This is a genomic window from Type-A symbiont of Plautia stali (genome assembly GCF_059731155.1).
Genome location: NZ_AP035891.1, coordinates 1 through 57344, shown reverse-complemented (window position 1 = coordinate 57344; position 57344 = coordinate 1). Strand labels below are relative to the sequence as shown.

Genomic DNA, 57344 nt, shown 5'->3' with positions numbered 1-57344 from the left:
GTTTCAGCCGTTTTCGCAGACCACAGCCGGTCGTCAGCAAACCGGCTGCGGACTGGGGCTGGTGATCAGCGCGCAGCTGCTACAACAGATGCAGGGCAGCATGCGCCTGCACAGCGAGCCGGGTGAAGGCACCCTGGTTCACGTCACGCTGCCGCTGCCGAGTCGCGCACCGCCGCCGGTAACCCTATGCGCGACTGATGCGCCGCCCGCCGTGCCGGCACTGCATATCCTGGTGGTTGACGATCATCCGGCGAATTGTTTGCTGCTGACCCGTCAGCTGGAAGCGCTGCAGCATCGTGTCACCGCGATCGGCCAGCCTGACCTCGCACCTGAGATCATCGCAACACAGCAGATTGATGCGGTAATCACCGATTGCCATATGCCGCTGATGGATGGTTTTACGCTGACCAGCGTGTTACGTCGCCGTGGTTATCGTCACAAAATCATCGGACTTACCGGCAGGGCACTGGCGGAGACGCGCGAACGCGGCCTGGCGGCTGGTATGGATGCGTGCCTGTTTAAGCCGCTGCATCCCGATCAGCTTAACGCTGTCCTGGCGCAGCCTGCTGCCCTGCCGGCATTGCTGTCGTTGTCGCAGCTGCGCGCCATGGTGCACCACGATGACGATATGGTGGCAAAACTGCTGCTCAGGGTATGCGAAGAGAATCAACGCGATTTGCAACAGGCCCAGCAGGAACTGGCGCAGCAGCAGTGGCCCGCGCTGGCACGCACGCTGCACCGGCTGGCCGGGGCAGCTCAAATTATCTATGCAGCAGATATCAATCAGCTTTGCCAGCAGCTGGAGCAGGCCTGCGTCGATGCGCGCGATGGCGACCTGCTCAGCGTGGGTCTGGCTGGCCTGACCACGCGTATCGAGCAGCTACAGCTGGCCATTGATTGCTGGCTGCCGTTCAATCGTGTTGTAAATCAATAAACATCCCGCTTACGGCTTCACCAGGCTGCTTTGCCAGGCCTGGAACAGGGTGAGCCAGTTTTGCACCGGCAGGTGTTGCTTCTGGCCGGTGCCAAAGCCATGACCGCCCTGCTGGAACAGATGCAGCTCCACGTTGACCTTGTTCTGCCGCAGTGCGCTGAACATGCCCAGCGCGTTTTGCGGTGAGGCGGTGCCATCGTTCAGCGCCTGCACCAAAAATGTCGGCGGCGTGTGTGCGCTGACGCGATCTTCCTGCGAAAGCTGCGCCATTTGCTGGGCACTGAGATCTTTACCGTACAGCGCCGCGCGCGTGCCCGGGTGGGTCACGCCCTGTTTCAGCGACAGCACCGGATAGATAAGCGCGCTGAAATCCGGGCGCGCCGACACCTTATCCTGCGCATCGACCGTCTTATAGTTAGCTTCATCGGGAGTGTTGCTCAGGTTGGCGGCGAGAAAGGCGCCGGCGGAAAAGCCCATCACGCCAATGCGGTCAGGCGCCACCTGGTACTGCTGCGCATTGGCCCGAATCAGCCGCAGCGCTCGCTGGGTATCGGCAAAAGCCTGCTGGCGATACTGCGCTGAACCGTCGTGTGGCAGACGATAAATTAACACAAATGAAGCGTAGCCCTGCTGGCTAAGCACGTTGGCCACGTCCAGCCCTTCAAGATTTTTCATAATATAAGAAAAACCCCCACCGGGAATGATTAGCACCGCCGCATGATTATTTTTTCCCGTTGCCGGAACATAAATCATTTGTGGCGCATCGACGTGGGTAACAGCACGGTTATTAATGGTCGGGTTTTTACTAAAATTAATAAATTTATTATTTTCTGACACTTCATCTGGCCAGATCGGAATTTCCTTATTGGCAAACGCGGCCGGAAGATACAGTAAAAAAACAGGCTAAATATCCGCAACCCTCTCATCGCACTGGTTAAAAACCCTTAATAAAAACAATAACAAAATTCAAACTGAGCGGATAAAATCGCTCAGTGACGCTCCGGCTACCCGCGAGATAATGAAAAAAACATACCCATCGAAAAATGTCTGTGGAAACGATAGCAAATAAATATGGCAAAATCGATTCAATATAATATTGGACCAAGAAAAATTAGACTTTTCTCATGTTTACGTTAACAAGGCCGTATGTTATAAGTGAATTTTAAACTATAAGAATCTGTGACCATGGGAATTTACTGGATCATAAGTCTTAGCCTGACTTTCGTCGCTATTGTCGAAATCATGTTAAGTAAAAATAAAAACACAGCGCAAATCAGGACGTGGCTTTATTTTGTTGCCGTTGTAGTACTTTTTACTTTTGGCGGTATTCGTGGCCTGGGAACCGGCCTTGATGACTTCCAGTATCGCGACTTCTATGCCCAGTTTATCGATAAAATTATTATCGAAGGTTTCTGGCGTGCGGTCGTGGAATTCCGTTATGAACCAGCCATTTACGCCATTGCCGGTGCGACACGCATCTTCACTGCTAATCCGGACATTTTCATCTTTGTCTTGCGGTAATCGCTGTCGGTGTCAACGCGCACTACTTCCGTAAGCTGACACCGCTGCCGCTGGTGGCCCTCGCCGTCTACTCTGCGCACCTGTTTATCAACAAAGACATGAACCAGATTCGCTTCGGTTTATGTTCGGCGTTTTTAATGGGCTTCGTCTGGCACATGTCGCGGCTCAGCAAGCCTGGCATGATCACCACCTTCATCCTGTCGTTTATCAGCCACGCCACTGCGATTGTCGCGCTGCTGATTCCGCTGGCGATGATTGTACGTAAAAACAAATACATCCCGATTGCCATCGTGGTCGCCAGCCTGCCGCTGGCGTTTCTCGGCAGTTCAGCGCGGATCGCCGCGCTCTCCAGCTACCTCGGTGCGCTGGGCGACAGGGCCATGGGCTATGCCGATGCCGATTCACGCCAGGAACAGGGCATTCTGACACTGTCGAACCTGAAGAATATCAGCTTCGTCTTTATCTTCAGCTACATGTTGCTGAGCGATAAAATTAAAAATTTCGATCCGGAAAAGTTTAATACCTATTACATTCTGGTCATCACTTTTGCCATCGGCAGTGGCCTGAGGATGGCGCTACAGGATTACGCTTCCGGTGGTCGTCTGGCGAACTATTTGCTGCAGGTTGAGCCGGTGCTTATTTCGCTGTGTATCTGGGAAACCCGGAAGCTGAAGAAGGTGCTTGCCGTGGCTGTCACCATTCTGATGGTACTGTACTATCTCTACTACAACACCGTATCGAGCAAGCAGTCGATTGTCGGCTATGAGGTTTCACGCACCTTCCAGCTGTTCCGTTAGGCCCAAAAATAACGCTAGCCAACTGGTTAGTGTTTTTTCATTAATAAACCCTTTCTCATCGTCATCCAGGGAAAATCTGAATATGTTACTGGTCCTGAACATTGCTTGCTTTTTATGAGGATTAAAATCCTAATAGATTACATCTGCTCACGCAGAACACCTGTGATAAGAATATTCCGAAGCAACCATGCAAAGTCTTTCATGGCTTTTCCTGGCACGTCGTCACTCAATGAAAGAATGCTGACATGAACGAAAAAAACAATTTTGACATCGTACGACTATCCCTCGCCTTTATCGTAATGCTGGTGCATTCCGCTGAGGTGACGAGAAACGCCGATATCCGTGTCCTAGCGCATTTTCTCAATAGAGATTTTGCCGTCAAAGGATTTTTCGCAATAAGTGGTTTTCTTATTGCAAAAAGTTACTTAAGAAGTAAATCGCTGACGTCCTATTTTATTAAGCGCGCGCAACGTATATTGCCGGCTTATATTTTCACCATCATCATGTGTTTTGTGATTGGCATGTGCCTTACCACCCTGCCGCTGATGGATTTCCTGAAAAATAAAGAAACTCTTAAATATCTGGTCGCCAACTTCTCGTTTCTTAACTTTATTCAGCCGTCGCTGCCGGGCGTGTTTACCAACAACCCAAATCAGCCGCTGGATGGTTCACTGTGGACCACAAAGCCGAGCTGACGCTCTACGTGCTGCTGCCCTTTATCGTGCCGTTGCTGAAGCGAAGCCCGCTGAAGGTGTGGAGCGTAATTTTTATTATCTCCTGCGCCTGGTACTTCTACTTCACCGCGCTGTACAGCGGCCCGAAAGCCGATACGCTGGCCAAGCAGTTTATTGCGCTGTCGTCTTACTTCTTCTTTGGCAGCCTGCTGGCGGTGCATCAGCCGACCTTTGACCGCCTGAAAGAGATCACCATTGTGTCGCTGGTGGTATTCCTGCTGTTCAAGAGCACGGATTATGCGTTTATCGTTGAGCCGGTGGCGTTTTCAGCGGTGGTGATTCTGTTCTGCACCAGCCTGTGTAAAGAGATTAAAATCAGCCAGTACGGCGATCTCTCTTACGGTATGTATCTCTATCACTGGCCGATTATTCAGGTGCTGCAGCATTTTGGTGTGTTCGATGCCAACGCGTTTGCTGGCCTGGGGCTGACAATTGTAATGACGCTGGCGCTGGCTTACACCTCGTGGAATTTGCTGGAGAGCCGTTTCCTGAAGCGCACCCATCACGCTCAGCCGTCGATTGTGCCGCCCACCGCTGCACGCGATTAAGCGTTAATCATGCAGGCGCACGTCGCGCCTGCACCAAAGCGCCACCGGTCAAATGGTGGCGCCCATCGACAGCTGATAATGCAAATCCACCTGTTCAATAGTGGGCTGCTGGTTAATCTTCTTCAGCACAATTTCCGTTGCCACTTTGCCCATCTCGAAACGCGGTGTAATCACACTGGCCAGCCGCGGCGTTGTCGCCTGACCAATCTCCAGTCCGTGGAATCCGGCAATCGCCAGCGCCTGCGGCACTGCAATCCCTGCCGCCTGACACTCCTGCAGCACGCCGACAGCCAGATCATCGTTGGTACAGAGAATGGCATCCATCTCTGGCGCGCCAGCGTCATCATGCCGGTGCCAATCGACACCGAAGAGACTTTGTTCGGTACGATGCGTCCAGCCGGCAATCCGGCCGCCGCCACGGCATCGCAATAGCCGGCGTAGCGCTGCTGGTCACGGCGATCGGACATCGAGCCAAAATAAATCACCCGCTGTTTACCGCTGGCCAGCAGCATCGCGGTCATGTCGTAGCCGGCACGGTAATTATCAAAGCCGACGTTAATGCGCCCGCGCGTCTCGCTCAGTCCCATCACTTCGGCGACCGGAATGGTGGCCGCGTTGAGATACTTTTCCGCGCGCACGGTGTGCACCCGACTCGGTCAGAATCAATCCCTGCACGTTAAAAGCCAGTACCGTGGCAATCTGCTCCTCTTCGCGCTGCGGATTGTAATCGTAGTTGACCACCAGCGTCTGATAGCCGTGGGCGCTGGTGACCGATTCGATACCGGCCAGCAGATCGGCAAAGATTTGATTATTGAATGAGGGGATCAGAACGCCGATGCGCGGCGGCGGGTGCCGCGACGCCGCGGTGTTTTCCTGTTCGGCGACGTAGCCGATTTCGGCCATGACGCTGGCGATTTTCGCCGCCGTTTCCGCCTTGACCTTTTCCGGCGTGCGCAGATAGCGGCTCACCGTCATCTTGGTGACCCCTGCGAGAGTCGCAATATCGTCCAGAGTGATGCGCTGCGTTTTCATTGCGCGGTCCGCAAAGAGAGCCTGTCAATCAACGTATTATGCCCGCTGGCGAGTCAAAAAAGAAACGCGGCTCCGCCGGTCATACCGGTCTTTCATAGTGCTCAATCACCGCCAGCGCTAGGCCGTTGGCCGGATCGATGCGCTGCGGCAGAAAGTGCAGCGCGGTATGGGCAAAGGTAAACGCCAGCGTGCCGGCCTGTGCCGCCTGCTGTACTGCCTGCACAAACGCCGGTTGCGCATTCCACGGGCCGTCAATGATGATGCTGGCCGGATTGACCAGCTGCATCACCTGGCTCAGCGCATGACCAAGATAGCGGCCGGTCTGCGCCATCAGCTCATACACGATCTCCGGCTCGCTGTCGCCAGACTGCCAGCGTAAGCCGGGCTTACGCCGGGCCAGCTGCTGCTGGATCGCCGGCAGGCTCACCAGCGTCTCCAGACAACCCTGTCGCCCGCAGCTGCAGCGCGCGCCGTTGGGCTGCACGCTCAGATGGCCAATCTCACCGGCGGTCCAGCTGCTGCCGCTGAACACCTCGCCGCGCTCCACCAGCGCGCCGCCTACGCCGTCGGCGATGCGCAGATAGAAGTGGCTTTGCGCTTTATTGAGCTCCAGCTGCTGCACCGCCAGCAGCGCGGCCGCTTTGACGTTATTCATGATGCGCAGCGGCAGCTCAACGCCGCGCCGCAGCGGCGTCAGCACATCGACATCCTGCCAGCCGAGCGGCGCAGAAAAATGCACCCGTCCGCGCTGAGAATCAATGATGCCGGGAAAACCGATGGCCACGCCCAGCAGCGCCGGATGCGCCGCGCGCAGCGTCTGACACACTTCCGTCAGCTCGTGCAGCAGCCCGTCGGCATCTGCCGTTTCGGTGCGCTAGGTTTGCTCGGCCACCACGCGCGAAAAGTAGTCGCACACGCGCCAGTGAATCGCCTGGCGCTCCACCATGATGCCCGCGCTTTTCAGCTGGCCAGCGCGCAGTTCGATCTCAATTTTGGGCCGGCCGGCCGCAGCCACGCTGACCGGGCCAAGCTCGTGAATCAGCCCCTGCGCCAGCAGGTCATCAATAATCAGGGAAACGGTGTTTTTGCTCAGGTCGAGCGCCAGCGCCAGATCCTGGCGGGAAGTGATACGGGTGGTGCGCAACTGCGTCATCACCCGCTTGATGTTGTTCAGTCGAAGTACCGCTGGTCCTTTCCCGGCTGCTTTCATCGCACCCTCAGCTGACAAAGAGTAATAGGTGTAAGTTTAGCAGCACGCACCGGCGGTTAATCGCCGGTAAAACCGGGTTATTACCGCTTCTGCCGCGTATCAGTACTCGTCGCCGCGCACGCGGCTGCGGTAACTTTCCCAGTCAAAACGCACCCACAGGCTATTACCGAGGCGCATGCGATCCATCACCCGTTCGCCAAGCAGCGTGTTCATGCCGGCCGGATCGAGGTTGGAGAGCATGCCGGTCGGCCGCTTTGACGACGAACGGCGATCGACAATCTGGTTGATTATCACTTTCTCGTAGCGCGATTCGCTCTGCATGCCGATCTCATCGATCACCAGCAGATCGATATGGCTGAGATCCTGCAGCAGCCGCTCTTCGGTCAGGTCGCTGCCGCCGCTGAAGGTGCCTTTCATGCTCGACATCAGATCGGCCACCGTGACAATCAGCACGCTTTTACCGCGCAGGATCAGATCGTTACCAATCGCCGCCGCCAGATGGTTTTTGCCGGTGCCGGGACGGCCGGAAAAGACAAAGCTGGCGATGCTGTTCTCAAACCCGGTGGCGTATTCACGCGCCAGACTGAGCGCCTTGCGCTGGCCGTCATTTTCGACGCGGTAGTTGTCGAACGAGCAGTTCATGTGCAACTCACGGATACCGGAGCGGCCCATGATGCGCTGCATCTTCATGGCGCGGTTTTCGCGCACAATCGCTTCTGAGCGCAGCCGGCCCTGCTCCTGATTCCACGCCAGCAGCTCGGCGCCGTTTTTAAACTTTGGCTGCACATCCGCGGGCATGATTTTTTTCAGGCGACTAAAAAGATCGTTCGGCATTTTCATTACTCACCTCGGAATCCATCGGGAATATCATAATCAGTATTGGTGATCTGGGTGATATCGCGCTTTGGCTGACCGCCGTTGGCGGCGCGGTTCATCTGCACGCTGCGCGCCAGTTTCTGCTGCCACTGTACATGGTGAAACAGCCGGCCTTCTGCCTGCCAGTAGGCGACGAAAGCCGCCAGCTCTGCGGCGGTCACCGGCTCGCTCAGCGCCACGCCCCAGATCGCCGCCTGGCGCTGGAAGTCGCTGTCCGGCTGCCAGCCCGGATACATGGCGAACTTGCCCACCGGCACGGCGATCGGCGCGGCGTCGCTGTGAAACAGGCTGTCGTCCAGCGTGACATCATTCGGCTGCTGCGTCGCTGCTTCCAGCGACAGCAGGTGCGCGAGGCGCTGCGGCGTGATCGCGTAGAACGCCGGAACATTGTTGTGCAGCACCGCCAGCGTGCCGTTATCAGCCTGCTGCAGCGTGGTGAGGGGATCGTGGCAAAAGCCGTCCAGCCCCACCAGCGTTGAAGATAAGATTTTGACTGACATGAAGAAACCTGACGTTGACTCACCCGGCGACCCGGTGCTAAGCGGTCAGTGTACCTGTTTTAGCACCGGGGATCGCCATAAAACCGCGCGGATTTAGCGCGAGGCGAAGTGAGGTTCAGCCGCCTCAATGCTGACGACGCGACGGCTGGCACGTGCCGTTGCCAGCGCCGGGCGGGTTTGCCACAGATAGCGCAGCTATGCCACCAGACACAGGCTGTAGCCAAACAGCTCGCTGCCCTCTTCCGCCATGTTCTTCACCACGCGGTTATAGCCATCCAGCATCAGTTGCTGCCACAGCTCATGCATGCCAAACAGCCGCGAGAACACCAGCACTGCCAGCAGCCCGGCGGCCATCATTTGCCAGCTGCGATGCTGCAGCAGTGCCGCCAGGCCCGGCAGGATTTGCCGCGGCTGACGCAGCGCCATCGCCAGCGAGGCCGCGGTAGTTGCCAGCGCAAACCACAGCCATGCGCCGTGCTGCACCACGTCGAACAGAAAATCCATTTCACGAATCAGCATGCAGCTGAAGAAGCCACCGACCAGAATCAGCGCGCTGCGCTGCTGCAGTCGCTGCTAGGCGGCGAGGAAGAACAGTGCGGCAATGGCCGCCAGCATCAGCTCCTGTGTCGCTTCGGTGAAAGAGGTTTCGTGCAGTGCATCGTTCATCCAGTTGACGTCGATGTAGACCATCGCCATACAGAAGACCAGCACCAATCCACTGATGATAAAGGCCGCCAGTTCGCGGCTAATAAGAATAATGTTTTCGCGCATTGTGATACCAAAGTAGAAAATAATTAGCGCGCTTATTATATTTACGCTGGCTGGCACCACTTCTCATTTCATGCCGCTTCAGAAGCTGGCGCTGACGCCGAGGTTGTAAATGAACTGCTCGCCGCTGCTGACCGCGCCGGTCTGGGCGCGGTGCTGGGCGCTGGCGTAGGCGTGCTCTCTTCGTCGAAGAAAGATCGCGGTAAAGGTGCGCTGATTGGCGCAGCGTCCGGTGCGGCACTGGGCGGCGGCGTCGGCTATTACATGGATGTGCAGGAAGCCAAACTGCGCGACAAGATGCGCGGCACCGGCGTCAGCGTAACGCGTCAGGGCGATAACATCGTGCTGAACATGCCGAATAACGTGACTTTTGACTCGAGCAGCGCCAACCTGAAACCGGCCGGCGCGAATACGCTGACCGGCGTGGCGATGGTACTGAAAGAGTATCCGAAAGCCGCCGTCAACGTGGTCGGCTTTACCGACAGCACCGGCACGCGCGCGCTGAACATGCGCCTGTCGCAGCAGCGAGCAGAAAGCGTTGCCAGCGCGCTGATCGTGCAGGGCGTGGCGCAGAACCGTCTGCGCACCCAGGGCATGGGCCCGGATAACCCGGTCGCCAGCAACAGCACCGAAGCCGGTAAAGCACAAAACCGTCGCGTCGAAATTCCCCTGAGTCCGCTGGGCTAAGGCACAGGCCGGTCTGTCGCTGCAGGCCGGCTTTCGACGCGTTTTTACGCGCTTATTGACGCGCAAAGCAGCAGATAACGCGTAAACGTCGCAGGACGATAGAGCCAGCGATGACTTTATGCTAGCGTGATCAAAATTTGATCAGTGGAATGCCATCATGTCACTCAAAGCTATCGCCTCCGCCCTTGGCCTCTCTGTGACCACCGTGAGCCGCGCGCTGAATGGGTTTGATGATGTCGCCGCTGCTACCCGCAAACGCATCGAAGAGGAAGCCGACCGGCGCGGTTATCGCCCGAATGCCGCCGCCCGCCGCCTGAAGACCGGCCGTGCCAATGCGGTCGGGCTGGTCTTTCCGGTCAGCAATGCCTCACTCAACGACAGCTACTACAGTGAAATGCTGCTGACGCTCGATCAGCGCCTCGCCCTGCACGAAATCGATCTGCTGTTGCTCCCCAACAAACCGCAGGATCAGCAGCGCAATTTGCTGCGCATGCTGCGCAGCGGCGTGCTGGACGCGCTGATTGTCACCCATACCACGCCGCAGGATGTACGATTGCAGCGCCTGCAGCAGAAGGGTTTTCGCTTTCTTACGCTGGGGCGCAGCCAGCTGCCGCAGCCTTACGCCTGGTTTGATTATGATAACCATGCCGGAGCGCTACTGGCGGCGCAGCACTGCCAGCAGCAGGCCGGGCGTCTGAGCGGCGCGCAGGCGATTCCCCTGTACGTGTACGATGGTTTGCCGCACGACTCAATTATCACGCAACCGGTCAACGCGATTCTGCAATCATCACAGCAGCGGATTGGCGAACGCGTCGCCGAAATGGTGCTGCAGCTGCTGGAGGGCGCGCCGCCAGCGCAGTTACAGACGCTGTGGCAGCCGATGCTGCGCCTCACTTCTGACGCACAGTGATTGCGCGGGTGCCGCGCTGTGATAGTCTTCGCCTGATGCAATTAATCAGGTGTATGTGATGAAAACCAGGCCGCCACGAGCCACAATCAGTGACGTTGCCCGCACGGCAAAAACCGGTAAAACCAGCGTTTCCCGCTATCTGAATGGCGAAGTTCATCTGCTTTCGCCGGATCTGAAAGCCCGTATCGAACAGGCGATTGCCGACCTCAACTACCGCCCCAGCCAGATGGCGCGCGGACTCAAACGCGGCCGCACCCGGCTGATAGGCCTGATCATTGCCGATATCACCAATCCCTACTCGGTGGATGTGCTGAGCGGCATTGAAGTCGCCTGCCGCGCGTGCCATTGGCGGTAAGAAGTCGACGTTTGCCACACCCGAGCAGGCGCAAGCGCTGACGCAGTACGTGATGGGCGCGGTGCCGCCGTTTAGTTTTGATGACCGACTGGCGCTGCGCGTGGATGCGCGGCTGCGTGATGTCGGGACGCTGTGGTTTAACGCCAGCGCGCTGGACCGCTCGGTAGCGCTGGATGTGGATGATTATTTTCGACTGATCGGCGACGACTGCGGTGCAGAGATCGCCACACCGGTGACGGCAACCGCCTGATTGCCGCGCTGAGGAATGCGTATGTCCGTGAAAGATATGTTGTTAGCCCTGTGCGTCGTGTGGCGTGGGGCGTAAATTTTGTGGTGATTAAGCTGGGTTTACAGGGCATACCGCCCTTTTTGCTGGCGGGATTGCGTTTTACGCTGGTGGCGTTTCCGGCGATCTTTTTCGTGCGTCGTCCGGCAATTCCGCTGCGCTGGCTGGTGGTGTATGGCATGACCATCAGCTTTGGTCAGTTCGCGTTTCTGTTCCTCGCCATCAAGCTCGGCATGCCAGCCGGGCTGGCTTCGCTGATGCTGCAGGCGCAGGCGTTTTTCACCCTGCTGCTCGGCGCGCTGCTGCTGGCCGAGAAGCTGCGCTGGAACCACATCGCCGGCATTCTGGTCGCCACGCTCGGCATGTTTATGCTGGCAACCGCCGGTATGGAGGGCCAGGCAACCGCAGGCATCACGCTGACCACCATGATGCTGACGCTGGCGGCGGCGCTGTCGTGGGGGCTGGGCAATATCACTAACAAGATTATCCTACGCAACCGCAAGGTACCGGTGATGTCGCTGGTGGTGTGGAGCGCGCTGGTACCGATTGCGCCCTTCTTTGCCTGTTCGTGGTGGTTCGAGGGCGAATCCGCCATTGTGACCAGCCTGCTGGATATTTCGCTGCAGACGGTGCTGGCACTGCTCTATCTGGCGTTTTTCGCCATCATCATTGGCTATGCCATCTGGGGCAATCTGCTCAGCCGCAACGAAACCTGGCGCGTGGCGCCGCTGTCGCTGCTGGTGCCGGTGGTCGGTATTCTCAGCGCCGCGCTGATCCTCGGTGAAACTCTGTCGGCACAGGAGATTCTCGGCGCGTCCGTGATCATTCTCGGGCTGCTGGTGAATGTATTCGGCGGTATGGTGAGCCAGCGCCTGCTGGTACGTACCTGATAATGCAGCCATAAAAAAACGCCGCGTTGCAGCGGCGTTTTTCTTTACTTCGTTAGCCTTATTTCAGGATTTCAATCCGGCGTGGTTTCGCCTCTTCCGGGACGATGCGTTCCAGATCGATACTCAGCAGGCCCAGTTCGAGACGCGCATCGCGCACCACGATGTGATCGGCCAGCTGGAATTTGCGTTCGAAGTTACGTTCTGCGATGCCCTGGTAAAGGTATTTACGTTCCTGCTGCTCTTCAGGGTGGGCGCCGCGCACCACCAGCATGTTGTCATGGGCGGTGATATCCAGTTCGCTCTGCGCAAAGCCAGCGACGGCGATGGTAATGCGATAGTGGTTTTCGTCTACCAGCTCGACGTTGTACGGAGGGTAGCCGCCGTTAGCCTGGTTTTGGTTGGACTCAAGCAGGTTAAACAGACGGTCGAAACCAATAGCAGAACGATAAAGCGGAGAGAGATCAAAGTTACGCATAATAAGACTCCTAATAATCAGCAAGTTTTGGCAACCTTCTACCATGGACAGGTTGTCCGGCCCGTCAGTGTCCCTGTCGGCGACCGCGTCGTGACCGTAGCTTAAAGATGGGTGCGCTCAGGTCGCTCTCAAGGGGCAATGCGCTTTTTTTTGCAGCAATTCTGACGATATGGCATACACTCAGGGGACGCTTCGCCTGACGGGAAGGACATAACCACAGAGTTATGCGGATGTCTGGTGACACACTCCAGCTAGGGCCATGCCATGACTGTAGGGATGATGATGAAAATGATGAAACGCTTTCCGCTCACCGGTCTGCTGCGCCTGTGCCGCATCAGGCTGCTCCAGCGTGATGTCGCATACCGGTGACAGCTAGGGTTACTACCCCGGCACGCGCGCCAGCGCAGAGATGCTGACCGATGACAATACCAGCTGGGCGATTAAACCGCTGGCGCTGATCGATCTGCCCTTCTCGGCGGTGATGGATACGCTGCTGCTGCCGTGGGATTACTTCCGCGCCGACGATGATAAAACCAAAGATTCGCACGCGCGAACGCGTGCTGCAGAGCGAGAAGATGGCTGGCACCCAAGCCACCACGGCGGCTATGCCGGCGGAATCGCACTGACGCAGAACAGCTGTCGCCAGCCGTCAACCTCGCGCATGTAGGCGATCTGCTTCCCGTCCGGCGACCACACTACCGCGTCGCCGCTCGGCGGTTACGCGCTGCGCGCGGTAAGGCGCGTACACTGTCCGCTGACTATCTCACAACGCATCACGCTGTTATCACAGATAAAGGCGATGGCCCAGCGCTGCCAGCTGCCGTCCGCTTTCTGGTAGCCGCGCTCGCCAATCCAGCACTCTTCATAAGCGCGTTCAATCTGATTGCTGCCACATAGTAGTGGCTGCCGTCATATTCGCGCGGATGCTGCTTCGGCGGGCATACCGGATGCAGCGGCACCGCCACGCCGACGTTGCTCAGGTCTTCACGCACATCGCGCTCATGCATCACATGATCGTTATAGGTAAAGCTCAGCCGCGAACCATCCGGACTGAACACATGCACGTGCGAGCCACCACGCAGCGCACCCGGCGTATAGGGCGCGGTGATATCGCAGGCATCGAGGTTCTCCGCGATGCCCCTGCTGAACAATCACGCCGCGCCGGTGATGAAAGTCATAGTGCCAGTGCCATCGGGATGCTCCGGCCCATGAATACAGACATAGCGCGGCGGCAGATCCGGACTCACGGTCACCACACCGACGTGCGCGCCATTGCGCGCCTGATACAGCACCTCGACCGCGCCGCTATGCACGTTGACGCGCTCAATGGTCAGGCTGGTAAACGAGGCGCCGGACGGCCGCACATCAAATGCCAGCCACAGGCTGTCGGCGGTCCAGACGTTGATATTGGTCAGCTGATGATGGCGCTGAGTAAAGGTTAGTTGTTTTTCTGACATGGGGCAACCTCAGATGTAACCGTTGCCGGACAAATTACGTGATGCCGTTCAGTTAAGCAAAAGCAGAGCAGATAATGCGGGTGCGCATTCCTGCGCACCCGGAAGCTTAGCCCACGCGCTGCACATCCCCCACCAGCAGGATGTACGAGAGCGCGCCAATCAGCGCAACGGCGGAGATGTACACCAGCGCTGGCGCAAAGCCGTAATCCTGCGCCAGATACCCCACCACCAGCGGCACCGTGATGCCACCGAGGCCGCCGATAAAGTTAAACATGCCGCCGGTCAGGCCGATCAGGCGTACCGGCGCCAGCGACGAGACCAGCGACCAAGTGATGGACGCGAACCTGTTGCCGAAAAAGGCCAGCGCCATCAGCACCATAATCCACAGCGGATCGTTGGTGTAGTTTGCGCCCATAATGCAGGTGGAGATCAGCAGGCCGCAGATGATCGGCGTCTTGCGGGCAAAACCGAGCGAACGGCCGCTACGCACCAGACGATCGGCCACCATACCGGAGAGGATCACGCCAACAAAGGCGGCGAGAAACAGCACGGTAGTCATAAAGCCGGCCGTCAACGCGGCAATATGTTTCTCCTGCGTCAGGTAGTTGGGGAACCAGGTGAGGAAAAACCACAGCGTTGAGGTCACTGCAAACTGGCCGAGATACACGCCGCACAGCTTGCGATGAAACACCAGTTTCCAGTCGGCCGCCGTGAGTTTAACGCGTGCTTTTTTCTCGCCGGGCGCATCGCCGTCAACCATCGCGCCACCGGCACGAATGTAATCGAGCTCGGCCTGATTGATGCCTTTGCTCTGGCTCGGCGCCTAGTAAACCTTCATCCACACCAGCGACCAGATAATGCCAATACCGCCAGTGATGATAAACACCCAGTGCCAGCTCAGCAGTTCCTGAATCCAGATCAGCAGCGGCGTGAGAAACGCCAGGCCGTCAAACTGACCGGAGGTGTAAAAGCCGACGGCCGAAGAGCGCTCCTGTTCCGGGAACCAGCTGGTAACCAAGCGATTATTGGTCGGGAAGGCGGGCGCTTCAAAAATACCGGTAATGGCTCGCAGACCTATCAGCGATAATAAGCCGCTGGCGAATCCCTGCAATAACGTCGCCACCGACCAGCCGAGAATAGCAATAAAATAGGTCAGGCGTGAACCTACGCGATCGAGAAACCAGCCGCCGGGAATCTGGCACAGCGTATATAACCAGGCAAAAGCAGAAAAGACATACCCCATTTCCGCTTTGCTGATGCCGAATTCCTGCTGAATATGCGCCGAGGCTACGGCTAAATTAGCGCGATCAACATAACAAATGACTACCGTAATAAAAATCATCAGCAGCGTAATATAACGGCGACGCGTAGGTTTCGCCTGAACAGCAGAGAGATCCATGGTGTTTCTCCGTCAGATGTCAGCTGACGGACGTGCCGAAACACGCCGCAGCCAACGCAGGGTAAGGTTATCGAAGATAAAAGCCGCATCAGCGGTAAACTGGCAGCGCGGTTAAAACAGGTTGAGCGCTGCCCTGTGCCTTATATATTCCGCACATGGTTTAAATAGTTAGATGTTTAATCGCCTGATAATCGGTGCTGTTATAAAGCGGTAAACGCAGCGACCGGGCGCAATACCACGGCTATTACCACTCGGCTACCGATCCATCCGGAAAGCGCCATAATGGGTTGCGCCAGTCTGGCGCATTTTTACTGCGCGCAATGACCAGCTCTTCATTAATTTCTACACCGAGGCCGGGTTTATTTAACGGATAGAAATGGCCGTCATCCATTTTAAAATCATCTTTATTGATCACATAATCGAGCAGTTCAGCGCCCTGATTATAGTGAATGCCCATGCTCTGCTCCTGGAATACCGCGTTACGCGACACGAAGTCCACGTGCAGACAGGCAGCCAGCGCAATTGGCCCCAGCGGACAGTGCGGCGCCAGCGCCACGTCGTAGGACTCGGCCATCGCCGCAATTTTATAGCATTCGGTGATGCCACCGGCGTGTGACAGATCCTGCTGCAGAATCGCCAGCCCACCGGCTTCCAGCACGCGCTTGAACTCGAAGCGGGAGAACATGCGTTCGCCTGCGGCAATCGGCAGATGCGTCTGCGCCGCCAGGCGCGGATAGTATTCTGCCTGCTCGGCCAGCACCGGTTCTTCAATAAACAGCGGACGATACGACTCCAGCTCTTTGATCAGCACTTTGGCCATCGGCGCGCTGACGCGACCGTGGAAATCGAGGCCAAACTCAATATCACTGCCAAAGGCTTCGCGGATCTGCGCTACGGTGTTAACAGCGGCATCGACCTGACGTGAATTGTCGATGATGCCCATCTCTTCACAGCCGTTGAGTTTGAAGGTGTCAAAGCCGATACCACGTAATTTCTTAATGCCATCAATCACTTCAGCCGGACGATCGCCGCCCACCCAGCTGTACGCTTTGATGCTGTCACGCACCAGACCGCCCAGCAGCTGATACACCGGCACGCCCAGCGCTTTGCCTTTAATATCCCACAGCGCCTGATCGATACCGGCAATGGCGCTCATTAAAATCGGGCCGCCGCGATAAAAACCGCCGGGATACATCACCTGCCACAGATCATTAATCCGCGCCGGATCCTGCCCAATCAGATACTCCGACAGCTCATGCACCGCCGCTTCGACGCTGCGCGCGCGCCCTTCAATCACCGGCTCGCCCCAGCAGATGATGCCTTCGTCGGTTTCGATTTTCAGGAACATCCAGCGCGGCGGCAGGCGATAAGTGGTCAGTTTCGTAATTTTCATCATATAGCGTCCTTATAGGCAGCAATAAATGCGCGGGCCTTCTCCACGTTGCGCGACAGCGGCTGACCGGCGCGATAGAGATCGCTGCCTAGGCCAGCCCCGACGCAACCGGCGGCGATAAATTCATGCAGGTTCTCCGGCGTGACGCCACCCACGGCAAAGACCGGCACCTCAGGCGGCAGCACCGCTTTTAGCGCTTTGATGTAGCCCGGACCAAACGCCGACGACGGAAAAATTTTCAGCGCCTGCGCCCCAGCCTGTAGCGCAGTGAAGGCTTCGCTGGCGGTGGCACAGCCTGCGGCAACCAGCATGCCGTGCGCCACGGCCTAGCGAATCACCGCAGCATCGGTATTGGGCGGTCACCACCAGCTTGCTGTTGAGCGCCGCCAGCTGATCGACCTGCGTCGCCTGCAGCACGGTGCCGGCACCGATCAGCGCTTTATCGCCGAAGGTTTGCACCATCGCGCCGATACTTTTCGCCCACTCTGGCGAGTTGAGTGGAATTTCAATCGCATCGAAACCGGCGTCAATCAGCGCCGCGACGTGCGCTTCAGCTTCATCCGGCGTGATGCCGCGCAGAATGGCGATCAGCGGAAGTTTAGTGGGCCAAGACATGCGCAATACTCCTTATTCCGTGCTGGAAAGCGCGATCGCCCTCCAGCGTGACTGAATCTGTTCCGATAAAGGCCAGCGCCTGCTTGATAACGCTGCGCCAGCGCGCTGCCGGCGATAATGACAATCGGCTGGCGGCTATGCGTTAACTGCTGCGTCATCTGCGCCACTTCATGGCCGATTAACAGGCCAGAGAGAAAATCACTGATATGGCGACGATCGCGCGCGCCGAGCACGTGGGCGGCACGCCCGCTTCCGAACGGCGCTCATCGACTCACTCACCGGCGCGGTAATACCAAGCGCGCAGGTTGGTGGAGCCCCAGTCAATAGCGATATAACGGGTCACAAAATCTCCTTGAGTCGGGCGGTTGAGCTGGCAATCATCGCCTTCGCCGCCTGTTCCGCCGCATCGCCATCCTGGTGGCGAATGGCATCGAACAGTGCTTTATGTTCGGCTAACCTGCGCGGCATGTTGCCGGAATCCGCCATATAGGTTTGCGCAAACACCGCTTTTTGCAGCTGGCTGATCGCCACATTGAGCTGCTGCAGCACCGGGTTATGCACCGAGGCCATCACCGCTTCGTGATAGCGGATATCCGCGTCGTTAAAGGCATCACGGTTGAGGTGGTTGGCCACCATATCGTTGTAGGCCAGCTCAATCGCCGCCAGATCGGTCGACGTTGCCCGCTCGGCCGACCAGCGCGCAATCTGCGGCTCCACCAGCACGCGCACCTCGTTCATGGCCGCAATCAGAAGCGGATCGTAATCGTGCGCCAGCGCCCATTGCAGTACATCGCTGTCGAGATAGTTCCACTGGTTACGTGAGGTCACAAACGCGCCGCGATAGCGCTTCATCTCCATCAGGCGTTTAGCCATCAGGGAGCGATACACTTCGCGGATAATGTTGCGCGAGGTTGAAAATCGCTCGCACAGCTCCGCTTCCGCCGGCAGCGCGGCGCCCGGCACATATTTTCCGGCCACAATCTCTTCACCCAGCGTCTGGATGATGCGCTCTGTTTTACTCAGTGGTTCCTGCGTCATAGTGTTCGATTCCATGAAAGGCGTGAGAAATCAGATTACTGCTTTCGTAGTGCAAAGCCTAATCCCTGACGCATCCTGTAGCGGCGATTATAGTACCATGTGTATTAATTGTACTACAATATGGATCACAAAACAGACAGCGCATCTGCGCACTGGCAGTAAAAAATTCAGCAGAGAAGTGACGGACAGCAGAACGCCGCCCGCATCAGAGGAGGGTTACAGCACTAGCTCTTCAATGGCGTGCGCGACACCATCTTCCATATTGGTCCTGGTCACGAACTGCGCAATCTGCTTAACGGAATCAATCGCATTGCCCATCGCTACGCCGGTGCCGGCGTATTCAATCATCGCCAGATCGTTTTCCTGATCGCCAATTGCCATCACTTCTGACGGCTGCAGGCCGAGTTTCTCCGCCAGCATTTTTACACCGTAGCCTTTGTTGACCAGCGGATTAAGGATTTCGAGATAGTTAAGGTGCACTTTTCAGAATGGTATAACTGTCGCGGGCGCGCGCCGGTAAGGCGGCGATGGCTTTATCCAGTAGCTCCGGTTTGTCGATCATCATCAGTTTCGAGAAGCGCGTCGCCGGGTCCATCTCCTCTACGGCGCGATAGCGCACCGGAATGCCGGTCAGGCTGGCTTCGTGGATGGTGTATTCACTGATGTCTTTATTTGGCGTGTAGAGGAAGGATTTGTCGAACGCCTGAAAATGTACCCCAAGGTCGCGCGCCAGCTGTTCCAGGTAGAGATAGTCATCAAAGCCAAGCGTCTTCTCAGCCACCACCTCTCCGCTGTCCGCGCTGTGCGCCAGTGCGCCGTTGTTGCTGATGCAATACTGCCCCGGCTGACGCAGATCCAGCTCCATCAGGTAGCGCTCCACACCAACAAACGGGCGTCCGGTGGCCAGCACGATCGACACACCTTTATCCCGCGCCCGGCCAATCGCCGCTTTGACACCCGCCGTGATTTCGTGCTGCGGATTCAGCAGCGTGCCGTCCATATCGATCGCAATCAGTTTTATCGCCATAACGTCCTCGGTTAATTCAGGGTCTGGCTTTAATGCCAGCGCGATTCAGCTAACATTGACCAGTAAATCGGCAGCGGAAGATGCGTTGCGAATAAAGAGGTTGGTACTCAGGAGCGAATTAATAACGGCGATTAAAACAAAAAACCCTTCCCGTTTGGGAAGGGTTTTGCGATATCAGATATCGATGTTGGCGGCTTTCAGCGCGTTCTCTTCGATGAAGGCGCGGCGCGGTTCAACCGCATCGCCCATCAGCGTGGTGAACAGCTGGTCGGCGGCGATGGCGTCTTTGATGGTGACGCGAAGCATACGGCGGCTGTCTGGATCCATAGTGGTTTCCCACAGCTGATCCGGGTTCATCTCGCCCAAACCTTTATAGCGCTGCACTGACAGACCGCGGCGCGACTCTTTCACCAGCCAGTCAATTGCCTGCTCGAAGCTGGCAACCGGCTGACGGCGCTCGCCACGCTCGATGTAGGCATCCTCTTCAATCAGACCACGCAGATGCGCGCCGAGTGCACAGATTTTGCGGTATTCCGCGCCGTCAATGAACTCACTGTCCAGCGGATAATCGGTATCAACGCCGTGAGTACGCACGCGCAGCACCGGCTCAAAGCGCTGCTGCTCGCGGTTTTCCCGCACCTGTGCCACATAGCTGCTGCCATGTGCTTCGCGCTCGTTCAGGTAAGCCACCAGGCTCTCCAGCCATGCGGTCACTGCAGTCTGATCGCTGAGATCGCTCAGGGTTGGATGATAAACCAGCGCGCGCAGCAGCGCAGACGGGAAGCGGCGCTCCATACGCTTGATCATCTTCTGGGTGCTGTTGTATTCCGCCACCAGGCTTTCCAGCGGCTCGCCGCCCAACGCCGGTGCGCTGGCGTTAGTGTGCAGCGTTGCGCCGTCCAGCGCGATGGCAATCTGATACTGGTCCATCGCGTCGTCATCTTTAATGTACTGCTCCTGCTTGCCCTTCTTCACCTTGTACAGCGGTGGCTGCGCAATGTAGACGTAGCCACGCTCAATGATTTCCGGCATCTGACGATAGAAGAAGGTCAGCAGCAGCGTACGGATGTGCGAACCATCGACGTCCGCATCGGTCATGATGATGATGCTGTGATAGCGCAGCTTGTCCGGATTGTACTCATCGCGGCCGATACCGCAGCCCAGCGCGGTGATCAGCGTGGCGACTTCCTGTGAAGAGAGCATTTTGTCGAAACGCGCTTTCTCCACGTTAAGGATTTTACCTTTCAGCGGCAGAATCGCCTGGTTCTTACGGTTACGTCCCTGCTTGGCGGAACCGCCTGCAGAGTCACCCTCCACTAGGTAGATTTCAGACAGCGCCGGATCGCGCTCCTGACAGTCCGCCAGCTTGCCCGGCAGGCCCGCCAGGTCCAACGCGCCTTTACGGCGGGTCATTTCACGTGCACGACGTGCGGCTTCACGCGCACGCGCGGCATCGATAATTTTGCCGACCACGATTTTGGCGTCAGACGGATTTTCCAGCAGGTATTCGCTCAGCAGTTCGTTCATCTGTTGTTCCACCGCCGATTTCACCTCGGAAGAGACCAGCTTGTCTTTGGTCTGAGAGGAGAATTTCGGATCCGGCACCTTCACCGAAACCACTGCCACCAGCCCTTCACGCGCGTCGTCACCGGTAGCGCTGACTTTGGCTTTTTTGCTGTAACCTTCTTTATCCATGTAGGCATTGAGCGTACGCGTCATCGCCGCGCGGAAACCGGCAAGGTGCGTTCCGCCGTCGCGCTGCGGAATATTGTTGGTGAAGCAGTAAATATTTTTCTGGAAACCGTCGTTCCACTGCAGCGCGACTTCAACGCCGATACCGTCTTTTTCAGTGCAGAAGTAGAACACATTCGGGTGAATCGGTTTCTTGTTGCGGTTGAGATATTCAACGAACGCTTTGATACCACCTTCGTAGTGGTAGTGATCGTTTTTATCGTCGCGCTTGTCTTCTAGGCGAATCGACACGCCGGAGTTAAGGAATGACAGCTCGCGCAGTCGCTTCGCCAAGATTTCATATTCAAAATCGGTGACATTGGTGAACGTATCGTGGCTCGGCCAAAAACGCACGCGCGTACCGGTAGCGTCGGTATCGCCGGTCACCGCCAGCGGCGCCTGCGGCACACCGTGCACGTAGGTTTGCTGATGCTCTTTGCCGTCGCGACGAATGATCAGTTCCAGCTTCTGCGACAGGGCGTTCACCACTGATACGCCGACGCCGTGCAGACCACCGGAAACTTTATAAGAGTTGTCATCAAACTTACCGCCGGCATGCAGTACGGTCATGATCACTTCGGCAGCAGAGACGCCCTCTTCCGGGTGGATACCGGTCGGAATACCACGGCCGTCATCCTGTACGGAGACAGAGTTGTCGGCATGGATGGTGACCACGATATTACTACAGTGGCCGGCGAGCGCTTCGTCGATGGCGTTATCCACGACCTCGAATACCATGTGATGCAGACCGGTGCCGTCATCCGTATCGCCGATGTACATACCCGGGCGTTTGCGTACCGCATCAAGCCCTTTCAGGACTTTGATACTTGAGGAGTCATAAGAATTCGACATCAACGTTTCTCGCTCATTTAATCTTCAGGTTGAACCGCTATTTTACCCTGTTCCACGCGGAACATCTTGCCCTTTTCGTCACTCATATCGATTACATGCTCGACACCAATGGCGCTGACAAACACCTGAGCCTGCGTGGCTTTCAGGCATTCCGCCAGCAGGCGACGACGGGTGTCATCCAGCTCGGAGGCGAAGTCGTCAATCAGGTACAAACAGCGACGTCCGCTGCTGCGCGTCAGGTACTCGCCCTGCGCTAACCGCAACGCACACATCAGCAGCTTTAACTGACCGCGTGAGAGTAAATCTTCCACCGGCGTGCCTTCAGCACGAATCCGAAAATCGGCTTTGTGCGGACCGCTGGCGGTGTAGGTGAGCGCACGATCGCGCTCGAAGTTGCGCTCCAGCAGCTCGCCGAAGTCGCTCTCTTTGTCCCAGCCGCGCTGGAAGGAGAAGCTCAGCGCAAACTCCGGTAAAAACTGGCTGCAGGTGGCAGTGATTTCGCTGGCAATGGCTGCGCTGTATTCAGCGCGCCAGGCGCTGATCTGTTCAGCCAGCGGCACCAGCTCCTGATCCCATGGCCGGATCTGGCTGTAGCGCGCGACCTGGCGCAGCGCCGCGTTGCGCTGTTTCAGGAGGCGACGCAGATTGCTCCAAGCCAGAAAGAAACCGGGATAAGCATGAAAGCAGCCCCAGTCGATGTAGGCTCTACGGTATTTGGGGCCGCCGTTGAGCAAAGTAAACCCCTCAGGCGTAATCAGCTGCATCGGCAGCAGCTGCGCCAGCTCGGCGACTTTATGGCCGTCGCTGCCGTCGATGCGGACTTTGCTGTCGCCGGCGCGGTTTTTACTCAGGCCGACCGCCAGCTCGCGCTCGCTGCCTTCAATCCGCCCGTGCAACACAAACGCGTCCTGATCGTGACGAATTACGCGTCCGGCCTGCAAACTGCGGAATGCGCGGCCGTGGCCCAGCGTATAAATCGCCTCCAGCACGCTGGTTTTACCGCTGCCGTTGGCGCCCACGAGAAAATTAAAGCCCGGCGCCAGCGTGAGATCGGCCTGCTCGATATTACGAAAATCTTTAATCAGGAGGCGGGTTAAAGCCATGAACGAATCCAGCTGCGCATTAAGAAGTGGTGTTCACCTAACCCTGCAATCGAGGGCGTTAACGGCGAAGCTAGTTTGCGCACGGCCAGCGCACAGACCTTGGGAGCATACTGAAGTATGTGACCAGGGGCGAGCACTGCCCGGGTGCAAAATAGCGAGTAAGTTAGCCCGCCAGACGATCACAGGCGCATGGGCATCACGACGTAGGCCGCAGCCGGACTGGCTACGTCTTCAATCTGCACGCTGGAAACCGAATCGGTCAGCAGCAGACGCACGTTTTCGCACTTCAGCGCGTTCAGCACATCCAGCACGTAGCTGACGTTAAAACCAATCTCCAGCTCGGTGCCGCTGTACGACACGTCCAGCATTTCTTCTGCTTCTTCCTGCTCCGGGTTATTGGCCGTGATGCGCAGCTGATTTTCGGTGATGTAGATGCGAACGCCGCGGAACTTTTCGTTCGACAGGATTGCCGCGCGGGCAAAAGCCTGTTTCAGGAGATCGCAGCCTGCTTCCAGCGCTTTGTCAGGATTCTTCGGTAACACGCGGCGATAATCCGGGAAACGGCCGTCAACCAGCTTCGACGTAAAGATAAAGTCGCCGACATGCGCGCGAATGTTGCTGCTGCCAATCTGCACCTGCAGCGGCGTTTCACCGCCGTCCAGCAGACGAACCAGCTCAATCACACCTTTACGCGGTACGATCACCGAATGGTTCGGCAGCGCCTGCCCGACAGGCATCGAACAGACCGCCAGACGATGGCCGTCAGTGGCAACGGTGCGCAGCTCTTCGCCTTCGGTCTCAAACAGCATGCCGTTGAGATAGTAACGCACATCCTGATGCGCCATGGAGAACTGCGTGGCTTCAATCAGGCGTTTGAGCGTGGCCTGCGGCAACGTGAATTCCACTTCGCTCTGCCAGTCGTCGAGATTCGGGAAGTCGCTGGCTGGCAGCGTCGACAGCGAAAAGCGGCTGCGGCCGGAGCGCACCAGCATGCGGTCACCTTCCAGCGTCAGACTGATCTCTGCGCCTTCAGGCAGACCACGGCAAATATCGAGAAACTTACGCGCCGGGACGGTCGTCGCGCCCGGTTCGTGCGGCTGGGTCAGCGCCACGCGCGCCACCATCTCCATCTCAAGATCGGTACCGGTCAGCAGCAGCGTGCCTTCATTCACCTGCAGCAGTAAATTTCCGAGGATCGGCAGCGTCGGGCGTCCGCCAAGCGGGCCACTCACCTGTTGCAGCGGCTTCAGCAACTGCTCACGTTCAACAATAAATTTCATATGCGTCAGGAAGATAATGTTCGAATGAGGTTAGAGAAATCTTCTTTGATGTCGTGGCTCTCTTCACGCAGCTGCTCGATTTTACGGCAGGCATGAAGCACAGTGGTATGGTCACGGCCACCAAACGCATCGCCAATTTCCGGCAGGCTGTGGTTGGTGAGCTCTTTGGCCATCGCCATCGCCATTTGACGCGGACGCGCCACCGAGCGCGAACGGCGCTTCGACAGCAAATCCGCCACTTTAATTTTGTAGTACTCGGCCACCGTCTTCTGAATGTTGTCGATGGTCACCAGCTTTTCCTGCAGTGCCAGCAGGTCGCGCAGCGCTTCGCGCACAAAATCGATGGTGATGGCTCGGCCGGTAAAGTTGGCATTGGCAATCACGCGATTCAGTGCCCCTTCCAGCTCACGCACGTTAGAGCGCAGACGCTTGGCAATAAAGAAGGCCACTTCGCCCGGCAGGCGGATGTCGTTTTCGTCCGCCTTTTTCATCAGGATCGCGACTCGCGTCTCCAGCTCAGGCGGCTCGATCGCCACCGTTAATCCCCAGCCAAAGCGTGATTTCAGACGATCTTCCACCCCGTTGATCTCTTTCGGGTAACGATCCGAGGTCAGGATGATCTGCTGATTACCTTCCAGCAGCGCGTTGAAGGTGTGGAAAAACTCTTCCTGCGAGCGCTCTTTATTGGCAAAGAACTGAATATCATCGATCAGCAGCGCGTCCACCGAACGGTAGTAGCGCTTAAACTCCTCGATGGCGTTGTTCTGCAATGCTTTCACCATATCCTGCACGAAGCGTTCGGAGTGCATATAAACCACTTTGGCATTTGGCTTGCGCGCGATGATGCCGTTGCCCACCGCGTGCAGCAGGTGCGTTTTGCCGAGGCCAGTGCCGCCATACAGGAACAGCGGGTTATAAGCGCCGCTAGGATTATCCGCCACCTGACGTGCCGCCGCGCGCGCCAGCTGGTTGGACTTACCCTCAACGAAGTTGTCGAAGTTGTGGCGTTTATTCACGTTCGAGCGGTAGGTCACATTGGCTGGTGCCGGAACCGAATCCCAGCTCGGGCGCAGCGGCTGTGCCGGTGCCGGACGATTCTCAGCCGGCGCGGGCGCGCTGACGCTGCTGGCCATGGCGGGTTGCGTAGCAGCAACCGGCACAACCGGGCGCGTGCCGACCTCAAAACGCAGCAGTGGCACGTTCGCACCGCAGAATTCATTCAGCAGCCCATTGATACTATTGAGATATTTATCCCGAACCCAGTCGAGTACAAACCGATTTGGTGCATACAAGGCCAGCGTATTGTCGTTCAATTCAGCCTGCAGCGGACGAATCCACATGCTGAATTCGGTGGCAGGAAGCTCATCCTGCAAACGGGCAAGACACTGTTGCCAAAGCGTAAGTGACACGGCGGACTCCACTCGTACAAAATCGATAAGAATTTCAAGCGCTAATAATAGAAACTGTCTTTTTTGACACAGGCGGTCAGAAAGCGCCTGCGACCGCTATCCGCGGTAGTCACCCCCGGCGATCGCAAGGAGGATCGTCAGCGGAAGGGCGGATCATAGCGCAAAGCGCCTCAGAGATCTTCCCTTTCTACACAGTTTTGATCCATTTTATCCACAGGGTGTCCAAGCATGCATCAGTTTACGCTGTCTGCGGAAAAAGCGAGCGGGGATCAGGTTGAAAGCGAGAAATTTTCCACCGCGCTCGCATTTTTGCCGTCACGATCGGCGCGGCGATCGCAAGAAGATCCTGAACGATCCTTGCGCTTTCCTTTATAGCCCGTATAATTCCCCACCCGGCATTGGCGCGTGAAGCTTTGATGCCCGGAATTAGCGGGCTGTATCAGAGTTTTCAGGTCTCGCGCCCAGCGAAGTAAATTGACTCCGGACTGTACAATTATTACAATCCCGCCTCTTTATTAAAGACACATTGAGGCGTCGGTCGTTTTACTGGCCCGAAAACGCGTCACCCAGTGAAATTTTTCAAATTTAGGTAGAAATCGCCATGAAACGAACTTTTCAACCGTCCGTACTGAAGCGCAACCGTTCTCACGGCTTCCGTGCTCGTATGGCTACTAAAAATGGTCGTCAGGTTCTGGCACGTCGTCGTGCTAAAGGCTGTGCTCGTCTGACCGTTTCTAAGTAATAAAAGCTAACCCTCGTGGTTAAGCTCGCATTTCCCAGGGAGTTACGTTTGTTAACTCCCGCTCATTTCACTTTCGTCTTCCAGCAACCTCTTCGGGCTGGCACGCCGCAAATCACCATCCTCGGCCGCCTTAATTCGCTGGGGCATCCCCGCATTGGTCTTACCATCGCCAAGAAGCACGTGAAACGCGCCCATGAACGCAACCGGATCAAGCGATTGACCCGCGAAAGCTTTCGTTTGCGTCAACACGAGCTGCCGCCGATGGATTTTGTCATCGTGGCGAAAAAAGGGATTGCTGACCTCGATAACCGTGCACTGACGGAAGCGTTGGAGAAATTATGGCGTCGTCACTGTCGCCTAGCGCGCGGCTCCTGATCGCCCTGATACGCGTTTATCAACGCGCCATCAGCCCACTGCTGGGACCTCATTGCCGGTTCCATCCCACCTGCTCGCAGTATGGGGTGGAAGCTGTACGCCGCTTCGGCATGTTAAAAGGCAGTTGGTTGACGATTAAACGCGTATTAAAATGCCACCCTTTGAACCCGGGTGGCGACGATCCGGTGCCGCCAAAAACCTTTGATACCAGAGAACATTAACGATGGATTCGCAACGCAATCTCTTTCTCATCGCTTTTCTGTTCGTGTCTTTTATGATCTGGCAAGCCTGGCAGACGGACCACGCTCCGCAGCCACAGCATACCCAGACCACGCAGAACACAAGCAGCGCAGCGGGTGATGCCGCCTCTTCCGGCGTGCCGGCTAGCGGCCAGGGCAAAACGATCACCGTTAAGACTGATGTCCTGTCACTCAACATTAATACCCGCGGCGGTGATATCGAGCAGGCACAGCTGCTGACTTACCCGGACAAACTGGGTTCAGACGCACCGTTCCAGCTGCTGGAAACCACTCCGGCCTTCGTTTATCAGGCGCAGAGCGGCTTAACTGGCCGTAACGGTCCGGATAACCCGAACAACGGCGCACGTCCGCTGTATACCGCTTCCCTGGATCACTTCGAGATGGCCGATGGCCAGACCGAGCTGCGCGTGCCGCTGAGCTGGACCGGTGAGAACGGCGTGGTTTACACCAAAACCTTCGTGTTCAAACGTGGCGAATTCGCGGTTAACGTCGACTACAACATCAATAACGCCTCGCAGCAGCCGCTGGAAGTGGCGATGTTTGGTCAGCTGAAGCTGACTATCGATCTGCCAAAGCATCGCGATACCGGCAGCAATAACTTTGCGCTGCACACTTTCCGTGGTGCCGCTTACTCGACCAGCGATGCGAAGTATGAAAAATACAAATTCGATACCATCGCCGATAACGAGAACCTGAACACCACCACCAGCAACGGCTGGGTGGCGATGCTGCAGCAGTACTTTGCGACCGCATGGGTGCCGCGTACTCAGGGTAACAATACGCTGTACACCAGCAATCTCGGCAACGGCGTTGCGGCAATCGGCTATAAGTCGGCGCCTGTGACCATCGCCGCCGGCGCGCAGCAGGATCTCGGTGCCACCCTGTGGGTGGGTCCGGAAATCCAGGACAAAATGGCCGCTATCGCGCCGCACCTCGATCTGACCGTGGATTACGGCTGGCTGTGGTTCATCTCTCAGCCGCTGTTTAAACTGCTGAAATTCCTGCACAGCTTTATCGGTAACTGGGGCTTCTCCATTATCGTTATCACCTTCATCGTGCGTGGCATCATGTACCCGCTGACCAAAGCGCAGTACACCTCGATGGCCAAGATGCGTATGCTGCAGCCGAAGATTCAGGCCATGCGTGAGCGTCTGGGTGACGATAAGCAGAAGCAAAGCCAGGAGATGATGGCGCTGTATAAGGCGGAGAAAGTGAACCCGCTGGGCGGCTGTCTGCCACTGGTTATCCAGATGCCAATCTTCCTGGCGCTGTACTACATGCTGTCCGGTTCCGTTGAACTGCGTCATGCTCCGTTTGTACTGTGGATCCATGACCTGTCCGCGCAGGACCCGTACTACATTCTGCCGGTCATCATGGGTATCACCATGTTCTTCATTCAGAGGATGTCACCGACCACCGTGACCGATCCGATGCAGCAGAAGATCATGACTTACATGCCGGTTATCTTTACCGTGTTCTTCCTGTGGTTCCCGTCAGGTCTGGTGCTGTACTACATCGTCAGCAACTTGGTAACCATTCTCCAGCAGCAGCTGATTTATCGCGGGCTGGAAAAGCGTGGTTTACACAGCCGCGACAAAAAGAAAGCGTAACGCCCGGCGACGCGGAGCAGGACGCAACATCTCCAGGGGCGGCATTTATGCCGCCCTGTTTTTTTGGAAGAAGGTACTTATGAGCCACAGTGACACTATTGTTGCCCAGGCGACGCCTCCCGGCCGTGGTGGCGTCGGTATTCTGCGTATTTCCGGTGCCAAAGCCGCTGAGGTGGCGCAGGCCGTGCTGGGCAAGCTGCCGAAGCCGCGCTACGCCGACTATCTGCCCTTTAACGATGCTGATGGCAGCGTGCTGGATCAGGGCATCGCGCTGTGGTTCCCGGGTCCGAACTCCTTTACCGGCGAAGATGTGCTGGAACTGCAGGGCCACGGCGGTCCGGTGATTCTCGATCTGCTGCTGAAGCGCATCGTGGCGCTGCCGAGTGTGCGCATTGCGCAACCGGGCGAGTTCTCGGAACGCGCCTTTCTGAATGACAAGCTCGACCTAGCTCAGGCAGAAGCGATTGCCGATCTGATTGATGCCAGCTCCGAGCAGGCCGCCCGCTCCGCCGTCAACTCGCTGCAGGGGGCCTTTTCACTGTACGTTAAGGCATTAGTGGAAGCACTTACTCACTTGCGCATCTATGTGGAAGCAGCGATTGATTTTCCGGATGAGGAGATCGACTTCCTTTCCGACGGCAAAATCGAAGTGCAGCTGAATGCGGTGATCGGCGATCTCAACGGCGTCCGCGCCGAAGCGCGTCAGGGCAGCCTGCTGCGTGAAGGGATGAAGGTGGTGATAGCCGGTCGTCCCAACGCCGGGAAATCGAGCCTGCTCAACGCACTGGCCGGACGCGAAGCGGCGATCGTGACTGATATCGCCGGCACCACGCGTGACGTGCTGCGCGAGCACATCCACATCGACGGCATGCCGCTGCACATCATCGATACCGCCGGTTTGCGTGAAGCCAGCGACGAAGTGGAACGTATCGGCATTGAACGCGCCTGGCAGGAGATTGAGCAGGCGGATCGCGTCCTGTTCATGGTGGATGGCACCACGACTGACGCCACTGAAGCCAACGCCATCTGGCCTGATTTCGTGGCGCGCTTACCGGCTGCGTTGCCGATTACCGTTGTACGTAATAAAGCGGACATGACCGGTGAAACGCTGGGCCTGACAGAAGTAAATGGCCACTCACTTATTCGCCTGTCGGCGCGCACCGGCGCAGGCGTCGATACGCTGCGCGAGCACCTGAAACAGAGCATGGGGTTCGCCGGCAATATGGAAGGCGGCTTCCTCGCGCGTCGCCGCCATCTACAGGCACTGGAGTTAGCAGCCACTCACTTACAGCAGGGCAAAGAGCAGCTGCTGGGAGCCTGGGCGGGCGAACTGCTGGCCGAAGAACTGCGACTGGCGCAGCAGGCGCTGAGCGAAATCACCGGCGAGTTTACCTCCGACGATCTGCTGGGCCGGATTTTCTCTAGCTTTTGTATTGGTAAATAGTAGCCGTCACAGGTCGCCATACATGGCGCCCCTACAGGGGATTCATGCGATGCTGTAGGGTGCGCATTTATGCGCACCAGGATCGTTACCAACATACATCTTTGTTATTTGGCTCCCCCTAGCCTTTGCCGTATAACGGTTGAGGCTCGCCGCTTAAACGCAGCGGCCACATCCATTATTCATGCTAAAAATCAGGCGCAGGTTGTTGCCTGAACAGGAGAGAAACATGAGTACACTGCTCGACAGCGTGGCGCTGAACGCGCTGTTTACTGAAGCCCGCACCCATAGCTACTGGCAGGATAAACCGATTTCGCAGGAGGTGCTGAAGCAGCTCTATGCGCTGACGGCGCTGGGGCCGACCTCAGCCAACTGCTCGCCGGGCCGCTTTGTGTTCGTGACGTCTCAGGAAGGTAAAGAGAAGCTGAAACCGGCGCTCTCCTCAGGCAATGTGGATAAGACCATGGCGGCACCGGTGACGGTGATTGTGGCGTGGGATCCGACCTTTTATGAAGCACTGCCAAAACTGTTCCCGCATGGCGATGCACGCAGCTGGTTTACCAGCAGTCCGGATTGGCCAAAGAGACCGCGTTTCGCAACAGCAGCCTTCAGGCGGGCTATCTGATTCTGGCGGCCCGCTCACTGGGACTGGATGCCGGCCCGATGTCCGGTTTTGATCCGGCCAAAGTTAACGCCGCGTTCTTCAGCAAAAATAACAGGCAGGTCAACTTACTGATCAACCTGGCTATGGCGAAGCCAGCAAGCTGCATCCGCGCCTGCCGCGTCTGAGCTTTGACGAAGCCAGCAAATTTGCCTGATACGTTAAGCAGCGCAGCCGCAGGACGCGCTGCGCCATGACTTAGCCCAGCGAGTGAAAACCGCTGTTGAAGTAGACCATGGGCGCTGTCGCTTCGCCCGGCAGCGCAATACCAACGATACGCGCCAGCAGCACGCTGTGGGTGTTCAACTCCACCGTTTTTTCCAGCTGACAATCGAAGCTGACCAGGGCATCAGCCAGCACTGGCGCGCCCGTATTAAGGGTTTGCCATTCACCGCTCTGGAAACGCTCAGCGCGGCGCGTCGGTGAGCTGAACTGCGCGCACAGGTCATCGTGCTGCTCGCGCAGAACGTTCACGGCAAAGTAGCCCGCCTGCAGAATGGCATCGTGGCTTGATGCGCTGCGGTTAACGCATACCAGCAGGCTGGGCGGTTCCGCTGCCAGCGAGCTGACCGAGGTGGCGATCAGCCCGAACTTTTCTCCGCTGGATGAGGTGGTCACCAGCGAGACACCGGCAGTGAGACGGCGCATGCCGTGACGAAATTCATCCAGCGAGATCGATTCTTGGCGAGCAAGAGAGGTAACAGACATAACAACTCCGACGTGCATGGTTTGCGATGCGCACGATTGGCAGATAGGTGAATAATTTAAGCACTTCATTGTGCAGCTCTTTCCTGTCCAAATCCTACACCACATCCGCCGCTTCGGCACCCCATCCGACACCAATGTGCAAAAGCCTCATATTCAATTGCACCTCATGGCAATGAGATTCGCCTCGTCCTTATCTGAATTTGTTGGCTATCCAGCGTAAGCCGGATGCAAACCCATGAGAAAATTCTTACAATAGCCCTGATGATTATCCGACCATTTTCACGGAGCGACAGATGGCTAGTCATTTTGTTCTTTGGGTGGGTAACCCGCCCCTCCCCCCAGAGACCATGCGGGTTCCACAGGATGTGATGACCAGCGCCGGGCACCTGCCTGATAAGCGCCGTGGCCGCTTTCTTGCCGCACGCGCGCTGCTGGCCCAGCTGATGCTGCGCGTCTATGGTATTCGTGACCTGCCGCCGCTGATCGCCAGCAGCAGCGGTCGTCCCTGCTTTGCCGATCCTAATCTGCCTGACTTCAGTATCTCCTATGCCGGTAATATGGTCGGCGTGCTGCTGGCGGAAGAAGGCGGGCGCGCTGGCCTGGATATGGAAATCGTTCGGGCGCATAGCCGTCAGGCGCAGGATGCCTTCACGCAGGGGCTGTCATCGGGTGAAAAAGCTTGGATTAACGCCCAGCAGGATTTTATGGAAGCGGTAACGCAGATCTGGACGCTGCGCCAGAGCATCCTCAAACTGACCGGCGAAGCCAACAGTGGCATTGATGCACTGCGGCTGCATCCGGCCGCGGGTCGGCTGCGATCCAGCGTCTATCCCGATATTCAGGCAGTGTGTGATCCCGAGCCGACGCTGGTGTGATCCTGCGCGCTGTCGCCCGGCACTGAGCGTTTACGGCTGTGGGAGATTGATGCGCAGCAGCAGTGGCAGTCGCTGCGCGATGTGGAGATGAGCAAATCCAACATCGGGCCGCGCACCCTGCGCCTCACCAGTCTGCCCGGCGAGCGTGTCGCCAGTTAGCCGGAAGTCAGGCATCCCGGATAACCAGGCCGCACCCGCGGCCTGTTGCGTTTAGTGCACGTCAATAAAAGCGATTTTCAGCACAAACAGCAGCGCCACCACCACCACGCACGGGCTGATTTCACGCCAGCGTCCGGTGCCGAGTTTCATCACGCAGTAAGAGATAAAACCGAGAGCAATACCTTCGGTGATCGAGAAGCTGAACGGCATCATCGCCGCCGTGACAAACGCCGGCACCGCTTCGGTGAGATCGTCCCAGCGCACGCGCGCCAGCGAAGCCGTCATCAGTACGCCGACATAAATCAGCGCGCCGGCCGCCGCATAGGCGGGCACTATGGCAGCCAGCGGCGACAGGAACATCATCAGCAGGAACAGGATGCCGGTCACTACCGCCATCAGGCCGGTACGGCCACCAATCGCCACGCCGGATGAGCTTTCGATGTACGCCGTCACCGAAGAGGTGCCGATCAGCGAACCGGTGACGGAGCTGATGCTATCCACGTACAGCGCCTGTTTCATGCGCGGAAAGGTGCCCTTCTCGTCGGTCAGGCCCGCTTTATCGGTTACGCCAATCAGCGTACCGGATGAGTCAAACAGATTGACCAGCATGAAGTCGAAGATCACGCCCGCCATGCTCACGTTGAACGCGCCTTTGATATCGACCTGGCCGACCACCGAGGTGATGGCCGGTGGCGCGGCGAACAGCCCGGTAAACTTCACGTCGCCCAGCAGCAGACCGATCACGGTGGTCACTACGATAGAAACCAACACCGCCGCGTGGATGTTGCGCGACGCCAGAATCGCAATGATAAAGAAGCCGAGCGCGCCGAGCAGCACGTTGTGCGAGGCCAGGTTGCCGACGGTCACGATGGTGTCCGCGTTGGGCACAATAATGCCGGCGTTTTTCAGCCCCATCATGGCGATGAACAGACCGATACCGGCGGTGATGCCCACGCGCAGGCTGAGCGGAATATTGGCGATCATCCAGTAGCGTACGCGCAGCAGCGTCAGGATCAGCAGTCCCAGCGCGCCCCAGAAGATCGCGCCCATGCCAACCTGCCACGAGTAGCCCATCGCGCCCACCACCACAAAGGCAAAGAAGGCGTTGAGGCCCATGGCCGGTGCCAGCGCCACCGGCAGATTGGCCACCAGCCCCATCAGGATGCTGCCGAACGCAGCAATCACGCAGGTGGTAACAAACACTGCCTGGGTGTCCATGCCTGCGGCGCCAAGAATCTGCGGGTTAACGAAGACGATGTACACCATCGTCAGGAAAGTGGTGAAACCTGCAATCACTTCGGTGCGCGCGGTGGTTCCGTGTTCCTGCAGCCTGAAAATACGCTGCAAAAGGCCCTGCTCGTTCATTTCGCTGTTCCGATGAAAAATTTATCGCCGCGTATCCTATAGACTTTAGCGCCGCAAAACACTGATTTTTCGCAACCGGTTGCCTAGGGTCGCTTTCTGCGCTGAGTGCGCTAGAGTGACAACTTATTGTTTACTAAAAGGATGAGGCGCGATGTCAGTTGAATGTATTTTTTTGATTGCGACGGCACGCTGGCTGGTCGACAGCGAAGTGATTTGCACGCAGTCCTACGTCAACACCTTTGCCCGTTACGGTATCGAACTCTCGCTGCAGCAGATGTTTGAGCAGTACAAAGGGGTGAAGCTTTACGACATCATCCGCGATGTGACGGCACAGCATCAGGTGACACTGCCGCTGGCTGAGGTGGAGAGTGCCTACCGCGCGGAAGTGGCGCGCCTGTTTGATCTTGATCTGCAGCCGATTGCCGGCGCCAGAGCGCTGGTGGAGCGCGTGAAGGTGCCGATGTGCGTGGTGTCAAACGGTACGGTGAAGAAGATGGAGCATTCGCTGGGGCTGACCGGCATGCTGCCGTATCTGACCGGACGCCTGTACAGCGGCTATGACATTAATCACTGGAAGCCGGATCCGGAGCTGATGTATCACGCGGCGGAACAGATGCAGGTGCCGATTGAGCAGTGCATTCTGGTGGATGATTCAGAAGCCGGCGCGCGTGCCGGCATCGCCGCTGGCATACCGGTGTTTTACTACTGTGCCGATGCGTATAATCCGGTGATTGATCACCCGCTGGTGACGCGTTTTGACGATATGGCGCAGCTGCCAGCGCTGTGGCGTGCCCGTGGCTGGGATTTGGTCAGGTAAGTGCGCGCAGCCCCCTCATCTCAGCCTTCTCCCGCCAGCGGGAGAAGGGGCCGATCGAGCAGGGTTGAACAAAAGTGCCCACCCACATACCGCACCAGACGGTTCCCTCTCCCGTTTGCGGGAGAGGGTTAGGGTGAGGGAAAAAATCACCCAATCGCGCCCAGCGAATCCTCATTGCCCTGGCTTTTTAGCAGCAGGAACAGCGTGGCGACAATATCCAGCAGGTAAATCAGCGCCAGCAGCGTAATCGCAGCGGTGAACAAAATATGCGTTGCCAGCATGCCGATCACCAGCGGGCCGAAACCGCCGACGCCGCGGCCGAGGTTGAACAGCACGTTCTGCGCGGTGGCGCGCGCCTGCGGTGGGAAAGTGTCCGAGATCAGCGCGCCATAGCCGCCAATCATGCCGTTAACAAACATCCCCATGATGGCACCGGTAAACAGCATCACCGTCGGGTCGCGCAGCTGGGCGTAAACCAGCACCATCGCCACGGCGCCAAACTGGTACAGCAGGAAAATCTTCCAGCGCGCAAAGCGGTCCGCCAGCACGCCGAACAGCCAGATACCAAATGTCATGCCCACCACACCGTAACGGCAGTCCACAGGCCGGATTTGGTCAGGCTGAAGCCGAAGCTGGAAGAGAGATAGCTTGGCATCCAGATCATCAGGCCGTAATAGCCAAAATTCTGCACCGAACAAAGAATCAAAATGCCGAGGCTGGCTTTGCTGGTGGCGCGATCGGCAAACAGCAGTTTAATGCGCGCGGAAAAGGAGAGCTGCGGGGCTTTTTCCACATGGCGGGTGAAGGCTTCCGGCTCGCCCATGCTGCGGCGAATCACAAACGACACCAGCGCCGGCAGCACGCCAACCAGGAACATACCGCGCCAGCCAATCACGCTCAGCAGCGGCGGCGTGATAAAGGCCGCCAGCAATACGCCGAGCTGCCAGCCGATACCGACCCACGCCGAGGCGCGGTTGCGCTTCTCCTTTGGCCAGGCTTCGGCAATCAGCGTCATGCCGATGCCAAACTCACCGCCCAGCTCCATGCCGGCCAGCGTACGATACGCCAGCAGATCCCAGTAGCCCTGCGCCACGGCGCACAGCCCGGTGAACAGTGAGAACATCAGGATCGTCACGGTCAGAATGCGGATGCGGCCGTAGCGATCGCTCAGATGACCAAACACAATGCCGCCGACCACCGCGCCGATCAGCGTCCAAGTCACCAGCGAACCGGCCTGCGACGCATCCAGCGCCAGCGACACGCTGATCGCCGGCAGTATAAATCCCAGAATCAGCAGATCAAATCCATCCATGGCATAGCCGCTGACGGCAGCCACCATCGCTTTCGCCGGCATAACGGCGGTTTTGTTGTTGTTTGCAGAGGACATAAAACAGCACCTGGCAGAAAAATGTGCGCCAAGTATAAAGAGAGCGGCAGGTTGAGAACAGGCAGAAATCAAGCGCACTGCCTGTCAGCCTCAGCGCTAACAGGCAGTCATCACGTCAGTCAGGAGGGTTTATTGCTGCCGTCGTCGCCCGACAGCAGTTCATCCAGCTTGTCACCGCCAACGTGACGGAAATCCTGACCTTTCACGAAATAGAAGATAATTTCACAGATGTTCTGGCAACGGTCACCGATGCGCTCGATGGCGCGCGCGCAGAACAGCGCGGTGAGCACGCTGGGAATGGTGCGCGGATCTTCCATCATGTAGGTCATCAGCTGGCGCACAATGCCTTCGTACTCTTTATCCACCTTTTTGTCTTCGCGGTAGATCTTAATGGCTTCGTTGAGATCCATGCGCGCGAAGGCATCCAGCACATCGTGCAGCATCTGCACGGTGTGATGCCCGAGCGACTCGAGGCTCACCAGCAGCGGCAGATGCTGCTGACCGAACTTCTCCATCGCGGTACGGCTGATCTTCTCCGCCACATCGCCGATGCGTTCCAGCTCCGAAATGGTTTTGATGATCGCCATCACCAGACGCAGGTCGCTGGCGGTAGGCTGACGCTTGGCGATGATGCGCACACAGGCTTCATCGATCTCCACTTCCATCATGTTGACCTTCTGGTCGCCGTCGATCACCCGGCGTGCCAGTTCACCATCCTGGTTATGCATCGCGGTGATGGCGTCGGTAAGCTGCTGCTCAACCATGCCACCCATGATCATCACCTGAGTACGAATGTGCTCCAGCTCCGCGTTGAACTGACCGGAGATATGTTTGTTCAGATTTAAATTATCCATGTTTCTCTCCTGAATCAGCCGTAACGACCGGTGATGTAATCTTCTGTCTGCTTCTGTGCTGGCTTGGTAAACAGCGTGTCGGTGTCGCTGAACTCAATCAGCTCGCCCAGATACATAAACGCGGTGTGATCGGAACAGCGCGCCGCCTGCTGCATGTTGTGGGTCACGATGACCACGGTGTAATCCTGCTTCAGCTCGGTGATCAGCTCTTCGATGCGTCCGGTGGAGATCGGGTCCAGCGCCGAACACGGCTCATCCAGTAGCAGTACTTCCGGGCGAATCGCGATGCCGCGCGCGATGCACAGACGCTGCTGCTGACCGCCGGAGAGACTGTAACCGCTCTGGTGCAGCTTGTCTTTGGTTTCATTCCACAGCGCGGCTTTGCTCAGCGCCCACTGCACGCGCTCGTCCATATCGGCACGCGACAGCTTCTCAAACAGACGCACGCCAAAGGCGATGTTGTCATAAATCGACATCGGGAACGGCGTCGGCTTCTGGAACATCATGCCGACGCGCGCGCGCAGCAGGGCGATATCCTGATGCGATGCCAGAATGTTGTCGCCATCCAGCAGAATTTCACCCTCAGCACGCTGCTCCGGATAGAGCGAGTACATTTTGTTGAAGGTGCGCAGCAGGGTGGATTTGCCGCAGCCCGACGGACCGATAAACGCCGTCACCTGGTTTTTGGCGATATCCAGATTAATGTTCTTCAGCGCGTGGAACTTACCGTAGTGGAAGTTCAGATTGCGCACCTGAATTTTACCGGCAGAAGGAGTTGCCATACTCATTGCTCATCTCTCATGTGCAGCGCCGCCGAAGCCGCGCCGGAAAATTAGTGTTTGCCTTTGGCGAAAATCACGCGCGCCACGATGTTCAGCAGCAGCACGCACAGCGTAATAATCAGCACACCGGCCCACGCCAGGCTCTGCCATTCGGCAAACGGGCTCATGGCGAATTTGAAGATGGTCACCGGCAGGTTGGCCAGCGGCTGCATCATGTCGGTGCTCCAGAACTGGTTCGACAGCGCGGTGAACAGCAGCGGTGCTGTTTCACCGGCAATGCGCGCAATCGCCAGCAGCACACCGGTAATGATGCCGGAGACCGAGGCTTTCAGCGTAATAACCGAGATCATCTTCCACTTCGGCGTGCCCAGCGCATAAGCTGCTTCACGCATGCTGTCCGGCACCAGCCGCAGCATGTTCTCGGTGGTACGAATCACGATGGGCACCTGCAGCAGCGCCAGCGCTATCACACCGGCCCAGCCGGAGAAGTGCTGCATCTGCGCCACCACGATGGTGTACACAAACAGGCCGACCACAATTGACGGCGCGGACAGCAGGATGTCGTTGATGAAGCGAATCACTTCCGCCAGCCAGTGCTTGCGGCCATATTCTGCTAGGTAGATACCCGCCAGAATGCCCAGCGGCGTGCCAAAGAAGGTGGACCAGAAGATCAGCAGGCCGCTGCCCGCCAGGGCGTTCGCCAGACCACCGCCCGCGGTGTTGGGCGGCGGCGTGGATTCGGTAAACAGCGTCCAGCTCAGGCCATCGATCCCTTTCGTGACGGTGGTGAACAGGATCCAGATCAGCCAGAACAAGCCAAACGCCATGGTCAGCAGCGAGAGCGTCAGGGCAATTTTGTTTTTGGTGCTGCGCCACGCCTGCATTTTACGGCGCGAGGCTTCCAGCTCGGCGCGCGCCTGCATTTCAATTGCTGTCATGAACGGGCTCCTTCACTCTTCGCCAGACGCAGGATCATCAGTTTGGAGATCGCCAGAACGATAAAGGTAATCACGAACAGAATCAGGCCAAGCTCCATCAGCGCCGCCACGTGCACGCCGGATTCGGCTTCGGCGAACTCGTTCGCCAGCGCCGAGGTGATACTGTTGCCGGGCATAAACAGCGATGCGCTATCCAGCTGGTAGGTATTACCGATGATAAAGGTGACCGCAATGGTTTCGCCCAGCGCGCGGCCGAGACCCAGCATCACGCCGCCGATCACGCCGTTTTTGGTGAACGGCAGCACGATGCGCCAGATCACTTCCCAAGTGGTACAGCCGATGCCGTAGGCTGACTCCTTCATCATCACCGGCGTCTGTTCGAACACATCGCGCATCACCGAGACGATGTAAGGGATGATCATGATGGCGAGGATTACGCCCGCCGCCAGAATGCCGATGCCGAAGGCCGGACCGGAGAACAGCGCGCCGACGATCGGGATATTTGCCAGCACGTCGCCAACCGGCGTCTGGAAATACTCCGCGAACAGCGGAGCAAAGATAAACAGGCCCCACATGCCGTAAACGATGCTGGGAATGGCCGCCAGCAGCTCAATCGCGGTACCCAGCGGACGGCGCAGCCAGTTTGGCGCCAGTTCGGTCAGAAACAGGGCGATACCGAAACTCACCGGCACCGCGATGATTAAGGCAATCAATGAGGTTACGAGGGTGCCGTAAATCGGCACCAGCGCACCAAATTCTTCGTTTGGCGCATCCCAGGTTTTGGTCCACAGAAAGGAGAAGCCAAATTTCTGGATGCTCGGCCAAGAGGAGAAAATCAGGGAGACGATAACGCCACCCAGCAGCAGTAACACAATCAGCGCGGAGAGCTTCACCAGCACGCCGAATATCATGTCGCCTTGCTTGCCCGGTGCTTTAAACGTCGGCTTAGTGGCAGCCATAGAATTCTCGATCTCAGAGGGTAATCAGGGCGGCAACGAGGCCGCCCATCAGGCTGGCCAGCGCGGGCGCTGGCCGGGTCATACATTTACTGGTACAGCGCTTTACCGGAACTGTCTTTGATGTTGGCTTTCCAGGCAGCACGAATCTGATTCGCCACGCTCTCTGGCAGCGCAGCATAATCCAGCGCCGTGGCGGTTTTGCTGCCGCCTTTGTACGCCCAGTCAAAGAACTTCAGCACTTCACTGCCCTTCTCCGCATTCGCCTGCTCTTTGTAGATCAGGATGAAAGTGGTTGAGGTGATCGGCCATGCGTCGTTGCCTTTCTGGAAGGTCAGGTCCTGGGCAAAGGATTTGCTCCAGTCAGCGCCTTTGGCGGCATTAGCAAAGCTGGCTTCGCTCGGTGCCACTGGCTTGCCGTCAGCATCAACCAGTTTGGTGTAAGTCAGGTTATTCTGTTTGGCGTAGGCGTACTCTACGTAGCCAATCGAGCCCGGCAGACGCTGTACAAACACGGCGACGCCCTCGTTACCTTTACCGCCCAGACCGGTTGGCCAGTTGACGGTGTTGCCTTTACCGATTTTGCTGTTCCAGGTTTCGTTCACTTTAGACAAGTAGCTGGTGAAGACGAAAGAGGTGCCGGAACCATCCGCGCGGCGCACCACGTTGATGTTGGTGTCTGGCAGCTTCACGCCCGGGTTCAGTTTGGTGATCGCCGGATCGTTCCACTTTTTGATGGTGCCGAGATAGATATCGCCGACCGTTTTACCGTCGAGCGTCAGCTCACCGGATTTAACGCCGGGAATGTTCACCGCCACCACCACGCCACCGTTCACCGTCGGGAACTGGAACAGGCCATTTTTCTGCAGATCTTCCTCTTTCATCGGCGCATCGGACGCACCGAAATCCACGGTTCTGGCGATGATTTGCTTCACGCCACCCGAGGAACCAATACCCTGATAGTTGATTTTGCTACCGGTGGCTTGCTGATACTCTGCTGCCCACTTGGCATAAACCGGTGCCGGGAACGTCCCGCCTGCGCCTGTCAGGTCGGTGGCTGCAAAAGCAGAAACCGCGCTTACTGCGAAGGTGGCGGCGAGAATTCGGGCTACGGTGCTACGCATCAGTGTCATGTTCCCTCCTGGGGATTAAAAATCAGGCTTGAGGCCGTTTTAGTAAGAGTCAGTGATTGCTGTTGGAGGCAAAATACGACAGTTTGATGACAGTGAAATGTACGAATTGTGACAGTTATATGACAAAAGAGTCGGCTGGCAAATCAGAGATAATTAATGAAAACCACCGTTCTGCCGGTAAAGTTACCGGGACTGGATGTTGTCGAGGAGAGCGTCGAAATCAGCGTGAACGGCGTCGTCACGTTAGCCCGCACTAATTGCGGCTTATTCAGGCTCCCGTCAGCCAGTGATAACAGCGTACTGATGTTGTTGCTCAGTTTGAGGATATTGATCCCACCGGCAAGCGCAAAACTGATATTCACATCGCGGTTGCAGAAAAGCGAGAAGTTAACGCTGGCTTTGGCGCCATTAACGGCGGCCGGGGCCAGCGTACCATGATTAATATTAAGCGCGGCTCCGCTTACCGAACAGGATACCGGCACCACCGGAATGTTGACACAAGGTGCCCAGGGCGCAACCATCCCGGCATAGTCAGTTACGGTCTCGGAGGCTGTCACAAAGCTGCCACAGTATGAACTGTAATATTGAGTATCTGAGTTACGCAAAAACTTGCCGCCCCGACCATTAAAACGGATAAAACGTTCAGCCACCGAGACCAGGCTCTCGCCCTGATCGACGTAAATCTGCAGCCCACCCGCGGCGCTGAATACGGTGCCATGCCCGATAAACCAGGCGCTGACACCGATGCCTGCTGCGCAGGTTCTCTCTGAAGAGTTACAGCGGGCATAGCCGGATATCATACCGACATCCACCACTGACCAGGTAATTTCAACCTAGCTTGCGTTGACCCAGCGAATGCCATCTACGCGCGGGGCTTCCATCGCTTGCGCTGAAAAGAACAGCAGCAGGCCAGCAAAAAAAGCCAGACAGCGGAAAACAAGCCCTGTTAGCATTGGTCTAATCCTGTGGTTGCGTCAACGCCGATCATTTACTGGTACTCAACCACCAGTGCAGCAAAAGCAGAAAAGTCACCGCTGGTTAACACCGCAGCGCTTTTTTCACCGGTACCATCTGAATGACGGGCAGCGCAGGAAAGGTAAACGGCAGCCAGTTATTCAGTGCCAGGGCGTTTTCGCCATTTTTGCCGCTCAATATCTGAATCGCCAAATAACGCTGGCTGGTCGCCAGCAAAGCAGCATTAAATGCGCTCCCGGTGCCACTGATTTTCACACGCATACTCTTATCGGGATTATTGCTACAGGTTAACGTCCAGAAGACAGGTTTTCGGTAGCTGTCGCCATTGATTTGCGCAATAACCACTGAACCAAACTCCACCATAATTGGCTTTTCGCCGTTAATCTGACACTGCGGTGGTTCTATTAGCTGTCCACTGAAGTTAGCCTGCATACTGAAGGCAGCCGCTGCGCTATACTTCAGCATAGCGGGTAGCAATAGTGCAATTAACCACGTTCGTTTCATTTATTGCAGTTCCACTACCAGTGTTGCCGCTGAAGTAAAACTTCCGCCCGTTAAACTGCTGCTTTTATCTTTCACCGGGACCGCCGTAATAACCGGCACCGCGGGATAAGTAAAGTTTACCCAGCTGGTATTAATATTTAACCTTTCCCCGTTCGACTTAAAAAACGCAATATCTAAACCGCTAACTGATGCGCGTAATGCACCGCTATCAAAGCTGGCTGCATTCCCCTGTAGCTGTAGTTTAAGCGCACTAGAGGGAAGATTAGTGCAGGAAAGCGTATATGACACAGGTTGCTGATACGCTTTCCCATCTATTTTATCGGTGCGCCCATCGCCGAAATTAACACTGATCGGCATACCATTATTTATTTTGCAGTCAGCAGGTACCATCACGTTACCGAAAATATTCACACTGAATGACGATGCCAGTGCATCGGATAAAAGCACCAGACAAAAAAATAAATATGAAATAACGCGCTATAAATTACTACATGCAGAGAACGATGTTGGCTTGCTACATGCATCAGAAAAATTATGACTGAAAGGTTCAATTAAAGTTAAACAAAACAGAAGTGAAGGACAGCCAGCGAATTATGAAAGTTGATTTCACATATCAGGGAAAAATTAATTCACAACGTTCACAGAATTCACGATTAATTTAATCGGAACAACAATTACTTATAAAACCCGGCCTGTTTCCAGACCGGGCTACGCTTATTCCACCGTAACCGATTTCGCTAGGTTACGTGGCTGGTCGACGTCGGTACCTTTGATCAGCGCCACGTGGTAGGAGAGCAACTGCAGCGGCACGGTGTAGAAGATCGGGGCAATCACCTCTTCAACGTGCGGCAGCGGGATGATTTTCATGCCTTCGCTGTCGCTGAAGCCAGCATCCTGGTCGGCAAACACGTACAGCAGACCGCCGCGCGCGCGCACCTCTTCGATGTTGGATTTCAGCTTCTTCAGCAGTTCGTTGTTCGGTGCCACCACAATCACCGGCATGTCGGCATCAATCAGCGCCAACGGACCGTGCTTCAGCTCGCCCGCCGCATAGGCTTCGGCGTGGATGTAGGAGATCTCTTTCAGCTTCAGCGCCCCTTCCATGGCAATCGGATACTGATCGCCACGGCCGAGGAACAGCGCATGATGCTTGTCAGAGAAGCCTTCAGCAAGGTTCTCGATCACTTTATCCTGCGCCAGCATCTGTTCAATGCGGCTCGGCAACGCCTGCAGTGCATGGACAATCTCGTGCTCGGTGTCAGCGCGCATGCCATGCAGACGGCCCAGCTTCGCCACCAGCATCAGCAGTACCGTCAGCTGGGTAGTGAACGCTTTGGTCGAGGCCACGCCGATTTCGGTGCCAGCTTTGGTCATCAGCGCCAGATCTGATTCACGCACCAGCGACGAGCCAGCCACGTTGCAGATGGCCAGCGAACCGAGATAGCCCAGCTTTTTAGACAGGCGCAGCGCTGCCAGCGTATCGGCGGTTTCACCGGATTGCGACAGGGTAATCAGCAGGCTGTTTTTACGTACCGCTGATTTGCGATAGCGGAATTCGGAGGCGATCTCCACGTCACACGGGATGTTGGCCAGCGACTCAAACCAGTAACGCGACACCATGCCGGAATTGTAGGAGGTGCCGCAGGCGATGATCTGAATGTGTTCCACCTGGCTCAGCAGCGTTTCGGCGTTAGCGCCCAGTTCGCTGAGATCAACAATGCCGTCATGGAAGCGGCCGGCCAGCGTGTTTTTGATAGCGTTTGGCTGTTCGTAGATCTCTTTCTGCATGTAATGGCAGTAGACGCCTTTGTCGCCGGCATCGTACTGCGCATTGGATTCGATCTCTGCGCGCTGTGCCTGGTTACCGTGGCGATCTATAATCGTCACTTCGCGGCGGGTAATTTCGGCAATATCTCCCTCTTCGAGGTAGATAAAGCGGCGGGTCACGGGCAGCAGCGCCAGCTGATCGGAAGCGATAAAGTTTTCGCCCACGCCGCGGCCAATCACCAGCGGGCTGCCGGAACGCGCAGCTACCAGCACCGACGGATCGCGGCTGTCCATGATCACCATGCCATACGCCCCGCGCAGCTGCGGAATCACCCGCAGTACCACTTCGCGCAGCGTACCGCCCTGTTTCTGCTCCCAGTGCACCAGGTGTGCCACCACTTCGGTGTCGGTTTCGGAGGCAAAGCGGTAACCGCGTGCGATCATCTGCTCACGCAGCGGTTCGTGGTTCTCAATGATGCCGTTGTGCACAATGATAATGTGCTCTGAGACGTGCGGATGCGCATTGGCTTCCGACGGCTCGCCGTGCGTCGCCCAGCGGGTGTGCGCGATGCCGGTTCCGCCAATCAGCGGCTGCTGTTCTGCCGCTTCCGCCAGATTGGCCACTTTACCCAGACGACGCAATCGCGTCATATGGCCCTGGCGATCGACGACCGCCAGACCGGCAGAGTCATAACCGCGATACTCAAGACGACGCAGCCCTTCCAGCAGAATTTCTGCGATATCACGCTGCGCTACTGCACCAACAATTCCACACATAGTAATTTCCTGACGTCATGGCTTTCGGCCATTGCGTTGTCATCTGACCTGATTGTTCCCCGAGCCTTGTAGAGAGTGGGGGATATCCCTTCATATTCCAGGTTGCAGGTGCGTTAGCTGCCTGAAACCCGCATTATTCCGGGTTTTTAATACCGGGCCGATCTTTGCCGGCCTTTACATTTATTTTTTCTTAACCGGACGCTGCCAGCCAGACTTCTGATTTTGCTCTTTGCGGTTATAGACCAGATCGGCAGCGGTAACGTCTTTCATCACCGTCGTGCCGGCGGCGATGGTGGCGCCCGCAGCCACGCTGACCGGAGCCACCAGCTGGATGTCCGAGCCGACAAACACGTTGTCGCCGATAATGGTTTTAAACTTGTTGGCACCGTCGTAGTTGCAGGTGATGGTGCCGGCACCGATATTCACGCCCGCGCCAATCTCCGCATCACCGAGATACGACAAATGGCCGGCCTTCGAGCCTTTGCCCAGCGTCGCTTTCTTCATCTCGACAAAGTTGCCGACGTGCGCCTGTTCAGCCAGTTCGCTGCCCGGACGCAGGCGCGCAAACGGCCCGACGGTGCAGGCGGCGGCCAGCGTGGCATCTTCAATTACCGAATAAGGGCTGATTTCGCAGTCATCGGCAATCACGCTGTTTTTGATGATACAGCCAGCGCCGATTTTCACTCGATGCCCCAGCGTGACGTTGCCTTCAATGATCACGTTGGTATCGATATCGACATCACGACCGTGCTGCAGCGTACCGCGCAGATCGAAGCGCGCCGGATCGCGCAGCATGACGCCAGCCAGCAGCAGCTTTTCTGCCTGCTCGCGTTGATAAGTGCGCTCCAAGGTGGAAAGCTGCAGACGATTGTTCACGCCGTCGGTTTCGCTGATGCGCGCCGGGTGCACTGCGTTGATCACGCGGCCTTCCTGATGCGCCATGGCGATGATATCGGTGATGTAGAATTCGCCCTGCGCATTGTGGTTGTTGAGCTGCGCCAGCCAGCGCTTCAGGTCGGCACCGTTGGCAATCAGGATGCCGGTGTTGATCTCCTGAATCTTCAGCTGTTCGGCTGACGCATCTTTTTGCTCCACGATGCCGGTGATAGTGCCGTTTTCACGCACGATGCGTCCGTAGCCGGTGGGGTTATCCAGCACCACGGTGAACAGCCCGATGCCGCCTGCGGGTTTGGCGTCGCGCAGACGCTGCAGGGTTTCCTGGGCGATCAGCGGGACATCGCCGTACAGCATCAGGATATCTTCGTCATCGGCGAAGAACGGTGCCGCCTGCTGCATGGCATGGCCGGTGCCGAGTTGCTCCGCCTGCAACACCCAGTTCAGCGGGTTATGCGCCAGTTTCTCTTGCAGCAATTCACCGCCGTGGCCGTAGACCAAATGTACCTGCTGTGCGCCGAGGCCGGTAGCGGCATCAATAACGTGTTGCACCATCGGTTTACCTGCCAGGCTGTGCAGCACCTTGGGCAGATCGGAATACATGCGGGTGCCTTTGCCAGCGGCGAGGATCACCACGCTCATTGCGCTTGTCGACATAACTATCCTGACTCAATTTAGCTTTCGAAAGTGTAAGGTTCACCCCTGAGATTACTACATTTTTCTCCGTGCGAAATTAGCGGAAGAGGATGAGCGGCGGCGAGTGGCCAGCACGGGTCGCCGGGGAGGGCATGAGATAAGGGCACTGAGCCATTTTCGGTCGCCATAAATGGCGTCCCTACAGGGTAATTGTGCGGTTTTTGACAGCGTGCGCATTTATGCGCACCGGCAACAGGCAAAAAAAATGCCAGCCCGAAGGCTGGCATTTCGTGACGCATAAAGCCTGATTACATCGCTTTTTTGGTCAGCTCGATGACGCGCAGTTTCGCGATAGCTTTCGCCAGCTCAGCAGAGGCCTGAGCATAATCCACGTCGCCGTGGCTGCTGTTCATGTGCTCTTCTGCTTTACGTTTCGCTTCCAGCGCGCGCGCTTCGTCGAGGTCTTCACCGCGAATTGCAGTGTCGGCCAGAACGGTCGTGCTGCCCGGCTGTACTTCCAGCACGCCGCCAGAGAGGTAGATATACTCCTCTTCGCCGTGCTGTTTAACGATGCGAATCATACCAAGCTTGATAGCAGTCAGCAGCGGGGCGTGGCCCGGGTAAATACCCAGCTCACCTTCGCTACCTGACACCTGGATACGCTGCACCAGACCGGAGAACATTTGCTGCTCCGCGCTGACCACGTCCAGATGATAAGTCATAGCCATACCACTCCTCCTGGGAAACCGTTATTACAGTTTCTTCGCTTTTTCGACAGCTTCTTCGATCGCGCCGACCATGTAGAACGCCTGCTCTGGCAGGTGGTCGAATTCGCCTTCCATGATGCCTTTGAAGCCACGGATGGTGTCTTTCAGCGTCACGTATTTACCCGGAGAACCGGTGAAGACTTCTGCTACGAAGAACGGCTGAGACAGGAAGCGCTGAATCTTACGCGCACGTGCCACCAGCAGTTTGTCTTCTTCAGACAGCTCGTCCATACCGAGGATGGCGATAATGTCTTTCAGCTCCTGGTAACGCTGCAGCAGCGACTGAACGCCACGCGCGACGTCGTAGTGCTCCTGACCCACGATCAGCGGATCCAGCTGACGGCTGGTAGAGTCCAGCGGGTCAACGGCAGGGTAGATACCCAGTGACGCGATCTGACGGCTCAGCGTAACGGTTGAGTCTAAGTGAGCAAAGGTAGTTGCTGGTGACGGGTCAGTCAGGTCATCCGCAGGAACGTAAACGGCCTGAACGGAGGTGATTGAACCGGTCTTGGTGGAGGTAATACGCTCCTGCAGCACACCCATCTCTTCAGCCAGCGTTGGCTGATAACCTACCGCCGATGGCATACGACCCAGCAGTGCAGAAACCTCTGTACCGGCCAGGGTGTAACGGTAGATGTTGTCGATGAACAGCAGAACGTCACGGCCTTCATCACGGAACTTTTCCGCCATGGTCAGACCGGTCAGTGCCACGCGCAGACGGTTACCCGGCGGCTCGTTCATCTGACCATACACCAGCGCTACTTTATCGATAACGTTGGAGTCCGTCATTTCGTGGTAGAAGTCGTTACCCTCACGAGTACGCTCACCCACGCCGGCAAAGACCGAATAACCTGAGTGCTCAGCCGCGATGTTACGGATCAGCTCCATCATGTTTACGGTTTTACCTACACCCGCACCACCGAACAGACCGACTTTACCGCCCTTCGCGAACGGACACATCAGGTCGATAACCTTGATGCCGGTTTCCAGCAGTTCCTGCGAGTTTGACTGATCTTCATAAGAAGGCGCTGCGCGGTGAATAGAGGAAACCTCTACAGCGCTGCCGTCTTCTTCTTTCAGGTCGCCTTTCATGTCGATTGGCTCACCCAGCACGTTCATGATACGGCCGAGCGTTGCTTTACCAACCGGAACCTGGATAGGTTTTTTCAGGTCGGTGACTTCCAGACCGCGCTTCAGGCCGTCAGAAGAACCCATGGCGATGGTACGCACCACGCCACCGCCCAGCTGCTGCTGAACTTCCAGCACCAGACGAGTATCACCATTTTTTACCTCGAGAGCGCTGTATACCTGCGGTACCGCGTCCTGAGGGAATTCGACGTCAACTACGGCGCCGATAATCTGGACAATCTTTCCAGCTGCCATCTTGAATCCTCTACCTAATACGAGAATATCCGGCCGCGCTCGCGCGACGGGATATATGCCTGGTTAAACCGCGGAGGCTCCCGATACGATCTCGGTAAGTTCCTGAGTGATGCTGGCCTGACGAGCTTTGTTGTACACCAACTGCAGCTCTTTGATCAGTTTTCCGCCGTTATCGGTTGCCGCTTTCATGGCCACCATACGTGCAGCCTGCTCACTGGCCAGGTTTTCCACCACACCCTGATAAACCTGCGATTCGACATAACGACGCAGCAGGATATCCAGCAGCGCTTTCGGATCGGGTTCGTACAGGTAATCCCAGGTCTTCGCCTTCATGTCTTCTTCACCTTCCGCTGGCGGTAACGGCAGCAGTTGGGTAATGGTCGGAGTCTGAGACATGGTGTTATTAAACTTATTGCTGACGATATACAGCTTGTCGATGCGACCTTCATCATAAGCCTGCAACATCACTTTTACCGGTCCGATCAGGTCGGACAGAGCAGGCTTATCGCCCATGCCGGTAACCTGAGCCACGACGTTGCCACCTACAGAGCCTAAGAAAGAAACTCCTTTGGAACCGATAATCGCCAGATCGCTCTGCACGTCTTTATCAGACCAGCCTTTCATTTCTGCCAGCAATTTTTTGAACAGGTTAACGTTCAAACCACCACAAAGCCCGCGGTCAGTCGAAACGACCAAGTAGCCGACGCGCTTAACGTCGCGCTCATCCAGGTAAGGGTGCTTGTATTCCAGATTACCCAGAGCAAGGTGACCAATCATTTTGCGCATGGTATCTGCATACGGACGGCTGGCCGCCATGCGTTCCTGCGTTTTACGCATTTTGGAGGCGGCGACCATTTCCATCGCTTTGGTGATCTTCTGCGTGTTTTTCACGCTTCCGATCTTGGTACGTATTTCTTTTGCGCCGGCCATTAGCTTCTCCTCAAAGCCTTGCGGCCTGCCTTTTCAGACAAGCCGCCAGACATTACCAAGACTGGGTTGCTTTAAACGTTTCGAGGAGGTCTTTCAGCTTCTCTTCGATTTCGTTGTTGTAGTTACCCGCTTGGTTGATTTCAGCCATCAGCTCCGCGTGTTCGCGATCGGCGAACGCCAGCAGAGCGGCTTCGAAGCTGCCGATTTTCGCCAGTTCAACGTCGTTCAGGAAGCCGCGCTCGGCAGCGAACAGTACCAGACCCTGTTGTGCAACAGACATCGGTGCATACTGTTTCTGCTTCAGCAGCTCGGTCACTTTCTGACCGTGGCTCAGCTGTTTGCGCGTTGCATCGTCCAGATCGGAAGCGAACTGAGAGAACGCTGCCAGTTCACGATACTGTGCCAGCGCGGTACGGATACCACCGGACAGTTTCTTGATGATCTTAATCTGTGCAGCACCACCAACACGGGATACCGAAATACCCGGGTTAACGGCTGGACGGATACCGGAGTTGAACAGGTTCGATTCCAGGAAGATCTGACCATCAGTAATCGAGATTACGTTGGTCGGAACGAACGCAGAAACGTCACCCGCCTGGGTTTCGATGATCGGCAGCGCGGTCAGAGAACCGGTCTGGCCTTTCACTTCACCGTTGGTGAAACGCTCAACGTAGTCAGCGCTTACGCGTGATGCACGCTCCAGCAGACGAGAGTGGAGGTAGAACACGTCGCCCGGGAATGCTTCACGACCCGGCGGACGGCGCAGCAGCAGAGAAATCTGACGGTAAGCAACAGCCTGCTTAGACAGATCATCATAAACGATCAGCGCATCTTCACCGCGGTCACGGAAGTATTCACCCATCGCGCAACCGGCATACGGAGCCAGGTACTGCAGCGCAGCGGATTCAGAAGCGGAAGCGACAACCACGATGGTGTTAGACAGCGCACCGTGCTCTTCCAGCTTACGTACCACGTTAGAGATGGTAGAGGCTTTCTGACCGATCGCGACGTAGACACACTTGATGCCAGAATCGCGCTGGTTGATGATGGCGTCGATGGCCATCGCAGTTTTACCGGTCTGACGGTCACCGATGATCAGCTCACGCTGGCCACGGCCGATTGGAATCATCGCATCGACAGATTTGTAACCGGTCTGAACAGGCTGGTCGACTGACTGACGGTCGATAACGCCTGGTGCAATTACTTCAACCGGTGAGAAGCCATCGTTGTCGATAGCGCCTTTACCGTCGATTGGTGCACCCAGGGTGTTAACCACGCGGCCCAGCAGGCCACGGCCAACCGGCACTTCCAGGATACGGCCAGTACACTTAACCTTCATGCCTTCGGCGAGGTCAGCGTACGGACCCATCACTACTGCACCTACAGAGTCACGCTCGAGGTTCAGTGCGATAGCGTAACGGTTGCCCGGCAGAGCAATCATCTCACCCTGCATCACATCGGCCAGGCCGTGTACGCGGATGATACCGTCACTTACAGAAACAATAGTACCTTCGTTGTGAGCTTCGCTCACGACATTGAACTGAGCAATGCGCTGCTTGATCAGTTCGCTGATTTCGGTGGAATTCAGTTGCATATGCTCCAGTCCCCTTAAGACTGCAAGACGTCTGCCAGACGGTCAAGACGGCCGCGCACGCTGCCATCAATCACCAAGTCACCCGCACGGATAACCACACCTGCCATTACAGACTTATCAATTTTGCAATTCAGCTTAACTTTGCGTGACAGACGTTTTTCCATCGCGGCGCTGATTTTACTCAGCTGGCTGTCACTCAGCGCACTGGCGGAGATCACATCAACTTCGGCTGTCGCTTCATAAGCGTCACGCAGTTGAATGAACTGTTCCAGTACCGCTGGAAGCGCTGTCAAACGTCCGTTCTCCGCCATAACCTTAATCAGGTTCTGAGCGTGTTCATCAAGTTGATCACCACAGACTGCGTTGAAAGAAGCAGACAAGGCTTCCTGTGCCAATGCACCGGAAAGGAGTTCTGCCATCTGTTCGTTGCGAGCCACTTCTGCGGCAAACGCCAGCATGGTCTGCCAGCGGTCGATACTTTGATGCTCAACAGCAAAGTCAAAAGCTGCTTTGGCGTAGGGGCGAGCTACAGTAATCAGATCAGACATCAGCCCCTCCCTCCTTACAGTTCAGCGACCAGTTTATCAACGATGTCGCTGTTAGCAGCTTCATCCACGGAACGTTCGATGATCTTCTCGGCGCCAGCTAAGGCCAGCAGCGCGACTTGCTTACGCAGCTCTTCACGTGCACGTGAGCGCTCGGCTTCGATTTCTGCCTGCGCCTGAGACACGATGCGGTTACGTTCAGTCTCAGCTTCAGTTTTGGCTTCGTCCAGAATCTGGGCACGGCGTTTGTTCGCCTGCTCGATAATGACCTGAGCTTCTTCTTTGGCTTTTTTCAGCTGGTCGGTCGCATTGGCCTGCGCGAGATCCAAATCTTTCTTCGCGCGTTCAACAGAAGCAAGGCCTTCAGCAATTTCTTTCTGGCGCTTTTCGATGGCAGCCATAATCGGCGGCCATACGTACTTCATGCAGAACGCGACAAACAGGATGAACGCGATGGCCTGGCCGAGGATTGTTGCATTAATGTTCACAGCACAATGCCTCTTATTAAGTTAACTTGCTCTGCCGCTATCAGCGATAAACGGCAGAATCCGTTCCTCATCACACTGCGTGCCATGAGTGAACCACGGCTACAGGCTTTAGGCGACAGCAAACATCACGTAGAGACCCAGACCAACAGCGATCATTGGGATTGCATCCACCAGACCCATTACAACAAAGAACTGCGTACGCAGCAGAGGAATCAGATCCGGCTGACGCGCTGCGCCTTCCAGGAATTTACCTCCGAGGATGCCGATACCGATCGCAGCACCGATTGCCGCCAGACCCATCATCACAGCGGCAGCCATGTACAGCAGATCCATATTCAGGTTTTCCATGACAGTCTCCAGTTTGTTTCAGTTAAAAGCTAAGTTGTTGAGATAAAAATCAATGCTCTTCAGATGCCATCGACAGATAGACAATCGTGAGGACCATGAAAATGAAAGCCTGCAGCGAAATAATCAGGATGTGGAAAATGGCCCATGGCACATTCAGCACCCACTGCGACCACCACGGCAGCAGACCGGCAATCAGGATAAAGATCAGCTCACCCGCATACATGTTGCCGAACAGTCGCAGACCGAGCGAAACCGGTTTAGACAGCAGGCTAACACCTTCAAGAATCAGGTTGATGGGGATGAAGATCGGGTGATTAAAAGGCTGCAGCGTCAGCTCTTTGGCGAAGCCACCTACACCTTTCATTTTGATGCTGTAGAACAGAATCAAAATAAATACGCCCAGCGCCATAGACAGCGTGATGTTCACGTCTGCAGACGGCACGACGCGCAGCGCCGGCATGCCCAGATAGTGCTCGCCGATAAACGGCAGCAAATCGATAGGCAGCAGATCCATGAAGTTCATCAGGAAGACCCAGACGAAAATCGTCAGAGCCAGCGGGGCGATAACTTTACTCTTACCGTGGTACATGTCGCGGACGTTGCTATCAACAAAGCCAACGACCAGCTCGATAGCCGCCTGCATTTTGCCTGGCACACCGCTGGTGGCGCTTTTCGCCACTTTACGGAACAGCACCAAGAACACTAGTCCCCCCAGTACAGCAGAGAAAAACATGGAGTCCAGGTTTAACGTCCAGAACGTTGCTGGCGCGTCGTGTGCATTCACCAGCTCGAAAGTACGCAGGTCCATCTGAAGATGTGTCAGATGATGACCTATGTATTCCTGCGGCGTTGAGATCTCTCCTGCGGCCATGATGCCTCTTACCCTTTGTTGTTAATTACAGCCGGCGCGACGATTTATACCACCAGCACCGATAACCAGGTGATTGCGAATGGCCAGAAGACCGCTCCAAATCCACCTAACGCCACAACGAGAAAAACAACGGTGGCAAACACCTTGAGCACTTCACCAAAGGTGAAGCTCTAGGCGACACGCCCTTTTGCCGGAGTTTGATCCTGCAGGCGCCAGGCTAAAAACATAAACAGTACGTTTGGCAGCCAGGCTGCCGCACCACCCGCGATGGCAAAGGTGCCCCAGGTGACATCTTTCAGGGCAAACAGCGCACCGATTACGACAAAGGTCACCAGCTGGATCACCAGCACGGTTCGGGCTAATTTCACACTGTAAAAAGACACTGACATGACGCTTAACTCTCCTGCCCCGAACGGGGTATGTCGCGTGTCGTATAAGACTGCCTTTACTTGAGTCAAGCAGCAAAAGCTGTGCAAATTATACGGGCCGCACCTGCGATTTCAATCGGTAAGTAGCGAAAAGGTGAACAATTATTTAAATTTCTTTCTTGAGGGCTATTTTTCAAAACATCCGTTTCAGCCTGCCTAGCGAAACAGGCTTGAAATTGCCCGGCAGACTTGCTTTTAAAGCGTGCTTCAGATCACATTATAAGCACCTTCAGCAGCGATAATTTGCTTTTTAACCCCTGCCGCGCAATTAATGAAACCCGTAATTTACTTTTCTATCAGAAAGATAGGATTATTGCTCTAGGATTAGCGCCAGATTTTCGATAAAAACACTCTATTGACATCACCCACCGCAATAAAAACGTAAAACTGATATTACGTCCGCCGATTTATTGCAGAGTTATATTTTCCGCCGTGACTATTCGGCACAGTAAATACAGCGGTTAAAGTGATATAACTGATAATGAAATGTGAATTATTCGTTAAATGTAACAGAGGTTTTCGGATAATTTCCGCGGCGGATGTTAACCCGCTTCCCCTGCCCTGTTGAATAAAAGCGTTTATCGTGACGCGTTCAACCGCTGTTTTTTTAGCCGCCTGCTGCGGTAAGCCAAACGGCATGAATCGCGATAAATCCACACCGTTTGCGCGACTATTGCCGCCTGATCACCACCAGATGACGCTCACCCTCCAGTTCCGGCACCCGCAGTGGCTCAATTTTTTCGATGGCGAAGCCGGCAGGCAGCGCGGCAATTTCGTCATCCGGCCTCACGCCTTTCAGCGCATAGAAGTGGCCTGTCGCACCCGGCAGATGATGACACCAGTTCAGCATGTCTTCCAGCGATGCAAAGGCGCGGCTGATTACCCCGTCAAACGGCGGCTCAGCCGGGAACTCTTCAACCGGGCTCTGAACCGGCGTGACGTTAGTGAGTCCTAACTCATGTTGCACCTGACGCAGGAAACGCACGCGTTTCCCGAGGCTGTCCAGCAGCGTAAAGTGCGCCTGCGGGCGGACAATCGCCAGCGGAATCCCCGGCAGGCCAGGACCAGTACCGACATCAATAAAGCGCTCACCCTGCAGGTGGGATTCTACTACGATGCTGTCGAGAATGTGGCGCACCAGCATCTGCTGCGGATCGCGCACCGAGGTCAGGTTATATGCTTTATTCCACTTGTGCAGCAGTTCGACATAACCCACCAGCTGCTGTTTTTGCTGATCGGAGAGGGAAATGTTTGCCGCTTGCAGCAGCCGGGAGAGTTTATTAATCACGACGAAAATTCCATTAACAGGGGCGAGCGTGCCCGCCCCGGGGGTCGATCAGGCGCTTTTACGCAGCAGGCCCTGTTTTTTCAGGTAAATCAGCAGAATTGAAATTGCCGCCGGCGTGATGCCGGAAATACGGGATGCCTGGCCGATGGAGGTCGGTTTGTGGTCGTTGAGTTTGGCGATCACTTCATTCGACAGCCCATTCACCTGGCGATAGTCGAGGTCGGCCGGGAGTAAGGTGTTTTCATTGCGCTGCTGGCGATCGATCTCCTCCTGCTGACGCGCGATGTAACCTTCATACTTCACCTGAATCTCTACCTGCTCTGCAGCCTGCTCATCCGCCAGCGCCGGACCGTAGCTCGGCAGCAACATCAGCAGTTCGTAGGTCATTTCCGGACGACGCAGCAGATCTTCCGCGCTGGCCTCTTTGGTCAGTGCGCTGATTACCGTGTTCACTTCGCTGACGTTTTCAGACTTCGGATGCACCCACAGGTCACGCAGACGCTGACGCTCCTGCTCAATCGCTTCCAGTTTCTGGTTATAGCGAGCCCAGCGCGCATCATCGACCAGGCCGAGTTCACGTCCGGTTTCGGTCAGGCGCAGATCGGCGTTGTCTTCCCGCAGCATCAGACGATACTCGGCGCGCGAGGTAAACATGCGATACGGCTCTTTTGTGCCCAGCGTACACAGATCGTCGACCAGCACGCCAAGATAGGCCTGATCGCGACGCGCCGCCCAGCCCTCTTTGTCCGCAGACTGACGCGCAGCGTTAAGGCCGGCCTGCAACCCCTGCGCCGCCGCTTCTTCATAACCGGTGGTGCCGTTGATTTGGCCGGCGAAGAACAGGCCGTGGATAAATTTACTCTCCAGCGTCGGTTTGAGATCGCGCGGATCGAAGAAGTCATACTCGATGGCGTAGCCCGGACGCACGATCTTCGCGTTCTCCAGACCTTTCATCGAGCGCACGATCTGCATCTGCACATCAAACGGCAGGCTGGTGGAGATGCCGTTCGGGTAGATTTCGTTGCTGGTCAGCCCTTCCGGCTCAAGGAAAATCTGATGCGCGTTACGATCGGCAAAGCGCATCACTTTGTCTTCGATCGACGGGCAGTAGCGTGGGCCGATCCCCTCGATGATCCCGGCATACATCGGGCTGCGATCGAGGTTATTGTGGATCACTTCATGCGTCAGCTCGTTGGTGTGGGTGATCCAGCACGGCACCTGCTGCGGATGCTGTCCGGCATAGCCCATAAACGAGAACACCGGCATCGGGTCATCCCCGTGCTGCGGCGTTAACACCGAAAAGTCGATTGTACGGGCATCGATACGCGGTGGCGTACCGGTTTTCAGGCGGTTTACGCGCAGCGGCAGCGCACGCAGACGTTTCGCCAGCGGAATCGACGGAGGATCGCCTGCGCGGCCACCGCTATAGTTATCCAGGCCGATGTGGATTTTGCCGTCTAGGAAGGTACCCACCGTCAGAACGACGGTTTTCGCCCGGAACTTCAGGCCCATCTGGGTCACGGCGCCAACAATGCGATCGTTCTCCACAATCAGATCGTCAACCGCCTGCTGGAAGATCATCAGGTTCGGCTGGTTTTCCAGCGCAGTGCGTACCGCCTGGCGATACAGTACCCGGTCTGCCTGTGCACGCGTGGCACGCACCGCCGGGCCTTTGCTGGCGTTTAGTATCCTAAACTGAATACCGGCCTGATCGATCGCGCTGGCCATCAAACCGCCTAAGGCATCCACTTCCTTAACCAGGTGTCCTTTCCCGATGCCACCGATCGCCGGGTTACAGGACATTTGTCCCAGCGTATCGATATTATGGGTGAGTAACAGGGTTTGCTGACCCATTCGGGCAGCGGCCATCGCGGCTTCTGTGCCCGCATGACCACCACCGATTACGATGACGTCAAAAGGATCTGGATAAAACATGAAGTGGGTCCTCGTTAGTGTTCGGACAGGGATCGTTGCCCTAGGCGGTGGATTCTACTGAAATTCTGTTCAGGGCGAAAGTCGCGGGAGCCTGCGGTTTAAAAGAAAGGATCTTAAGTCTTTTATATGATCTCTCTGTTAGATCTCTTATTAGGATCGTCCCTAGTTGTCGATAACCCGGAAAAGTGTTGTGGCAACAGGGGATTAGCGAGGATCGTTTGCTGTGAATGATCGGTGATCCTGATCCGTATAAGTTGAGATCAACCTAGCTACTTATGCACAGAGCAAAAAAGCATCAGCGGTTGTTCTTTGGATAACTACTGG

49 protein-coding genes and 14 pseudogenes (1 of these 63 running past the window's edge) are annotated in these 57344 nt (G+C 56.4%); 19 read left to right on the top strand and 44 right to left on the bottom strand.

The window, feature by feature from the left end:
* On the top strand, positions 1-934 hold the 3' portion of the coding sequence (locus tag AC6I8M_RS00315; protein ID WP_072216105.1) for a response regulator. It extends 89 nt beyond the left edge of the window; only the last 934 of its 1023 coding nucleotides appear in the window; its start codon lies beyond the left edge, outside the window; its stop codon occupies positions 932-934.
* Between the two features lie 9 nt (positions 935-943).
* Here AC6I8M_RS00315 and AC6I8M_RS00310 read toward each other — a convergent pair whose 3' ends face one another.
* Complete coding sequence (locus AC6I8M_RS00310) at positions 944-1687, bottom strand: prolyl oligopeptidase family serine peptidase (protein ID WP_318285024.1); 744 nt, start codon at positions 1685-1687, stop codon at positions 944-946.
* 432 nt (positions 1688-2119) lie between these two features.
* Between AC6I8M_RS00310 and AC6I8M_RS00305 the strand changes: the two genes are divergently transcribed.
* The 4 genes from AC6I8M_RS00305 (at position 2120) to AC6I8M_RS00290 (ending at position 4534) form a co-directional block, all read left to right on the top strand.
* Entirely contained in the window at positions 2120-2455 is a 336-nt protein-coding gene (locus AC6I8M_RS00305) for a hypothetical protein (RefSeq protein WP_022548370.1), read from the top strand.
* Positions 2455-3252, top strand: a complete 798-nt coding sequence (locus AC6I8M_RS00300; RefSeq protein ID WP_498013842.1) for an EpsG family protein — start codon at positions 2455-2457, stop codon at positions 3250-3252. Before AC6I8M_RS00305 ends, AC6I8M_RS00300 begins: the two co-directional genes overlap by 1 nt.
* A gap of 245 nt (positions 3253-3497) precedes the next feature.
* The gene (locus AC6I8M_RS00295) at positions 3498-3947 is read left to right on the top strand and encodes an acyltransferase family protein (protein WP_022548372.1); all 450 of its coding nucleotides are present in this window, start codon (positions 3498-3500) and stop codon (positions 3945-3947) included.
* Positions 3926-4534 (top strand): acyltransferase family protein, encoded by a 609-nt coding sequence (locus tag AC6I8M_RS00290; protein WP_022548373.1) that lies wholly within the window; start codon positions 3926-3928, stop codon positions 4532-4534. The genes AC6I8M_RS00295 and AC6I8M_RS00290 overlap by 22 nt, the downstream gene beginning before the upstream one ends.
* A 48-nt stretch (positions 4535-4582) precedes the next feature.
* On the opposite strand, the gene AC6I8M_RS00285 is transcribed toward AC6I8M_RS00290, so the two are convergent.
* From AC6I8M_RS00285 to AC6I8M_RS00260, 6 genes and pseudogenes are all read right to left on the bottom strand, one after another.
* On the bottom strand, positions 4583-4963 hold the full coding sequence (locus tag AC6I8M_RS00285; RefSeq protein ID WP_498013614.1) for a substrate-binding domain-containing protein: 381 nt from the start codon (positions 4961-4963) through the stop codon (positions 4583-4585).
* A 126-nt stretch (positions 4964-5089) separates the two neighbouring features.
* Positions 5090-5566 carry a LacI family DNA-binding transcriptional regulator gene (locus AC6I8M_RS00280; RefSeq protein WP_022548375.1) on the bottom strand — a complete coding sequence of 159 codons (477 nt, stop codon included), beginning with the start codon at positions 5564-5566 and terminating at the stop codon, positions 5090-5092.
* A 79-nt stretch (positions 5567-5645) separates the two neighbouring features.
* Positions 5646-6776 (bottom strand): annotated as a pseudogene (locus AC6I8M_RS00275) (ROK family protein).
* Between the two features lie 99 nt (positions 6777-6875).
* On the bottom strand, positions 6876-7616 hold the full coding sequence (gene dnaC / locus AC6I8M_RS00270; protein ID WP_010617850.1) for a replicative helicase loader DnaC: 741 nt from the start codon (positions 7614-7616) through the stop codon (positions 6876-6878).
* Entirely contained in the window at positions 7616-8152 is a 537-nt protein-coding gene (gene dnaT / locus AC6I8M_RS00265; RefSeq protein WP_010617849.1) for a primosomal protein DnaT, read from the bottom strand. The genes dnaC and dnaT overlap by 1 nt, the downstream gene beginning before the upstream one ends.
* A gap of 93 nt (positions 8153-8245) precedes the next feature.
* A pseudogene (locus tag AC6I8M_RS00260) lies at positions 8246-8923 on the bottom strand (hypothetical protein).
* Between the two features lie 135 nt (positions 8924-9058).
* Here AC6I8M_RS00260 and AC6I8M_RS00255 point away from each other — a divergent pair.
* The 5 genes and pseudogenes from AC6I8M_RS00255 to AC6I8M_RS00235 form a co-directional block, all read left to right on the top strand.
* Positions 9059-9607, top strand: a pseudogene (locus tag AC6I8M_RS00255) (OmpA family lipoprotein); the annotation flags it as partial.
* Between the two features lie 157 nt (positions 9608-9764).
* A complete protein-coding gene (locus AC6I8M_RS00250) occupies positions 9765-10517 on the top strand; it encodes a LacI family DNA-binding transcriptional regulator (protein WP_010617847.1) in 753 nt (250 codons plus the stop codon).
* 58 nt (positions 10518-10575) lie between these two features.
* Positions 10576-10857 (top strand): annotated as a pseudogene (locus AC6I8M_RS00245) (LacI family DNA-binding transcriptional regulator); the annotation flags it as partial.
* Positions 10838-11122, top strand: coding sequence for a YbaK/EbsC family protein (locus tag AC6I8M_RS00240; protein ID WP_010617845.1), 285 nt, complete (start codon positions 10838-10840; stop codon positions 11120-11122). The pseudogene AC6I8M_RS00245 and the gene AC6I8M_RS00240, both read left to right, overlap by 20 nt.
* 21 nt (positions 11123-11143) lie before the next feature.
* Positions 11144-12048 (top strand): annotated as a pseudogene (locus AC6I8M_RS00235) (EamA family transporter).
* A 58-nt stretch (positions 12049-12106) separates the two neighbouring features.
* Here AC6I8M_RS00235 and ibpA read toward each other — a convergent pair.
* Positions 12107-12523, bottom strand: a complete 417-nt coding sequence (gene ibpA / locus AC6I8M_RS00230) for a small heat shock chaperone IbpA (protein WP_010617843.1) — start codon at positions 12521-12523, stop codon at positions 12107-12109.
* A 409-nt stretch (positions 12524-12932) separates the two neighbouring features.
* Between ibpA and AC6I8M_RS00225 the strand changes: the two genes are divergently transcribed.
* Positions 12933-13190: a YceK/YidQ family lipoprotein gene (locus AC6I8M_RS00225; RefSeq protein ID WP_498013613.1), complete on the top strand. Its 258-nt coding sequence runs from the start codon at positions 12933-12935 to the stop codon at positions 13188-13190.
* A gap of 106 nt (positions 13191-13296) precedes the next feature.
* On the opposite strand, the pseudogene AC6I8M_RS00220 reads toward AC6I8M_RS00225, so the two are convergent.
* The 12 genes and pseudogenes from AC6I8M_RS00220 to dnaA all read right to left on the bottom strand — a co-directional run bounded on the left by AC6I8M_RS00220 (position 13297) and on the right by dnaA (position 25827).
* A pseudogene (locus AC6I8M_RS00220) lies at positions 13297-13980 on the bottom strand (DUF3748 domain-containing protein).
* Between the two features lie 106 nt (positions 13981-14086).
* Positions 14087-15379 (bottom strand): annotated as a pseudogene (locus AC6I8M_RS00215) (MFS transporter).
* A gap of 244 nt (positions 15380-15623) precedes the next feature.
* Positions 15624-16772 (bottom strand): galactonate dehydratase, encoded by a 1149-nt coding sequence (gene dgoD / locus AC6I8M_RS00210; protein ID WP_010617838.1) that lies wholly within the window; start codon positions 16770-16772, stop codon positions 15624-15626.
* Positions 16772-17387: pseudogene (locus AC6I8M_RS00205) on the bottom strand (2-dehydro-3-deoxy-6-phosphogalactonate aldolase). The gene dgoD and the pseudogene AC6I8M_RS00205 overlap by 1 nt, the downstream one beginning before the upstream one ends.
* Positions 17360-17620: a 2-dehydro-3-deoxygalactonokinase gene (locus AC6I8M_RS00200; RefSeq protein WP_318285025.1), complete on the bottom strand. Its 261-nt coding sequence runs from the start codon at positions 17618-17620 to the stop codon at positions 17360-17362. The pseudogene AC6I8M_RS00205 and the gene AC6I8M_RS00200 overlap by 28 nt, the downstream one beginning before the upstream one ends.
* A gap of 41 nt (positions 17621-17661) precedes the next feature.
* Positions 17662-17730: pseudogene (locus AC6I8M_RS00195) on the bottom strand (hypothetical protein); the annotation flags it as partial.
* Positions 17727-18425 carry a FadR/GntR family transcriptional regulator gene (locus AC6I8M_RS00190; RefSeq protein ID WP_010617834.1) on the bottom strand — a complete coding sequence of 233 codons (699 nt, stop codon included), beginning with the start codon at positions 18423-18425 and terminating at the stop codon, positions 17727-17729. The pseudogene AC6I8M_RS00195 and the gene AC6I8M_RS00190, both read right to left, overlap by 4 nt.
* A 216-nt stretch (positions 18426-18641) precedes the next feature.
* Positions 18642-19452 (bottom strand): annotated as a pseudogene (gene yidA, locus AC6I8M_RS00185) (sugar-phosphatase).
* Between the two features lie 174 nt (positions 19453-19626).
* Positions 19627-22035 (bottom strand): DNA topoisomerase (ATP-hydrolyzing) subunit B, encoded by a 2409-nt coding sequence (gene gyrB / locus AC6I8M_RS00180; RefSeq protein WP_010617833.1) that lies wholly within the window; start codon positions 22033-22035, stop codon positions 19627-19629.
* Positions 22036-22052: 17 nt separating this feature from the next.
* Positions 22053-23138, bottom strand: coding sequence for a DNA replication/repair protein RecF (gene recF / locus AC6I8M_RS00175; protein WP_010617832.1), 1086 nt, complete (start codon positions 23136-23138; stop codon positions 22053-22055).
* Positions 23139-23317: 179 nt separating this feature from the next.
* Entirely contained in the window at positions 23318-24418 is a 1101-nt protein-coding gene (gene dnaN, locus AC6I8M_RS00170; protein WP_010617831.1) for a DNA polymerase III subunit beta, read from the bottom strand.
* A gap of 5 nt (positions 24419-24423) precedes the next feature.
* Entirely contained in the window at positions 24424-25827 is a 1404-nt protein-coding gene (gene dnaA / locus AC6I8M_RS00165; protein WP_010617830.1) for a chromosomal replication initiator protein DnaA, read from the bottom strand.
* Between the two features lie 601 nt (positions 25828-26428).
* Between dnaA and rpmH the strand changes: the two genes are divergently transcribed.
* From rpmH to AC6I8M_RS00135, 6 genes and pseudogenes are all read left to right on the top strand, one after another.
* Positions 26429-26569, top strand: a complete 141-nt coding sequence (gene rpmH / locus AC6I8M_RS00160) for a 50S ribosomal protein L34 (RefSeq protein WP_010617829.1) — start codon at positions 26429-26431, stop codon at positions 26567-26569.
* A gap of 15 nt (positions 26570-26584) precedes the next feature.
* On the top strand, positions 26585-26944 hold the full coding sequence (gene rnpA, locus AC6I8M_RS00155) for a ribonuclease P protein component (protein WP_010617828.1): 360 nt from the start codon (positions 26585-26587) through the stop codon (positions 26942-26944).
* Positions 26908-27165, top strand: coding sequence for a membrane protein insertion efficiency factor YidD (gene yidD, locus AC6I8M_RS00150; RefSeq protein ID WP_010617827.1), 258 nt, complete (start codon positions 26908-26910; stop codon positions 27163-27165). Before rnpA ends, yidD begins: the two co-directional genes overlap by 37 nt.
* Before the next feature lie 2 nt (positions 27166-27167).
* Positions 27168-28814 (top strand): membrane protein insertase YidC, encoded by a 1647-nt coding sequence (yidC, locus tag AC6I8M_RS00145; RefSeq protein WP_010617826.1) that lies wholly within the window; start codon positions 27168-27170, stop codon positions 28812-28814.
* 79 nt (positions 28815-28893) lie between these two features.
* The gene (mnmE, locus tag AC6I8M_RS00140; RefSeq protein ID WP_010617825.1) at positions 28894-30258 is read left to right on the top strand and encodes a tRNA uridine-5-carboxymethylaminomethyl(34) synthesis GTPase MnmE; all 1365 of its coding nucleotides are present in this window, start codon (positions 28894-28896) and stop codon (positions 30256-30258) included.
* Between the two features lie 226 nt (positions 30259-30484).
* A pseudogene (locus tag AC6I8M_RS00135) lies at positions 30485-31073 on the top strand (malonic semialdehyde reductase).
* A gap of 41 nt (positions 31074-31114) precedes the next feature.
* On the opposite strand, the gene AC6I8M_RS00130 reads toward AC6I8M_RS00135, so the two are convergent.
* On the bottom strand, positions 31115-31624 hold the full coding sequence (locus tag AC6I8M_RS00130) for a flavin reductase family protein (protein WP_022548391.1): 510 nt from the start codon (positions 31622-31624) through the stop codon (positions 31115-31117).
* A gap of 293 nt (positions 31625-31917) precedes the next feature.
* Between AC6I8M_RS00130 and AC6I8M_RS00125 the strand changes: the two are divergent.
* Positions 31918-32658: pseudogene (locus tag AC6I8M_RS00125) on the top strand (4'-phosphopantetheinyl transferase family protein).
* A 51-nt stretch (positions 32659-32709) separates the two neighbouring features.
* Here AC6I8M_RS00125 and AC6I8M_RS00120 read toward each other — a convergent pair.
* Positions 32710-34023, bottom strand: coding sequence for an NCS2 family permease (locus AC6I8M_RS00120; RefSeq protein WP_010616817.1), 1314 nt, complete (start codon positions 34021-34023; stop codon positions 32710-32712).
* A gap of 151 nt (positions 34024-34174) precedes the next feature.
* Here AC6I8M_RS00120 and yieH point away from each other — a divergent pair, with 151 nt between their 5' ends.
* On the top strand, positions 34175-34840 hold the full coding sequence (gene yieH, locus AC6I8M_RS00115; protein WP_010616816.1) for a 6-phosphogluconate phosphatase: 666 nt from the start codon (positions 34175-34177) through the stop codon (positions 34838-34840).
* A gap of 146 nt (positions 34841-34986) precedes the next feature.
* Here the strand turns inward: yieH and AC6I8M_RS00110 are convergent.
* From AC6I8M_RS00110 to mnmG, 22 genes and pseudogenes are all read right to left on the bottom strand, one after another.
* Positions 34987-36227, bottom strand: a pseudogene (locus AC6I8M_RS00110) (MFS transporter).
* A 119-nt stretch (positions 36228-36346) separates the two neighbouring features.
* On the bottom strand, positions 36347-37081 hold the full coding sequence (gene phoU / locus AC6I8M_RS00105; RefSeq protein ID WP_058948673.1) for a phosphate signaling complex protein PhoU: 735 nt from the start codon (positions 37079-37081) through the stop codon (positions 36347-36349).
* A 14-nt stretch (positions 37082-37095) separates the two neighbouring features.
* Positions 37096-37869 (bottom strand): phosphate ABC transporter ATP-binding protein PstB, encoded by a 774-nt coding sequence (pstB, locus tag AC6I8M_RS00100; protein ID WP_022548397.1) that lies wholly within the window; start codon positions 37867-37869, stop codon positions 37096-37098.
* Between the two features lie 44 nt (positions 37870-37913).
* Positions 37914-38801, bottom strand: a complete 888-nt coding sequence (pstA, locus tag AC6I8M_RS00095; protein ID WP_010616489.1) for a phosphate ABC transporter permease PstA — start codon at positions 38799-38801, stop codon at positions 37914-37916.
* Positions 38798-39760 (bottom strand): phosphate ABC transporter permease PstC, encoded by a 963-nt coding sequence (gene pstC, locus AC6I8M_RS00090; protein ID WP_498013612.1) that lies wholly within the window; start codon positions 39758-39760, stop codon positions 38798-38800. The genes pstA and pstC overlap by 4 nt, the downstream gene beginning before the upstream one ends.
* 86 nt (positions 39761-39846) lie before the next feature.
* The gene (pstS, locus tag AC6I8M_RS00085) at positions 39847-40890 is read right to left on the bottom strand and encodes a phosphate ABC transporter substrate-binding protein PstS (RefSeq protein ID WP_498013611.1); all 1044 of its coding nucleotides are present in this window, start codon (positions 40888-40890) and stop codon (positions 39847-39849) included.
* 143 nt (positions 40891-41033) lie between these two features.
* Positions 41034-41540: an MrpH family fimbial adhesin gene (locus AC6I8M_RS00080; protein ID WP_498013610.1), complete on the bottom strand. Its 507-nt coding sequence runs from the start codon at positions 41538-41540 to the stop codon at positions 41034-41036.
* 388 nt (positions 41541-41928) lie between these two features.
* Positions 41929-42369: a fimbrial protein gene (locus AC6I8M_RS00075; RefSeq protein ID WP_498013609.1), complete on the bottom strand. Its 441-nt coding sequence runs from the start codon at positions 42367-42369 to the stop codon at positions 41929-41931.
* On the bottom strand, positions 42370-42780 hold the full coding sequence (locus AC6I8M_RS00070; protein WP_082231734.1) for a fimbrial protein: 411 nt from the start codon (positions 42778-42780) through the stop codon (positions 42370-42372).
* A gap of 303 nt (positions 42781-43083) precedes the next feature.
* Positions 43084-44913: a glutamine--fructose-6-phosphate transaminase (isomerizing) gene (gene glmS, locus AC6I8M_RS00065; RefSeq protein ID WP_058948676.1), complete on the bottom strand. Its 1830-nt coding sequence runs from the start codon at positions 44911-44913 to the stop codon at positions 43084-43086.
* A gap of 180 nt (positions 44914-45093) precedes the next feature.
* Positions 45094-46464, bottom strand: coding sequence for a bifunctional UDP-N-acetylglucosamine diphosphorylase/glucosamine-1-phosphate N-acetyltransferase GlmU (glmU, locus tag AC6I8M_RS00060; RefSeq protein ID WP_010616482.1), 1371 nt, complete (start codon positions 46462-46464; stop codon positions 45094-45096).
* A gap of 287 nt (positions 46465-46751) precedes the next feature.
* Positions 46752-47171, bottom strand: a complete 420-nt coding sequence (locus AC6I8M_RS00055) for a F0F1 ATP synthase subunit epsilon (protein ID WP_010616481.1) — start codon at positions 47169-47171, stop codon at positions 46752-46754.
* A 24-nt stretch (positions 47172-47195) separates the two neighbouring features.
* Complete coding sequence (gene atpD, locus AC6I8M_RS00050; RefSeq protein WP_010616480.1) at positions 47196-48593, bottom strand: F0F1 ATP synthase subunit beta; 1398 nt, start codon at positions 48591-48593, stop codon at positions 47196-47198.
* Between the two features lie 63 nt (positions 48594-48656).
* Positions 48657-49523 (bottom strand): F0F1 ATP synthase subunit gamma, encoded by an 867-nt coding sequence (atpG, locus tag AC6I8M_RS00045; RefSeq protein ID WP_498013608.1) that lies wholly within the window; start codon positions 49521-49523, stop codon positions 48657-48659.
* A gap of 52 nt (positions 49524-49575) precedes the next feature.
* Entirely contained in the window at positions 49576-51117 is a 1542-nt protein-coding gene (atpA, locus tag AC6I8M_RS00040; protein ID WP_010616478.1) for a F0F1 ATP synthase subunit alpha, read from the bottom strand.
* 14 nt (positions 51118-51131) lie between these two features.
* Positions 51132-51665: a F0F1 ATP synthase subunit delta gene (gene atpH / locus AC6I8M_RS00035; protein WP_022548402.1), complete on the bottom strand. Its 534-nt coding sequence runs from the start codon at positions 51663-51665 to the stop codon at positions 51132-51134.
* 14 nt (positions 51666-51679) lie between these two features.
* Positions 51680-52150, bottom strand: coding sequence for a F0F1 ATP synthase subunit B (gene atpF / locus AC6I8M_RS00030; protein ID WP_498013607.1), 471 nt, complete (start codon positions 52148-52150; stop codon positions 51680-51682).
* A 108-nt stretch (positions 52151-52258) separates the two neighbouring features.
* Positions 52259-52498 carry a F0F1 ATP synthase subunit C gene (gene atpE, locus AC6I8M_RS00025; RefSeq protein ID WP_003849523.1) on the bottom strand — a complete coding sequence of 80 codons (240 nt, stop codon included), beginning with the start codon at positions 52496-52498 and terminating at the stop codon, positions 52259-52261.
* A gap of 49 nt (positions 52499-52547) precedes the next feature.
* Positions 52548-53369, bottom strand: a complete 822-nt coding sequence (gene atpB / locus AC6I8M_RS00020; protein WP_010618850.1) for a F0F1 ATP synthase subunit A — start codon at positions 53367-53369, stop codon at positions 52548-52550.
* Between the two features lie 44 nt (positions 53370-53413).
* A pseudogene (gene atpI, locus AC6I8M_RS00015) lies at positions 53414-53758 on the bottom strand (F0F1 ATP synthase subunit I).
* Positions 53759-54467: 709 nt separating this feature from the next.
* A complete protein-coding gene (gene rsmG / locus AC6I8M_RS00010; protein WP_010618852.1) occupies positions 54468-55085 on the bottom strand; it encodes a 16S rRNA (guanine(527)-N(7))-methyltransferase RsmG in 618 nt (205 codons plus the stop codon).
* 48 nt (positions 55086-55133) lie between these two features.
* Positions 55134-57020 carry a tRNA uridine-5-carboxymethylaminomethyl(34) synthesis enzyme MnmG gene (gene mnmG, locus AC6I8M_RS00005; RefSeq protein WP_010618853.1) on the bottom strand — a complete coding sequence of 629 codons (1887 nt, stop codon included), beginning with the start codon at positions 57018-57020 and terminating at the stop codon, positions 55134-55136.
* Between the last annotated feature and the right edge of the window lie 324 nt (positions 57021-57344).

Bases quoted from the DNA above. Each gene is read 5' to 3' on its own strand.
- atpH (WP_022548402.1), bottom strand. From the start codon at position 51,665: ATGTCTGATCTGATTACTGTAGCTCGCCCCTACGCCAAAGCAGCTTTT.
- ibpA (WP_010617843.1), bottom strand. From the start codon at position 12,523: ATGCGTAACTTTGATCTCTCTCCGCTTTATCGTTCTGCTATTGGTTTC.
- atpB (WP_010618850.1), bottom strand. From the start codon at position 53,369: ATGGCCGCAGGAGAGATCTCAACGCCGCAGGAATACATAGGTCATCAT.
- rpmH (WP_010617829.1), top strand. From the start codon at position 26,429: ATGAAACGAACTTTTCAACCGTCCGTACTGAAGCGCAACCGTTCTCAC.
- recF (WP_010617832.1), bottom strand. From the start codon at position 23,138: ATGGCTTTAACCCGCCTCCTGATTAAAGATTTTCGTAATATCGAGCAG.
- AC6I8M_RS00295 (WP_022548372.1), top strand. From the start codon at position 3,498: ATGAACGAAAAAAACAATTTTGACATCGTACGACTATCCCTCGCCTTT.
- AC6I8M_RS00120 (WP_010616817.1), bottom strand. From the start codon at position 34,023: ATGAACGAGCAGGGCCTTTTGCAGCGTATTTTCAGGCTGCAGGAACAC.
- atpE (WP_003849523.1), bottom strand. From the start codon at position 52,498: ATGGAAAACCTGAATATGGATCTGCTGTACATGGCTGCCGCTGTGATG.
- phoU (WP_058948673.1), bottom strand. From the start codon at position 37,081: ATGGATAATTTAAATCTGAACAAACATATCTCCGGTCAGTTCAACGCG.
- yieH (WP_010616816.1), top strand. From the start codon at position 34,175: ATGTCAGTTGAATGTATTTTTTTGATTGCGACGGCACGCTGGCTGGTC.
- dnaT (WP_010617849.1), bottom strand. From the start codon at position 8,152: ATGTCAGTCAAAATCTTATCTTCAACGCTGGTGGGGCTGGACGGCTTT.
- AC6I8M_RS00055 (WP_010616481.1), bottom strand. From the start codon at position 47,171: ATGGCTATGACTTATCATCTGGACGTGGTCAGCGCGGAGCAGCAAATG.
- glmU (WP_010616482.1), bottom strand. From the start codon at position 46,464: ATGTCGACAAGCGCAATGAGCGTGGTGATCCTCGCCGCTGGCAAAGGC.
- atpA (WP_010616478.1), bottom strand. From the start codon at position 51,117: ATGCAACTGAATTCCACCGAAATCAGCGAACTGATCAAGCAGCGCATT.
- mnmE (WP_010617825.1), top strand. From the start codon at position 28,894: ATGAGCCACAGTGACACTATTGTTGCCCAGGCGACGCCTCCCGGCCGT.
- AC6I8M_RS00190 (WP_010617834.1), bottom strand. From the start codon at position 18,425: ATGACGCAGGAACCACTGAGTAAAACAGAGCGCATCATCCAGACGCTG.
- AC6I8M_RS00280 (WP_022548375.1), bottom strand. From the start codon at position 5,566: ATGAAAACGCAGCGCATCACTCTGGACGATATTGCGACTCTCGCAGGG.
- pstA (WP_010616489.1), bottom strand. From the start codon at position 38,801: ATGACAGCAATTGAAATGCAGGCGCGCGCCGAGCTGGAAGCCTCGCGC.
- glmS (WP_058948676.1), bottom strand. From the start codon at position 44,913: ATGTGTGGAATTGTTGGTGCAGTAGCGCAGCGTGATATCGCAGAAATT.
- yidD (WP_010617827.1), top strand. From the start codon at position 26,908: ATGGCGTCGTCACTGTCGCCTAGCGCGCGGCTCCTGATCGCCCTGATA.
- dnaC (WP_010617850.1), bottom strand. From the start codon at position 7,616: ATGAAAATGCCGAACGATCTTTTTAGTCGCCTGAAAAAAATCATGCCC.
- gyrB (WP_010617833.1), bottom strand. From the start codon at position 22,035: ATGTCGAATTCTTATGACTCCTCAAGTATCAAAGTCCTGAAAGGGCTT.
- dgoD (WP_010617838.1), bottom strand. From the start codon at position 16,772: ATGAAAATTACGAAACTGACCACTTATCGCCTGCCGCCGCGCTGGATG.
- AC6I8M_RS00225 (WP_498013613.1), top strand. From the start codon at position 12,933: ATGCTGACCGATGACAATACCAGCTGGGCGATTAAACCGCTGGCGCTG.
- atpG (WP_498013608.1), bottom strand. From the start codon at position 49,523: ATGGCCGGCGCAAAAGAAATACGTACCAAGATCGGAAGCGTGAAAAAC.
- mnmG (WP_010618853.1), bottom strand. From the start codon at position 57,020: ATGTTTTATCCAGATCCTTTTGACGTCATCGTAATCGGTGGTGGTCAT.
- pstS (WP_498013611.1), bottom strand. From the start codon at position 40,890: ATGACACTGATGCGTAGCACCGTAGCCCGAATTCTCGCCGCCACCTTC.
- AC6I8M_RS00305 (WP_022548370.1), top strand. From the start codon at position 2,120: ATGGGAATTTACTGGATCATAAGTCTTAGCCTGACTTTCGTCGCTATT.
- AC6I8M_RS00310 (WP_318285024.1), bottom strand. From the start codon at position 1,687: ATGATTTATGTTCCGGCAACGGGAAAAAATAATCATGCGGCGGTGCTA.
- yidC (WP_010617826.1), top strand. From the start codon at position 27,168: ATGGATTCGCAACGCAATCTCTTTCTCATCGCTTTTCTGTTCGTGTCT.
- atpD (WP_010616480.1), bottom strand. From the start codon at position 48,593: ATGGCAGCTGGAAAGATTGTCCAGATTATCGGCGCCGTAGTTGACGTC.
- dnaN (WP_010617831.1), bottom strand. From the start codon at position 24,418: ATGAAATTTATTGTTGAACGTGAGCAGTTGCTGAAGCCGCTGCAACAG.
- pstB (WP_022548397.1), bottom strand. From the start codon at position 37,869: ATGAGTATGGCAACTCCTTCTGCCGGTAAAATTCAGGTGCGCAATCTG.
- pstC (WP_498013612.1), bottom strand. From the start codon at position 39,760: ATGGCTGCCACTAAGCCGACGTTTAAAGCACCGGGCAAGCAAGGCGAC.
- AC6I8M_RS00130 (WP_022548391.1), bottom strand. From the start codon at position 31,624: ATGTCTGTTACCTCTCTTGCTCGCCAAGAATCGATCTCGCTGGATGAA.
- AC6I8M_RS00075 (WP_498013609.1), bottom strand. From the start codon at position 42,369: ATGAAACGAACGTGGTTAATTGCACTATTGCTACCCGCTATGCTGAAG.
- AC6I8M_RS00250 (WP_010617847.1), top strand. From the start codon at position 9,765: ATGTCACTCAAAGCTATCGCCTCCGCCCTTGGCCTCTCTGTGACCACC.